This window comes from Aestuariicoccus sp. MJ-SS9 (assembly GCF_032586235.1).
Lineage (GTDB): Bacteria > Pseudomonadota > Alphaproteobacteria > Rhodobacterales > Rhodobacteraceae > Aestuariicoccus.
Map to the genome: position 1 here is coordinate 165170 of NZ_JAWHTD010000004.1, position 57671 is coordinate 222840.

Annotated in this window: 45 protein-coding genes (2 of these 45 running past the window's edge); 23 read left to right on the forward strand and 22 right to left on the reverse strand. The window is 66.1% G+C overall.

Annotated elements, in window-relative coordinates; all coding sequences use genetic code 11:
- The 4 genes from paaB to RXV88_RS05010 form a co-directional block, all read right to left on the reverse strand.
- On the reverse strand, window positions 1–168 hold the 5' portion of the coding sequence (gene paaB / locus RXV88_RS04995; RefSeq protein WP_316291004.1) for a 1,2-phenylacetyl-CoA epoxidase subunit PaaB. Its footprint begins 117 nt before the window's first position; 168 of the gene's 285 nt are visible here — the first part of the coding sequence; it begins with the start codon at window positions 166–168; its stop codon lies off the left edge, out of view.
- A 78-nt stretch (window positions 169–246) separates the two neighbouring features.
- On the reverse strand, window positions 247–1224 hold the full coding sequence (paaA, locus tag RXV88_RS05000; RefSeq protein ID WP_316291005.1) for a 1,2-phenylacetyl-CoA epoxidase subunit PaaA: 978 nt from the start codon (window positions 1222–1224) through the stop codon (window positions 247–249).
- Between the two features lie 146 nt (window positions 1225–1370).
- The gene (locus RXV88_RS05005; protein WP_316291006.1) at window positions 1371–2426 is read right to left on the reverse strand and encodes a sn-glycerol-3-phosphate ABC transporter ATP-binding protein UgpC; all 1056 of its coding nucleotides are present in this window, start codon (window positions 2424–2426) and stop codon (window positions 1371–1373) included.
- Between the two features lie 3 nt (window positions 2427–2429).
- Window positions 2430–3230: an IclR family transcriptional regulator gene (locus RXV88_RS05010; protein ID WP_316291007.1), complete on the reverse strand. Its 801-nt coding sequence runs from the start codon at window positions 3228–3230 to the stop codon at window positions 2430–2432.
- A gap of 140 nt (window positions 3231–3370) precedes the next feature.
- Here RXV88_RS05010 and RXV88_RS05015 point away from each other — a divergent pair, with 140 nt between their 5' ends.
- The 10 genes from RXV88_RS05015 (at window position 3371) to RXV88_RS05060 (ending at window position 13190) form a co-directional block, all read left to right on the forward strand.
- A complete protein-coding gene (locus RXV88_RS05015; RefSeq protein WP_316291008.1) occupies window positions 3371–4636 on the forward strand; it encodes an ABC transporter substrate-binding protein in 1266 nt (421 codons plus the stop codon).
- 139 nt (window positions 4637–4775) lie between these two features.
- On the forward strand, window positions 4776–5708 hold the full coding sequence (locus RXV88_RS05020; RefSeq protein WP_316291009.1) for a sugar ABC transporter permease: 933 nt from the start codon (window positions 4776–4778) through the stop codon (window positions 5706–5708).
- A complete protein-coding gene (locus RXV88_RS05025) occupies window positions 5705–5842 on the forward strand; it encodes a hypothetical protein (protein WP_316291010.1) in 138 nt (45 codons plus the stop codon). Before RXV88_RS05020 ends, RXV88_RS05025 begins: the two co-directional genes overlap by 4 nt.
- Before the next feature lie 3 nt (window positions 5843–5845).
- A complete protein-coding gene (locus RXV88_RS05030; RefSeq protein WP_316291011.1) occupies window positions 5846–6694 on the forward strand; it encodes a carbohydrate ABC transporter permease in 849 nt (282 codons plus the stop codon).
- Between the two features lie 12 nt (window positions 6695–6706).
- Window positions 6707–8047 (forward strand): alpha-glucosidase/alpha-galactosidase, encoded by a 1341-nt coding sequence (locus RXV88_RS05035; RefSeq protein WP_316291012.1) that lies wholly within the window; start codon window positions 6707–6709, stop codon window positions 8045–8047.
- A 6-nt stretch (window positions 8048–8053) separates the two neighbouring features.
- The gene (locus RXV88_RS05040) at window positions 8054–8830 is read left to right on the forward strand and encodes an SDR family NAD(P)-dependent oxidoreductase (RefSeq protein ID WP_410468799.1); all 777 of its coding nucleotides are present in this window, start codon (window positions 8054–8056) and stop codon (window positions 8828–8830) included.
- Between the two features lie 16 nt (window positions 8831–8846).
- Window positions 8847–9755: a 2-dehydro-3-deoxygalactonokinase gene (locus RXV88_RS05045; protein ID WP_316291014.1), complete on the forward strand. Its 909-nt coding sequence runs from the start codon at window positions 8847–8849 to the stop codon at window positions 9753–9755.
- Window positions 9752–10357, forward strand: a complete 606-nt coding sequence (locus tag RXV88_RS05050) for a 2-dehydro-3-deoxy-6-phosphogalactonate aldolase (RefSeq protein ID WP_316291015.1) — start codon at window positions 9752–9754, stop codon at window positions 10355–10357. The genes RXV88_RS05045 and RXV88_RS05050 overlap by 4 nt, the downstream gene beginning before the upstream one ends.
- Complete coding sequence (locus RXV88_RS05055) at window positions 10354–11202, forward strand: SMP-30/gluconolactonase/LRE family protein (RefSeq protein ID WP_316291016.1); 849 nt, start codon at window positions 10354–10356, stop codon at window positions 11200–11202. The genes RXV88_RS05050 and RXV88_RS05055 overlap by 4 nt, the downstream gene beginning before the upstream one ends.
- Entirely contained in the window at window positions 11199–13190 is a 1992-nt protein-coding gene (locus tag RXV88_RS05060) for a beta-galactosidase (protein WP_316291017.1), read from the forward strand. The genes RXV88_RS05055 and RXV88_RS05060 overlap by 4 nt, the downstream gene beginning before the upstream one ends.
- 12 nt (window positions 13191–13202) lie before the next feature.
- On the opposite strand, the gene RXV88_RS05065 is transcribed toward RXV88_RS05060, so the two are convergent.
- Window positions 13203–14717: a trimethylamine methyltransferase family protein gene (locus tag RXV88_RS05065; protein ID WP_316291018.1), complete on the reverse strand. Its 1515-nt coding sequence runs from the start codon at window positions 14715–14717 to the stop codon at window positions 13203–13205.
- Between the two features lie 142 nt (window positions 14718–14859).
- Here RXV88_RS05065 and RXV88_RS05070 point away from each other — a divergent pair, with 142 nt between their 5' ends.
- A complete protein-coding gene (locus RXV88_RS05070) occupies window positions 14860–17268 on the forward strand; it encodes an FAD-dependent oxidoreductase (RefSeq protein WP_316291019.1) in 2409 nt (802 codons plus the stop codon).
- 6 nt (window positions 17269–17274) lie between these two features.
- Here the strand turns inward: RXV88_RS05070 and RXV88_RS05075 are convergent, their stop codons facing one another.
- From RXV88_RS05075 to RXV88_RS05100, 6 genes are read right to left on the reverse strand one after another with little or no spacing between them, the layout of a single operon-like run.
- The gene (locus RXV88_RS05075; protein ID WP_316291020.1) at window positions 17275–18645 is read right to left on the reverse strand and encodes an FAD-dependent oxidoreductase; all 1371 of its coding nucleotides are present in this window, start codon (window positions 18643–18645) and stop codon (window positions 17275–17277) included.
- The gene (locus tag RXV88_RS05080) at window positions 18635–19489 is read right to left on the reverse strand and encodes an oxaloacetate decarboxylase (RefSeq protein ID WP_316291053.1); all 855 of its coding nucleotides are present in this window, start codon (window positions 19487–19489) and stop codon (window positions 18635–18637) included. The genes RXV88_RS05075 and RXV88_RS05080 overlap by 11 nt, the downstream gene beginning before the upstream one ends.
- Window positions 19486–20097 (reverse strand): cysteine hydrolase, encoded by a 612-nt coding sequence (locus tag RXV88_RS05085; protein WP_316291021.1) that lies wholly within the window; start codon window positions 20095–20097, stop codon window positions 19486–19488. Before RXV88_RS05085 ends, RXV88_RS05080 begins: the two co-directional genes overlap by 4 nt.
- Window positions 20087–22150: a hydantoinase/oxoprolinase family protein gene (locus RXV88_RS05090; protein WP_316291022.1), complete on the reverse strand. Its 2064-nt coding sequence runs from the start codon at window positions 22148–22150 to the stop codon at window positions 20087–20089. Before RXV88_RS05090 ends, RXV88_RS05085 begins: the two co-directional genes overlap by 11 nt.
- Window positions 22147–23838, reverse strand: coding sequence for a hydantoinase B/oxoprolinase family protein (locus RXV88_RS05095; protein WP_316291023.1), 1692 nt, complete (start codon window positions 23836–23838; stop codon window positions 22147–22149). Before RXV88_RS05095 ends, RXV88_RS05090 begins: the two co-directional genes overlap by 4 nt.
- Window positions 23835–24392 (reverse strand): tautomerase family protein, encoded by a 558-nt coding sequence (locus RXV88_RS05100; RefSeq protein ID WP_316291024.1) that lies wholly within the window; start codon window positions 24390–24392, stop codon window positions 23835–23837. The genes RXV88_RS05095 and RXV88_RS05100 overlap by 4 nt, the downstream gene beginning before the upstream one ends.
- Window positions 24393–24532: 140 nt before the next feature.
- On the opposite strand from RXV88_RS05100, the gene RXV88_RS05105 reads away from it, so the two are divergent.
- The 6 genes from RXV88_RS05105 to RXV88_RS05130 all read left to right on the forward strand — a co-directional run bounded on the left by RXV88_RS05105 (window position 24533) and on the right by RXV88_RS05130 (window position 30305).
- The gene (locus RXV88_RS05105) at window positions 24533–25324 is read left to right on the forward strand and encodes a GntR family transcriptional regulator (RefSeq protein ID WP_316291025.1); all 792 of its coding nucleotides are present in this window, start codon (window positions 24533–24535) and stop codon (window positions 25322–25324) included.
- Window positions 25321–26715 (forward strand): 3-isopropylmalate dehydratase large subunit, encoded by a 1395-nt coding sequence (leuC, locus tag RXV88_RS05110; protein WP_316291026.1) that lies wholly within the window; start codon window positions 25321–25323, stop codon window positions 26713–26715. The genes RXV88_RS05105 and leuC overlap by 4 nt, the downstream gene beginning before the upstream one ends.
- Complete coding sequence (gene leuD, locus RXV88_RS05115; protein WP_316291027.1) at window positions 26715–27311, forward strand: 3-isopropylmalate dehydratase small subunit; 597 nt, start codon at window positions 26715–26717, stop codon at window positions 27309–27311. Before leuC ends, leuD begins: the two co-directional genes overlap by 1 nt.
- Window positions 27312–27329: 18 nt before the next feature.
- The gene (gene dctP, locus RXV88_RS05120) at window positions 27330–28343 is read left to right on the forward strand and encodes a TRAP transporter substrate-binding protein DctP (protein WP_316291028.1); all 1014 of its coding nucleotides are present in this window, start codon (window positions 27330–27332) and stop codon (window positions 28341–28343) included.
- Between the two features lie 148 nt (window positions 28344–28491).
- On the forward strand, window positions 28492–28998 hold the full coding sequence (locus tag RXV88_RS05125) for a TRAP transporter small permease (protein WP_316291029.1): 507 nt from the start codon (window positions 28492–28494) through the stop codon (window positions 28996–28998).
- The gene (locus tag RXV88_RS05130) at window positions 28998–30305 is read left to right on the forward strand and encodes a TRAP transporter large permease subunit (protein WP_316291030.1); all 1308 of its coding nucleotides are present in this window, start codon (window positions 28998–29000) and stop codon (window positions 30303–30305) included. Before RXV88_RS05125 ends, RXV88_RS05130 begins: the two co-directional genes overlap by 1 nt.
- An 84-nt stretch (window positions 30306–30389) precedes the next feature.
- Here RXV88_RS05130 and gghA read toward each other — a convergent pair whose 3' ends face one another.
- The 11 genes from gghA to RXV88_RS05185 all read right to left on the reverse strand — a co-directional run bounded on the left by gghA (window position 30390) and on the right by RXV88_RS05185 (window position 49124).
- On the reverse strand, window positions 30390–32756 hold the full coding sequence (gene gghA, locus RXV88_RS05135) for a glucosylglycerol hydrolase (RefSeq protein WP_316291031.1): 2367 nt from the start codon (window positions 32754–32756) through the stop codon (window positions 30390–30392).
- A 10-nt stretch (window positions 32757–32766) separates the two neighbouring features.
- Window positions 32767–34398, reverse strand: a complete 1632-nt coding sequence (locus RXV88_RS05140; RefSeq protein WP_316291032.1) for an alpha-D-glucose phosphate-specific phosphoglucomutase — start codon at window positions 34396–34398, stop codon at window positions 32767–32769.
- Window positions 34399–34408: 10 nt separating this feature from the next.
- Window positions 34409–36244: a 4-alpha-glucanotransferase gene (gene malQ, locus RXV88_RS05145; protein WP_316291033.1), complete on the reverse strand. Its 1836-nt coding sequence runs from the start codon at window positions 36242–36244 to the stop codon at window positions 34409–34411.
- A complete protein-coding gene (glgX, locus tag RXV88_RS05150; RefSeq protein WP_316291034.1) occupies window positions 36241–38310 on the reverse strand; it encodes a glycogen debranching protein GlgX in 2070 nt (689 codons plus the stop codon). Before glgX ends, malQ begins: the two co-directional genes overlap by 4 nt.
- Window positions 38307–39716, reverse strand: a complete 1410-nt coding sequence (gene glgA / locus RXV88_RS05155; RefSeq protein ID WP_316291035.1) for a glycogen synthase GlgA — start codon at window positions 39714–39716, stop codon at window positions 38307–38309. The genes glgX and glgA overlap by 4 nt, the downstream gene beginning before the upstream one ends.
- Entirely contained in the window at window positions 39713–40978 is a 1266-nt protein-coding gene (gene glgC / locus RXV88_RS05160; protein ID WP_316291036.1) for a glucose-1-phosphate adenylyltransferase, read from the reverse strand. The genes glgA and glgC overlap by 4 nt, the downstream gene beginning before the upstream one ends.
- A 63-nt stretch (window positions 40979–41041) precedes the next feature.
- Window positions 41042–43225, reverse strand: coding sequence for a 1,4-alpha-glucan branching protein GlgB (gene glgB / locus RXV88_RS05165; RefSeq protein WP_316291037.1), 2184 nt, complete (start codon window positions 43223–43225; stop codon window positions 41042–41044).
- Between the two features lie 46 nt (window positions 43226–43271).
- On the reverse strand, window positions 43272–45674 hold the full coding sequence (locus RXV88_RS05170; RefSeq protein WP_316291038.1) for a glycogen/starch/alpha-glucan phosphorylase: 2403 nt from the start codon (window positions 45672–45674) through the stop codon (window positions 43272–43274).
- 102 nt (window positions 45675–45776) lie between these two features.
- Window positions 45777–46748 (reverse strand): glucokinase, encoded by a 972-nt coding sequence (locus RXV88_RS05175; RefSeq protein WP_316291039.1) that lies wholly within the window; start codon window positions 46746–46748, stop codon window positions 45777–45779.
- 4 nt (window positions 46749–46752) lie between these two features.
- On the reverse strand, window positions 46753–48072 hold the full coding sequence (locus RXV88_RS05180; RefSeq protein WP_316291040.1) for a GH1 family beta-glucosidase: 1320 nt from the start codon (window positions 48070–48072) through the stop codon (window positions 46753–46755).
- Between the two features lie 26 nt (window positions 48073–48098).
- Entirely contained in the window at window positions 48099–49124 is a 1026-nt protein-coding gene (locus tag RXV88_RS05185; protein WP_316291041.1) for a substrate-binding domain-containing protein, read from the reverse strand.
- A 256-nt stretch (window positions 49125–49380) separates the two neighbouring features.
- On the opposite strand from RXV88_RS05185, the gene RXV88_RS05190 reads away from it, so the two are divergent.
- From RXV88_RS05190 to uvrA, 6 genes are all read left to right on the forward strand, one after another.
- A complete protein-coding gene (locus RXV88_RS05190; RefSeq protein WP_316291042.1) occupies window positions 49381–50736 on the forward strand; it encodes an ABC transporter substrate-binding protein in 1356 nt (451 codons plus the stop codon).
- A gap of 139 nt (window positions 50737–50875) precedes the next feature.
- Window positions 50876–51850: a sugar ABC transporter permease gene (locus tag RXV88_RS05195; protein ID WP_316291043.1), complete on the forward strand. Its 975-nt coding sequence runs from the start codon at window positions 50876–50878 to the stop codon at window positions 51848–51850.
- 1 nt (window position 51851) lies between these two features.
- Window positions 51852–53117 (forward strand): carbohydrate ABC transporter permease, encoded by a 1266-nt coding sequence (locus tag RXV88_RS05200; RefSeq protein WP_316291044.1) that lies wholly within the window; start codon window positions 51852–51854, stop codon window positions 53115–53117.
- A gap of 15 nt (window positions 53118–53132) precedes the next feature.
- Complete coding sequence (locus RXV88_RS05205; protein WP_316291045.1) at window positions 53133–54791, forward strand: alpha glucosidase; 1659 nt, start codon at window positions 53133–53135, stop codon at window positions 54789–54791.
- 15 nt (window positions 54792–54806) lie between these two features.
- Window positions 54807–55895 carry a sn-glycerol-3-phosphate ABC transporter ATP-binding protein UgpC gene (locus RXV88_RS05210; RefSeq protein ID WP_316291046.1) on the forward strand — a complete coding sequence of 363 codons (1089 nt, stop codon included), beginning with the start codon at window positions 54807–54809 and terminating at the stop codon, window positions 55893–55895.
- A 174-nt stretch (window positions 55896–56069) separates the two neighbouring features.
- On the forward strand, window positions 56070–57671 hold the 5' portion of the coding sequence (gene uvrA, locus RXV88_RS05215) for an excinuclease ABC subunit UvrA (RefSeq protein WP_316291047.1). 1281 nt of this gene lie beyond the right edge of the window; 1602 of the gene's 2883 nt are visible here — the first part of the coding sequence; it begins with the start codon at window positions 56070–56072; its stop codon lies beyond the right edge, outside the window.

Sequence of the window (57671 nt, forward strand, 5' to 3'; positions counted from 1 at the left end):
GCTTTCCACCGCCCAGATGCTGACGCCCTCGTTGCGGCGGGTGTAGACGTCGCGGGCGTTCTTGATCGCCATCTCGGCATCGGGGGCATGCAGGCTGCCCACGTGACGGTGGCTCATGCCGTGCTGGCCGCGGATGAAGATTTCCCACAGGGGCCATTCCTTGGACATTTCCGTGTTCCTTTTCCGATGCGCTCCTCGGTCCCTTGCGGGTCCTCCTCGCGAGGACGCCCGCAAGGGCGGATCGAGCTACTCCGCCGCGACCGGGGCGGATTTCTTTTCCGCATGGGCCGAAAGCGCCTCGCGGACCCAGGCGCCGTCGTCCCAGGCCTTGTTGCGCGCCTCCATGCGTTCGGTGTTGCAGGGGCCGTTGCCCTGGATCACCTCGAAAAACTCCGACCAGTCGGGTTCGGTGAAATCGTAATGCCCCCGCTCTTCGTTCCATTTGAGATCGGGGTCGGGTACGGTCAGCCCGAGGTATTCCGCCTGCGGCACGGTCTGGTCGACGAATTTCTGCCGCAGCTCGTCGTTGGTGTTCATCTTGATGCGCCATTTCATCGACTGCGCCGAATGCACGCTGTCGCGGTCCGACGGGCCGAACATCATCAGCGAGGGATACCAGAACCGGTCGAGCGCATCCTGCGCCATGCGGCGCTGCGCCGGCGTGCCGTTCGCCATCTTCATCATGATGTCGTAGCCCTGGCGCTGGTGAAAGCTTTCTTCCTTGCAGATGCGGATCATCGCGCGGGAATAGGGTCCATACGAGGTGCGCTGCAGCGGCACCTGGTTCATGATCGCCGCGCCGTCCACCAGCCAGCCCACCGCGCCCATATCGGCCCAGCTCAGCGTCGGGTAGTTGAAGATTGAGCTGTATTTCATCTTGCCAGACAACAGATCGCGGGTCAGCGCGTCGCGGCTCACCCCCAGCGTCTCGGCGGCGCAATAGAGATAGAGCCCATGTCCCGCCTCGTCCTGCACCTTAGCCAGCAGGATCGCCTTGCGTTCCAGCGTGGGCGCGCGGGTGATCCAGTTGCCCTCGGGCAGCTGGCCGACAATTTCGGAATGGGCGTGCTGGCCGATCTGGCGGATCAGCGTCTTGCGGTAGCCTTCGGGCATCCAATCCTTGGGCTCGATCTTTTCGCCCGCGTCGATCCGGGCCTGAAAGGCCTGATCCGCGGGCGTCTCGGGCCCCGAGGGGCCGTCGGATTTCACCATCTGAGCATACATGCGCGCCTCCGTCTGCTGGCGCGAAAATACGCTTTGGCGCGGGGTTGGGCAAGAAATAAGTTACGAAATCTGCGAGATCATAAATTTTCGTAACGTTTCGAGGCGCCCGACCGGGGATCGGGCCGGCGCGGACGCCGCGCGCAGTCTCAGCGCAGGCGCTTATCCGTACTGGCGTCGAAGAGATAGGCGTGTTCGGGCGCGTCCAGCGACACCCCGACCGCATCGCCCTGGCGCGAGCGGTGGTCGCCGCGTTCCTCGACGATGATCCGCTCGCCGGTCCGGGCCACCAGATAGGCGTAGCTGACGCCGCCCAGGCTTTCGGTCAGGTCGACGTCCAGCACGTCGCCCGCGCCGATTTGCAGATGTTCCGGGCGCAGGCCCACGGTGACCTGCTGGCCTTCGCTGCAAGACCCCGTCGCCGGGACCGAGAGGCCCAGGGCGGGCACCTGCACCGCGCCGTCCTCGACCGTGCCCGACAGGAAATTCATCGACGGCGAGCCGATGAAGCCCGCGACAAATCGGTTGTCGGGGTCGCGGTAGAGTTCCATCGGCGCGCCGACCTGTTCGATGTTTCCGCCGCGCAGCACCACGATCTTGTCGGCCAGCGTCATCGCCTCGACCTGGTCGTGGGTGACGTAGATCATCGTCGCGCCGATCTCCTTGTGCAGGCGCGCGATCTCGACCCGCATCTCGACGCGCAGCTCGGCGTCGAGGTTCGACAGGGGTTCATCAAAAAGGAACACCTCGGGCCCGCGCACGATGGCGCGGCCGATCGAGACGCGCTGGCGCTGGCCGCCAGAAAGGGCCGCCGGCTTGCGCTTGAGGTATTCGTCGAGCTTGAGGATCCGGCTCGCCTCGGCCACCTTGGCGGCGATCTCGGTCTTGGGATGGCCGTTCATCTTGAGCCCGAAGCCCATGTTCTCTTCGACCGTCATATGCGGATAAAGCGCATAGGTCTGAAACACCATGGCCACGCCGCGCAACGACGGGTCCAGGCGGGTCACATCGCGCGCGCCGATGGTGATCTGGCCCTCGGTGGTTTCTTCCAGCCCCGCGACCATGCGCAAAAGCGTGGACTTGCCGCAGCCCGAGGGGCCGACGAAGACGCAGAATTCGCCGTCCTCGATTGTCAGGTCGATCCCGTGGATGACCTGCACTTCGCCGTAGCGTTTGATGGCATTGTTGAGCGTGACGCCGGACATGGATCAGCGGCCTCCTTGGTTGAGCGTTGCGGGTTGCGGAAAGGCCCAGTCCTCGGCCTCGGAGGCGATGGCGCGGGCGGTTTGGGTCAGGTGCGGGGCGAGCGTTTCAAGCTGCGCCAGCGTGGTGCGGCTGGTCGAACTGGTGACGGAAAGCGCGCCCAGCACCCGTTCGGACGCGCCCAGTACAGGCACGGCGATGCAGATGATGCCGGGCTCGTGTTCCTCGTCGTCGAAGGCGTAACCGCGGCCGCGGATCGCGTCGAGATCGCGGATCAGCGCGGCGGGGGTGGTGCGGGTCTTGTTTGTGAAACGGTGCCAGCTTTGCTGCGCCAGCGCGCGGTCGCGCTCGGGGTCGGGCAGAAAGGCCAGCATCGCCTTGCCGACGCCGGTGCAATAGGCCGGGCCGACCTTGCCGGCCTGCGAATACATGTCGATGGGCAAACGCGCGTTGCGCTTGTCCACGTAAAGCACCTGGCCGTGGTCGAGTTGCGCCAGATGCACGGTCTCGCCGATCATCCCCGACAGCCGGTCCACATGCGGACGCGCGATGGGTGCGAGCGAGCTTTGCGCCCAGGCGGTATGCGCCAGCCGCACCAGCCGCATTCCGGGCGCATAGGTCTGACGTTCGGGATCGTAGGCCAGCATGCGCTGATTGGTCAGCGTCTGCAGCAGCCGGTAGAGCGTGGCCTTGGGGAAGGGCGAGCCTTCGAGCAGCTCGGCAAAGCGCACGGGCCGGCCGAAGCCCGCGACCCTGTCGAGCACCCCAAGCGCCTTGCCCACCGTTCCGTCGCCCGGTTCGGCCATGCCTGTTCATCCTCCCTGCGGCCCGGCGCCTCCTCTGGCCAAGCCTGTTGACAAGCATAGGCGAGTCGGAGTTATGATTTCAATATACAAAACGAAGTTCCATTAATTGGAACCATCTGGATGCAGATAGGGAGGAAACCATGCAATCCATCATGAAGGCGTCCGTCGCGGCGCTGGCTTTGGCCGTGGCGGCCCCGGCGTTCGCCGCCAGCCATTCGGAGAAGCTTTCGGGCGATCTCGTGATCTTTTCCGACATGTCGAACCCCGCGCCGCGCGCGGTCATGGAGGGCATGGTGGAGCGCTTTGGCGCGATGCATCCCGATCTCAACATCGAGCTGACGGTGATCGACCGCGAGGCCTACAAGACCCAGATCCGCAACTTTCTGTCGGCCAACCCGCCGGATGTGGCCAACTGGTATGCGGCCAACCGGATGCGGCCCTATGTGTCGGCGGGGCTTTTCGAGGATATCTCGGATCTCTGGGCCGAGCCCGAAATCGCCGACAACCTGGCCTCGACCAAGGGCGCGATGACGCTCGACGGCAAGCAGTGGGGCGTGCCCTATACCTACTATCAGTGGGGCGTTTATTACCGCGAGGATCTCTATGATCAGTACGGGCTGGAAGAGCCCGCCGACTGGGAGACGTTCAAGTCCAATTGCCAGACGCTGCTGGACAACGGGGTGAAGTGCTTCACCATCGGGACCAAGTTCCTGTGGACCGCCGGCGGCTGGTTCGACTACCTCAACATGCGCACCAACGGCTACGATTTCCACATGGCGCTGACCAATGGACAGGTGGCCTGGGACAGTGACGAGGTGCGGGCGACCTTCGCCAACTGGCGCGAGCTGATCGACATGGGCGCCTTCATCGACAACCACCAGTCCTACAGCTGGCAGGAGGCGCTGCCCTTCATGGTCAACGGCGATGCCGCGGCTTACCTCATGGGCAACTTCGCCGTGGCCCCGCTGCGCGAGGCGGGCCTCGCGGACGACCAGCTGGATTTCTACCAGTTCCCGGCGATCAACCCCGATGTCGAGCTGGCCGAGGACGCGCCCACGGACACGTTCCACATCCCCGCGGGCGCTCAGAACAAGGAGGCCGCGAAGGCCTTTTTGAGGTTCGTTGTGTCGGCGGATAACCAGAGCCTGATCAACGCGGGCGACGCGCTGGGGCAGCTGCCGGTGAACGCGTCTTCGTCGGTGGATGACGACGAGATGCTGAACCAGGGCTTCGAGATGCTGTCCTCGAACAGCCCTGGCGGCGTGGCGCAGTTCTTCGACCGCGACGCGCCCGCCGAGATGGCGGCGATCGCGATGGAGGGGTTCCAGGAATTCATGGTCTTCCCCGACAACCTCGACGACATCCTGGCCCGTCTCGAACAAGCCCGCGGCCGTATCTACAAGTAAGCGGTGCGCGAACCCGGCCCCCTTGCAGAAGGGGGCCGGAACCGCACACCCTACGCAGGCCCCCGGGGCATCCGGGGGCGGCGCATCGGCAAGGGCCGCGCCCTTTCCCATGCGCCTTTCACGCAGGGAGAGTGATCCGATGACCCATGCCGCCTTGCCCGAGACGCAGGATGCCGCCCGGCGCGGCTGGTACCGGCGCAACGAGATCGCGATCACGCCCTGGCTGTTCCTAGCGCCGGGGGTGCTGTTCTTTGTCTTCTACGTGATCGCGCCGATCTTTCAGAGCTTCCAGATCTCGTTCTTCGCCTGGGACGGGCTGGGCGCGCCGCAATATGTCGGGCTGGAAAATTACCGCGAACTGGCGACCGACCGTGCCTTCGAGGTGTCTCTCTGGAACAACCTCAAATGGCTGGTTCTTTACCTGCTGGCCATCCCCGCGGGGCTTTTCATCGCGCTTTTCCTGAACCAGACGGTGGCGGGCATCCGGCTTTACAAGTCGCTCTTCTTCTTTCCCTTCGTGATCAGCCAGGTCGTGGTCGGGCTGGTCTTTACCTGGTTCTACGATCCGACCTTCGGGCTTTTGAATACCATGCTGGGCTGGATCGGGCTGGGGCCGGTGAACGTGCTGGGCGATCCGACGCTGGCGACCTACGGGATCATCGGCGCGGGCCTCTGGCCGCAGATCGCCTATTGCATGATCCTCTACCTGACCGGGCTCAACGCGGTCGATCCCGAACAGGTGGAGGCCGCGCGGCTCGACGGGGCCAAGGGCTGGAAGATGCTGTGGTACGTCATCATCCCGCAGCTGCGCCCGGCCACCTTCATCGCCTTCGTGGTTACCATCATCGGCGCGCTACGCAGCTTCGACCTCATCTCGATCATGACCAACGGCGGGCCCTTTGGCTCGACCCGGGTGCTGTCGTTCTACATGTTCGAAAAGGCGCTGAGCGAATACGGCTTCCGCATGGGCTATGGCGCGGCCATCGCGGTGGTGCTCTTCCTCATCATGCTGGTCTTCATCGCCTATTTCCTCTGGTCGATGTGGCGCGAGGAAAAAGGAGCGCGGTCATGATCCCCTCCGCCGGACCCTCCGGGGGGAGTATTTGGACCAAGAAGAAGAACAGGTGCAATCAGGTGCCGCGCCCCCTGCTTCTTCTTGGCAAAAATACTCAAAAATCAAAATCCGCCCGCAAGAGCGAGGTCTGAGACATGTTCCCGACACCCATCGAAAAGCGCGGCCCCGCCGCCAAGGCGACCTACCAGGCCTTTTTGCCGGTGGCGCTTTTGCTCTGGCTGGCGCCGCTGGTGGCGGTGGCGATCTTTTCGGTCAAGCCGGATGTTGATTTCACCACAGGCAATTACTGGGGCCTGCCAAGCGCCTTTGCCGGAGCTGACAATTACGGGCGGGTTTTCTTCGACAGCGACATGCCGCGCTATCTGCTCAATTCGGTGCTGATCACCGTGCCGACCGTGGTGGGCGTGGTGATCCTGTCGTCGATGACGGGCTTTGCTCTGGGGATCTACAAGTTCCGCTCGAACCTGTGGATTTTCTTCATGTTCGTGGCGGGCAATTTCGTGCCGTTCCAGATCCTGATGGTGCCGGTGCGGGATCTGACGCTCGACATGGGGCTTTACAACACCAAGACCGGGCTGGTGCTTTTTCATATCGCCTTCCAGACCGGGTTCGCCACGCTTTTCATGCGCAACTTCATCCGGGCGCTGCCTTTCCCGCTGATCGAGGCGGCGCGGGTCGAGGGCGTGGCGGAATGGCGGATCTACTGGTTCGTGGTGCTGCCTTTGCTCAAGCCCGCACTGGCGGCGATGGCGGTGCTGATCTTCACCTTCATCTGGAACGACTATTTCTGGGCGGTGGTGCTGACGCAGGGAGCCGAGAGCCAGCCGGTCACCGCCGGCATCACCAGCTTCAACGCGCAATACCGCGCCGCCTATCATCTGATGAGCGCTGGCAGCATCGTCGCGGCGCTGCCGCCGGTGGCGATGTTCTTTCTGATGCAGAAACACTTCATCGCGGGCCTGACGCTGGGCGCGGTGAAATAAGGAAATGACCGAATGACCCGCATCGCCTTTATCGGCGCCGGTTCCACGATCTTCATGAAGAACATCGTGGGCGACGTGCTGCATTTCGACGCGCTGGACGGGGCGACCTTCGCCCTGATGGATATCGACGAGACCCGGCTGGAGGACAGCGCGCTGGTGGCGCGCAAGCTGATCGCCGCCTCGGGGCGCAGCGCCCGGGTCGAGGCCACGACCGACCGGCGCCGGGCGCTGGCGGGGGCGGATTTCGTCGTGACCGCCTTTCAGATCGGCGGCTACCGGCCCTCGACCGTGATCGACTTCGAGATCCCCAAGGCCTACGGTCTGCGCCAGACCATCGCCGACACGCTGGGTGTGGGCGGGATCATGCGCGGCCTGCGCACGGTGCCGCATCTCTGGGCCGTGGCCGCCGACATGGCCGAGCTTTGCCCCGACGCCATGCTGCTGCAATACGTCAACCCGATGGCGATCAACACCTGGGCGCTGGCGGAACGCTTCCCGCGGCTGCGGCAGGTGGGGCTGTGCCATTCGGTGCAGAACACGGTTCAAGAGCTGGCCCATGATCTGGACCTGCCCAGGGACGAGATCCGCTACCGCGTGGCGGGCGTGAACCATGTGGCGTTTTTCCTCGACCTTACCCACGAGGGCCGGTCGCTGTATCCGGCGCTGCGCGAGGGGTATCGTTCCGGGCGTCTGCCCAAACCGCCGCTTCTGATGCCGCGCTGCGCCAACAAGGTGCGTTACGAGGTGATGGAGCAGCTGGGCTATTTTTGCACCGAAAGCTCCGAACATCTGGCGGAATACGTGCCATGGTTCATCAAGGACGGCCGCGAGGACCTGATAGCGGAGTTCAACATTCCGCTCGACGAATACCCCCAGCGCTGCGTCGAGCAGATGGCGGATTGGGCCGCGCAGGCCGAGGCCTATCGCAGCGCCAAGACCATCGAGCTGGCCAAGAGCCACGAATTCGCCGCCGAGATCATGAACGCTGTGGTCACCGACCGGCCCTTCACGATCTATGGCAACCTGCCCAACCGCGGACAGGCCCCGCAGCTGCCCGCAGGCGCGGCGGTGGAAACCCTGTGTCTGGTGGATCACAACGGCGTCCAGCCCAGCGTCGTCGACGACATCCCGCCGCAGCTGGTGGCGCTGATGCGCAGCCAGATCAACGTGCAAGAGCTGGTGGTGCGGGCGCTGCTGGACGAAAACGTCGAGCATATCCATCACGCCGCGATGATGGATCCGCACACCGCAGCCGAGCTGGACCTGCGCCAGATCCGCAGCCTGGTGACCGATCTGCTGGCCGCGCATGGCGACATACTGCCCGCCTGGGCCCGTACCCGCAAAGCCGCCTGAGGACAAATGACCATGACGACAGCCACTTTTCACGACCTCAAGGACGCCTCGGTCTTCATCACCGGGGGCGGATCGGGCATCGGTGCCGCGTTGACCGACGGGTTCCTCGCGCAGGGCGCGCGGGTGGGCTTTGTGCAGCGCTCGGACGCCACGGAATTCTGCGAGGAGATGGCCGAAAAGCATGGCCGCGCGCCGCTGTTCCTGCCTTGCGACATCACCGATATAGCCGCCCTGCGCCACGCGATGGAGGATGTCGCCAAGGCCCACGGCCCGATCACCATGCTGGTCAACAATGCCGCCAACGACAAGCGGCACGATGCGCTCGACGTCGACGAGGCGTTCTGGGACTGGTCCCAGGCGATCAACCTCAAATCCTATTTCTTTGCTTGTCAGGCGGTTATCCCGGGGATGCAGAAGGCGGGGCACGGCGCGATCGTGAACTTCAGCTCGATCAGCTACATGCTGGGCAATGCGGGCTATGCCTCTTACGCCACGGCGAACGGAGCGATCACGGCCATGACCCGCAGCCTCGCGCGGGAATTCGGCCCGGACGGGGTGCGGGTGAACGCGCTGGCGCCAGGCTGGGTGCTGACGCAAAAGCAAAAGGACATGTGGGCCTCGCCCGAGGCGCTGGCCGCGCATCTGGAACGGCAATGCCTCAAGGAACATCTGGTCGAGCAGGACGTGGTGGATGCGACTTTGTTCCTGGCCTCGAACACCAGCCGGATGATGACCGGCCAGTGCATCGCCGTGGATGGCGGTGTGGTGACCGTGGCGGCGTGATCGGAGGGGCAGGGCGATGACAACGGCGGACTGGATCGCGGTGGATTGGGGCACGACACATCTGCGGGTCTGGGCGATGGGCCCGGGCGGGCAGGTGCTGGCGCGCCACGACAGTGACGAGGGCATGGGCGCGCTTGCGCGCGACGGCTATGAACCGGCGCTTCTGCGGTTGATCGGCGAAGCTCTGCCCGAACGCGGCCGCGTGCCGGTGATCGTCTGCGGCATGGCCGGCAGCCGTCAGGGCTGGGCCGAGGCGCCCTATACGGCCGTCCCTTGCCAGCCGCCCGGCGGGGCGGACGCCCGGCAGGTGCCCACCGCCGACGCCCGGCTCGACGTGCGCATCCTGCCCGGCGTCAAACAGCCGCAGCCCGCCGACGTCATGCGCGGCGAGGAAACCCAGGTCGCGGGATTCTTGGCGCTTAACCCGAAATTCGACGGCGTGATCTGCCTGCCCGGCACCCATTCCAAATGGGTGCATGTCAGCGCGGGCGAGATCGTCAGCTTTCGCACCTTCATGACCGGCGAGCTCTTCTCGCTGCTCTCGCGCCAGTCCGTGCTGCGCCACTCGGTCGGCGAAGAGGGCTGGGACGACGCCGCTTTTGATGCCGCCGTCACGCAGGCGATGGGACGGCCCGCCGGGTTCGCGGGCGATCTTTTCGGGCTTCGGGCCGAGGCCTTGCTGACAGGGCTTGCCCCCGAAACCGCGCGCGCGCGGCTCTCGGGCCTGCTGATCGGGATGGAGCTATCGGCGGCGCGGCCCTATTGGCTGGGCCAGGCGGTGGCGATCCTGGGCGAAAGCGCGCTGGCCCGCGCCTATGCCCGCGCGCTTGAGGCGCAGGGCGTGCCGGCGACGCTGGCCGATGCGGAACGCATGACGCTGGAGGGGCTGCGCGCGGCCCACGCATCCCTGAAGGAGACCACATGAGCCGGGACATCATCGCCATTCTGCGCGGCATCACCCCGCCCGAGGCGCGCGCCATCGCAGGCGCGCTGATCGCGGCGGGCATCGACCGGATCGAGGTGCCGCTGAATTCGCCGCAGCCTTTCGACAGCATCGCCGACATGGTCGAGGCCTTCGGCGACGTCGCCACCATCGGCGCGGGCACCGTTCTGGACCCTGCGGATGTGGGGCGGCTGAGGGACATCGGCGCGCGCATGGTGGTGTCGCCCGACACCAACCAGCGCGTCATCGCCGCCACCAAGGCCGCCGGGATGGTCAGCTATCCCGGCGTCATGACCCCGACCGAGGCCTTTCTGGCGCTGCGCACCGGCGCCGACGGGATCAAGCTGTTCCCGGCCTCGCTGATCGGGCCGGAGGGGCTGAAGGCTATGGCCGCCGTGCTGCCGTCCGGGACGAAAACCTATGCGGTGGGTGGCGTGGGCCCCGAGAATTTCGCAGAATGGTTCGCGGCGGGGGCCACCGGCTTTGGCATCGGCAGCAGCCTTTACAAGCCGGGGCTGTCGGTGGCCGAGGTCGCCACCCGCGCCGCCGCCATGGTCGCGGCCTACGACAAGGGACGGGCATGAGCCATCTGATCTACTCCGACACCCGCTGCGCGCTTGGTGAAGGCGCGCTCTGGCACCCCGAACGCGGCAGCCTCTTCTGGTTCGATATCCTGGGCAAACGGCTTTACGAGCGTGACACCCACCGCCAGCACCAATGGCAGTTCGACCGCATGGTCTCGGCCGCGGGCTGGGTCGACGACCGCCGCCTTTTGATCGCCAGCGAGCGCGATCTTTTTGTCTTCGACCTGACCGACGGTACCGAGACCCATGTCCACGACCTCGAGCCCGGCAACGCCGTCACCCGTTCCAACGACGGACGCGCCGATCCCTGGGGCGGGTTCTGGATCGGGACGATGGGCAAGAACGCCGAGCCGGGGCAGGGCGCGATCTATCGCCTTTATGAGGGCCAACTGCGCATGGTCTACGACGCGCTGACCATCCCCAACGCGATCTGCTTCGCCCCCGGCGGGGCCTATGCCTATTTCACCGACACGCCCACCCGCGTGATCCGCCGGGTGTCGCTGGACGCCGAGGGCTGGCCCTCGACCGCGCCCGAGGACTGGCTTGATCTGCGGTCCGAAGGGCTGAACCCCGACGGCGCGGTGGTGGACGCGCAAGGCAACCTCTGGAACGCGCAATGGGGCGCGGGGCGGGTGGCCTGCTATAACCCCGACGGCCAGTTCCTGACCTCGGTGGGCCTTGCCGCCGGGCAGGTCAGCTGCCCGGCCTTCGGCGGGCCGGGGCTGGGCACGCTCTTTGTCACCTCCGCCGCCGACGGGGCCGGGGCGGACGACCCGCTGGCGGGGGCGACGTTCTCGGTGCCGACCGGCTTTCGCGGCCAAACCGAGGCGCGGGTGGACCTGTGAAGCGAACGCTGGGCTGCTGCTATTACCCCGAACACTGGCCGCGCGAAATCTGGGAGCAGGATGCCGCGCGCATGGCCGATCTGGGCCTGACCTGGGTGCGGATCGGAGAATTCGCCTGGTCACGGCTGGAACCCGAACCCGGCAAGCTGGAGTTCGGCTGGCTCGACGACGCGATCGAGGTGCTGGGCCGCGCCGGGCTGAAGGTCGTGCTGGGCACGCCCACCGCCACGCCGCCGCGCTGGGTGCTGGACAAACACCCCGACATGCTGGCCGTCGACGCGCAGGGCCGGCCGCGCAAGTTCGGCTCGCGCCGGCATTACTGCTTTTCGCATCAAGGCTATCTGGCCGAATGCCGCCGGATCGTGACCCTGCTGGCCGAGCGTTACGGCGACAATCCCAATGTGGCCGCCTGGCAGACGGATAACGAATACGGCTGCCACGACACGGTGATTTCCTATTCCGAGGCCGCGCTGGCCGCCTTTCAGGACTGGCTGCGCGCGCAGTTCCCGGCGGCCAACGGCGGCGACATCGGCGCGCTGAACGCGGCCTGGGGGAATGTGTTCTGGTCGATGGACTACCGCGATTTTTCCGAGATCGACCTGCCCAACCTCACCGTGACCGAGCCCAACCCGGCCCATGCGCTGGCCTTCCGGCGCTTCAGTTCGGACCAGGTGGCGGCCTTCAACCGCGCGCAGGTCGAGATCCTCCGCCGCTATTCCGACGCGCCCATCGCGCATAACTACATGGGCCGGGTGACCGAATTCGATCATTTCGCCACCGGAGCCGATCTGGATATCGCGTCGTGGGACAGCTATCCGCTGGGGTTCCTCGAGGACCGCGTCGGCGCCGATGCCGCCCGCCAGCGGCGCTATGCAAGGCAGGGCGACCCGGATTTTCAGGCCTTCCACCATGATCTTTACCGCGCGGTGGCGGCGGTGGCACCGGGCTCAGGTAGCGAAGCGGTAGCGCAATCATACCCGCGCTCAAGTAGCGAAGCGGTAGCGCAATACCCAAGACTCTGGGTGATGGAGCAGCAGCCCGGTCCGGTGAACTGGGCCCCCTACAACCCGTCGCCCTTGCCGGGCATGGTGCGGCTCTGGACGTGGGAGGCTTTTGCCCACGGGGCCGAGGCGGTGCTTTACTTCCGCTGGCGTCAGGCGCCGTTCGCACAGGAACAGCTGCACGCAGGCCTTCTGCGCCCGGACAGCGTGGCCGCACCGGGGTTCGACGAGGCCGCCGAGGTCGCCCGCGAACTGGCCGAGGCCCCCGACATCGCCCCTTGTCAGGCCCCCGTCGCGCTGATCTTCGACTACGCCGCGTGCTGGTCCTGGGAGGTGCAGCCGCAGGGGCAGGGGCTGGCCTATTTCGACCTGGTGTTCGACCATTACCGGGCGCTGCGCAGGCTGGGGCTGTCGGTCGATATCCTGGCCCCAACGGCGCGTGACTTCAGCGGCTACGGCCTGATCCTGGCGCCGGGTATGATGCATATGCCTGACGGTCTGATCGCGGCGTTGCAGGCCAGCGGGACCGAGGTGCTGATTGGCCCGCGCTCTGCCGCGCGCGATGCGCATTTCACCATCCCCGTGCCCTTGCCCCCGGCCTGGCCCGGGCTGGACGTGACCGTCAGCCGACTGCAGACCCTGCGCCCGGACATGCCTGTTCCGCTGGCGGGCGGCGGCGCGGTCAGGAACTGGCTGGAAGAAATCGAAGGAAGCGCCGAGGTCGTTCTGCGCACCGAGGACGGCGCGCCGGTGGCGATGCGCGAGGGCCCTGTGACCTACATGGGTGGCTGGGGCGACGACGCGGCGCTGGAGGCGCTGCTCGGTACGCTTTGCAACCGCGCCGGGGTGGCCACACGGCCATTGCCCGAGGGCGTGCGCCTGCGCCGGACCGGGGCAGAGCTTTTCTGGTTCAACCACAACGCCCACGCGGTCGAGACCGAGGCCGGGACCCTGCCCGCCGCCGGCGTCCTGCGCGAAAGGCTCTGAGGCCCGGGCCGCTCAGCCTTCCAGCCGGATGTCGTATTCGCCGCGGATCCGCCGCTCCGCTTCGGCGCTCAGATAGACGGGCGGCGGCGCGGCGAGGATCGCCCGGGCGCGGGCGTTGGCGCGGCTCCAGGCATCCTGCCGCCCCGCGTCCTCCCAGGCGCGGGGCGTCGCGCGGTCGGACAGGGCGGGATAGAAGTAATCGCGCTCCATCGCCGCCAGCGTCTGCGCGCCGCCCAGGAAATGACCCTCGCCCAGCACTGCCTCGACGATGGCGTCGTAGCCCAGCGTCTCCTCCGACACCTCGACCCCGCGCAGCATCCGGTAGACATGGGCCAGCATCTCGTCGTCCAGAACGAAGGCCTCGAAGGACGCGCCCAAGAGCGACGCGGTCATGCCCGCGCTTTCATAGATCAGGTTCGCGCCCGACAGCCCCGCGGCCAGCGACGACAGCGCCTTTTCCATGCCGTATTGCGCATCGGGCACCTTGGCGTCGGTCATCGACGACGCCACCCCCGACGGCAGCCCCAGCCAGCCCGTCAGCTGCGCCGAGGCCGCGTTGAGCAGGCTGATCTCGCCGCCGCCGCCCGCAAAGGCGCCGCTGCGCAGGTCGATCACCAGCGGCCAGTTGGAAAAGACCATCGGGTGGCCCGGTTTCAGCACGTTCACCATCACCAGCGAGGCCAGCGTTTCCGCATGGCTCTGCGCCAGGAACCCCGCCAGCGTCGCAGGCGCGGTGGCCCCCGATTGCGCGGCGGTGATGCACGAAAGCGGCACGCCGTGGCGGATGCATTCGAAGGTCACATCCACCGCATCCGCGCCGAACCGCATGGGCGAGATGATCGGGCTGATATGCGCCTTGAGGAAGGGGCGCGCGGCGAAGGGCACGTCCATCGTCATCTCGGCCATCCGGATGATCGGGGCGACATGTTCGGGCAGGGTAAAGGCCGTGGCGACCGGCTTGGTCGTGCCTTTGAGCAACGCAAAGGCGGTGTTGATGTCCAGCGCCTCCGGCCCCTCCATATCGGTGGCGATGCAGCAGCGCGTGAACCAGCTGACGTTGGTCAGACGGTCCTGCAGGCGGGTGAAATCGAAAAGATCGCGCAGTGTGGCGGCGCGGTAGCGGGCGGTGTCGAGGTCGAGCACCTGAACCGCCGCGCCGCCGGTGCCGAAATGCACCCGATCGCCGCCCAGCTCGATCGACCGCGCGGGGTCGCGCCCGGGATGGGTGAACCGCTTGGCGGCCAGCGCAATGGCGCGGTTGACCAGGCTTTCGGGGATGCGCATCCGGCCTCCGGCCATGCTGGCCCCGGCGGCTGTCATCGGCGCGACCAAGCGGTCTGGCACTTCGCCCATGCCCAGCTCTGAGAGCAATCGCAGCGCGGTGGCATGGATCGCCTGGCAATCGGCCTCTGACAGCGGGCGGTACTGCCCGCCGCGCTGGCCCGGCGGGCAGGGATTGAAGGTGGGCGGTGCTGCGCGTTCCGCCGTCCGCTCTTTCCGTCCGCGCCGTTTGACTCTGGTTGTCATGCCGCATCATGGGCGCGCCGCGCGGGGGCAAGGCAAGCGCAAAATGCACCCGCCGAACAATTTCCGAATTTCGCGAAGTTGCGAATTAGCGATTGACGGGGCGGCCCGTGGCAAGCCTGCTGTGCGAAGAAGGAGGATCGCCATGAAAACCCAGACCCGCGCGGTCGTCATCGGCGGCGGCATTGCCGGATGTTCGACGCTCTATCACCTGACCCGCGAAGGCTGGACCGATGTGGTGCTGGTCGAACGCGACGAGATCACCTCGGGCACCACATGGCATTCGGCGGCGCAGGTGACGAATTTCGGTATGACGCAGACGATGGTAGGGCTGAAATCTCATTCCATCCGGCTGTACAAGGAACTGGCCGAAGACCCCGAGCATCCCATCACCTACCATCACGCCGATGGCGGCATCCGCCTGGCCAACGATCCCAGGGTGATGGACGGCTATCGCCATTTCGCCAGCATGGCCAAGGGGATGGGCGTCGATTTTGAGGTCATCGACGCGGCGGAATGCGCCCGGCGGCATCCGCTTATTTCGACCGACAACCTGATCGGCGGGCTCTGGGATCCGCTGGACGGCGACATCGACCCGGCGGGGCTCTGCCACGCGCTGCTGCGCCGCGCGCGCGCCGATGGGGCCGAGGTTTACCGCCAGACCCCGGTGACCGGCCTGACCCAGCATCGCGACGACAGCTGGACGGTGCACACGCCCCGGGGCGACATCCGGACCGAGGTCATCGTGAACGCCTGCGGCTACCGCGTGAACGAGCTGGGCGCGATGATGGGGGTCGAGCATCCCGTGGCCTCGATGGAGCATCAGTATTTCATCACCGAACCTTTCGCCGAGCTTCAAGAGATGGATGAACGTGTCCCGCTACTGCGTTGTCCTATCAGCGATTTCTACTCACGGCAGGAGAAGAAAGGCCTGCTGATCGGCTTTTATGAACAGGAGTGCCGGACCTGGGGAATGGACGGGATCGACCCGGCCTTTTCCTCGGCGCTGTGCCCCGATGATGTGGACCGTGTGCTGCCCGTGCTGGAGAACGTGTTCGAGCGGATGCCGGTGCTGCAAGACGTGGGCATCAAGAGCATCGTCAACGGCCCGATCACCTATACGATGGACGGCGCGCCGCTGGTGGGGCCGATCCCGGGAAAGAGAAATGCGTTCTGCATCATAGGCTTGCGGGCCGGTCTTGGCGAAGGCGGCGGGCATGGCTGGCTTCTGGCGCAGCAGATCGTGCATGGCGAGGCCGAGCTTGACACCTGGGTTATCGACCCGCGCCGCTTTGGCCCGCACGCCAACGTCGAACTGACCGCGCTGAAGGCGATCGAGGATTACCAGAACGAGTTCCGCTTTCACTTCCCGCATGAGCACCGCCCGGCGGGCCGCCCCATGCGGACCACGCCCTTGACCGCCGTTCTGGCCGCCGAGGGCGCCGACTTCGGGATGGTCGACGGGTGGGAACGTATCGCCTACATCCGACCCGGCCCGGATTTCATCGAAACCCATGGCTACCGTTTTAAAGAGACCTTCGACGTGGTGGCCGACGAGGTGCGCGCGGTGCACGAAGGCGTCGGGCTGACCGAGGTCAACGGCTTCACCCGGTTCGAGATTACCGGCGGTGGCGCGGCGGATTGGCTGGATGCCATGACCTGCGGGCGCATTCCACGCCGCGCGGGGCGCGTGGGGCTGGCCTATCTGCTCAATCACCACGGCTGCATCAAGTCCGAGGCGACTCTGGCCTGTCTGCCCGACGGGCGCATCTGGTACGGCGCCGCCGCCGCGGCCGAGCGGCACGATATGGATTGGCTGACCCGGCACATGCCGGATGACGGGTCGGTGCGGCTGCGCAACCTCACGCGCAGCCATACGATCCTGCTGCTGGCCGGGCCGCGCGCCCGCGCGGTGCTGCAAGAGGTGGCGCGCGGCGATTGGTCGGCAGAGGCCTTCCCCTGGCTGTCGGTGCGCGAGGGCCATATCGGCCACGCGCCCGCCACGATCATGGCGGTCAGCTATTCCGGCGAGTCGGCGTTCGAGCTGCACATCCCCAACGAGAGCCTCGCGCAGGCTTGGCAGAGCCTGCGCGCGGCGGGTGCGGCGCGGGGGATGCGGCTTTTCGGGTCGTATGCGGTCGAATCGATGCGGCTGGAGAAGAGCTATCGCCACTGGAAGGCCGATCTGGTGACCGAATTCGACCCGTTCGAATCCGGGCTGGGCCGGTTCGTCGACATGCGCAAGGATTTCCTCGGCAAGGCGGCGCTGGAGGCGCGTGCGCCGCAAAGGGCCTTTGTGACGCTGCTGCTGGAGGCCGATCACGCCCCGGCGCAGGGCGGCGCGTCGATCCGGGTTGGTGGCGATGTGGTGGGCACGGTGACATCCGCCGGCTGGGGCCACCGTACGGGTCGAAATATCGCGATGGGGTTCGTCAGGCCGGAGCTTGCTGGCGTTGGCTCTGCGCTGAGCGTCGATGTGACCGGCGCGCCGGTGGCCGCGACGGTCACCGACCCGTGTCTCTTCGACCCTGAAAACCTGCGCGTCCGGGCCTGAGCCGCATCAATCGGCGGGGGCCAGCCCTGCCGCGCGGCCCAGAACCACCGCCGCCAGCAGCCCGTTGCCCGAGAGATAGCCCGCGTCGCCCGACCCCGACACCCCGCAGGCCGCGCCGCCCGCGGCGAAGAGGTTGGGGAAAGGCGTGCCGTCCTCGTGCCGCACCCGCCCGGTGCCATCGGTCTCCAACCCGCCTTGGGTGTGGAACAGTGCGCCGGTCACCCGGACGCCGCAATACGGCGCCGCAAGGCGCTGGCCGGACCAGCGACGGCCAAAGCGGTCGGCGCCTTCGGTTGGGATGCTCCCGATCTCTTCCCGCAGCACCGCGGCGGGCAGGCCGAGCGCCTCGGCCAGCGCGTCGAGCGTGTCGGCGGTTTTGACCGCGCCCTGCGCCTCGGCCTCTTGAAAATCGCGAAACTGGCGCGCCACCCCGGCGATGCGGCTGTCGAAGATCGAAAAAGCCTCGCCGCCCGGCTGGGCCAGCACGGCGCGGGCGGCCTCGGAATAGCCCTGCGCCTCGTTCCAGAAGCGCCGCCCGTCGCGGTTGACCTGCACGCCGCCCTCGGTGATCACCGCCCAGGTGATCAGGATGCCATGGGGATGCGCGACATTGCCATGCCCCTGGTAGGCCCCCAGATGCCGGGTGCGGGCCCCCAGCGCCTCACCCCAGGTCACCGCCTCGCCCCGGTTGCCGTCATGGCCGAACCAGAGCGCCCCGTCGATGTCGGGCATGTGATCGGCCACCATGCGGCGGTTGCCGCCAAAGCCGTTGCACGCAAGGATCAGCTTGGCGCAGCCGATGGTCTCGGTCCCGCCGTCCGGTCGGGTGACGGTGACGCCGGTGATCCGCCGCCCGTCGTGGTGCAGCCGGGTGGCGCGGCGTTCACAGACGATCAGGATGCCCAAGTCCTCGGCCCGGCTGCGCAGAGCGTCGATCAGGTCGGCCCCGGCGCGGCTGGGCAGGCCGTGCATGCGCCGCGCGGAATGGCCCGGATAGTCGAAATCGGTCACGACGGAAAAGGGCAGGCCGTGCCGGTCGGTCAGCCAGTCGATGACGCCCGCGCTGCCGCTCGCCAGCGCCTCGACCAAAGCGGGGTCGTTTTCGCCATGCGCCTTGCGCTGGATGTCGGCGGCGAAGGTGGCGGCGTCGTCGGTGATGCCGGCCGCCGCCTGCTGGCGCGTACCCGCCGCCGGGATCAGCCCCGCCGACAAGGCGGTCGAACCGCTTGGCACCGCGTCCGCCTCGATTACCAGCACATCCTGGCCTGCCTCTTGCGCCGCCAGTGCGGCGACCATGCCCGCCGCGCCGCCGCCGACGATCAGCGTACCGACGTCCAGGTCGAAGGTGTCGGGCGTCGGGCCGAGGTCAGGCGTCATAATCCTTGCCCTTGGCCAGCATCGCGTCGGTGCCGATCACCTCGTTGAGCCCGTTGAAATCGAACATCCGGTCGGCGAAGGGCCGGTTCGATCCGTGGGCCGCGAGGCTGCCGTAGTAATCCCGCGCGGTATGCGCCAGCGCGCGCACGATGCCGCCGGGGAAGATGGCGATGGCAAAGCCCATCTGCTGCAGATCGGCGGAGTTGTTGATCGGCGTCGCGCCGCCCTCGACCATGTTGGCCAAAAGCGGGATGCGGCCCCCGAAGGTGCGGGCGATGCGGGTCAGCTCGTCGCCGCTGCGCGGGGCCTCGACAAAGAGCACGTCGGCCCCGGCCTCGACATAGGTCTCGGCGCGGTCGATGGCGGCGTCGAAGCCTTCGACCGCGATGGCGTCGGTGCGCGCGACGATCAGCGTATCGCGGGTGCGCGCATCGGCCATGGCGCGGATCTTGCCGGCCATCTCGGCGGCGGGGATCAGCGATTTGTCCGCCAGGTGGCCGCAGCGCTTGGGATAGGTCTGATCCTCGACCTGAAGCGCCGCGGCGCCTGCGCGTTCGTACATCCGCATGGTGCGGCGCGCGTTCAGCGCGTTGCCGAAACCGGTGTCGGCGTCGATGATCACCGGCAGGCCGACGCGGTCGGCGATCAGCGCCATGGTGTCGGCCATCTCGGACGCGGTGGTCAGCCCGATATCGGGCCGGCCCAGTCGCGTGTAGGCCACCGCCGCGCCGCTGAGATAGAGCGCCTCGAACCCGGCCTCGGCGGCCAGCGAGGCGGTCAGCCCGTCATAGACGCCGGGGGCGACAAGGATCGTGCCGGATTGAAGACGGTCGCGCAGCATCAGCTTTCCTCCAGCCAGGCGGTCGCCTCGGCGCAGGTCATCTGGCTGCCGAGCGAGGCCAGCGACAGAAGCGTCGCGTCGTGCACCTCGGGGCGGAAGGCGGCGCAGCCGTCGGTCAAAAGAACGGTGTCGATGTCGCGCAGATGCGCGTCGCGCAGGGTGCTGGCGACGCCGCCGTTGGTGACGATCCCCGCGATGAGGATCGTGTCGATGCCCAGCTTGCGCAGGATGAATTCGAGCCGGGTCTGGTAGAAGGCGGAATAGGCCACCTTTTCGACGGTGTAATCGGCGGGGGCGAGGGTATCGACCAGCTGGTGGCCGAAGGCGCCGGGGCAGAAATCGCCCTTGGTCAGGAAGGGGCGGAGCTGTTGCAGATGCTCGGCGATGAGCGGCGTGCCGTCCGGGCGCGGCACCAGCGTGAACTGCGCCGAGACATAGACGCCGCCCTTGGCGCGCAGCGCATCGCGCAGCGGCGCCACGCGGTCGGGCAGGGCGGCGATAGCCTCGGACCCCTGCCCGGCGCGGCCATAGGCGCCTTCGGGGTGCAGGAAATCGTTCTGCAGATCGATCGTGACCAGCGCGCAGCGGGCCGGGTCGCGGTCATGCGCCATGCTCTGTCCTTTCCAGAATGGTGTTGCCGAAGCGGTCGACCGTCGCGCGCAGCCCGGGGTCGACCAGCACCGTGGTGTCGGGCTGTTCGAGGATTGCGGGCCCGTCGATCACCGCGCCCACCGGCAGCTCGAGCCGGCGGTAGATTGCTGTGGCGTGCCAGGCGTCGCCGAAATGGACGTCTCGTTCGCCCTTGCGGGCGGCCTCGACACTCCCGCCGGAGGGGGCGAGCGTGGCCAGATCGAATTTCGGGCGTTTGCCGATCACTGCGCTGCGCAAGTTGATCACCCGCCGCACGCCGCCGCGCAGGAGCCGCCCGTAGGTGGCATGATAGGCACTGTCGAAGGCGGCGGCGATGGCGTCGCGCGTGGGGGCCTGGACCTTGCCGTCTGTGACCGTGATCGTCAGGGGCACGTCCACCGTATGGGTCTGGCCGAGGTAGGCCATGTCGAGCGCAAAGACGGTTTCGCGCGCCTCGAACCGGCCTTTGGAGGCGTCGAGCAGGCGTTGACCCTCGTCGACGTGGGCCTGCATGTGCGCGGCCAGGGCGTCCACATCGATGTCGTCCGCCAAGGCGTTGATCGTTTGCACGAAATCCTGCCGCATATCGGCGATGACGCAGCCCATGGCGCTGGTCACGCCGGGATAGCGCGGGACGATGGCGCGGGCCAGCCCGACCTCGTCCAGCATCGCGCCGCTGTGCAGCGCGCCGCCGCCGCCGAAGGGCATGAAGGCAAAGCGTTTCGGGTCGAAGCCGCGTTCGATGCTGACCAGCCGGATGGCCCCGGCCATGCGCGCGTTGGCCACGCGCAGGATCGCCTCGGCGGCCTCGACCGCGCTCATGCCAAGGGGTTTTCCCACATGCATTTCAATGGCTTCTGCGGCGGCTTTCACGTCCAGCCGTTCGAGCTTGCCGCCGATGGGGTTGTCCGGGTCGATGCGGCCCAGCACCACGTTGGCGTCGGTCACCGTGGGGCGCGTGTTGCCCTGGCCGTAAGCCACCGGCCCCGGCGTCGAGCCCGCGCTTTCGGGGCCGATGTTGAGCAGCCCGCCCTTGTCCACCCAAGCGATCGAGCCGCCGCCCGCGCCGATGGTGGTGATCTCGATCATCGGGGTGCGCACGACCATCCCGAAGTCGATCGAGGTCTGCGGCGCCAACATCGACTTACCCCCGGCGATCAGCGCCACGTCGAACGACGTGCCGCCCATGTCACCGGTGATCACGTCCGGGAACCCGGCGGTTTCGGCGATGTAACCGGCGGCGATCACGCCCGCGGCGGGGCCGCTGAGCGCGGTGCGCACCGGCAGGCGGCAGGCGGTGTCGACGCCCATCACCCCACCGTTGGATTGCACGATCAGGAACTCGCCGCCAAAGCCATCGCCGCGCAGGGCGGTTTCCAGGCGGCCCAGATAGCCGGACACTTCGGGCTGCAGATAGGCGTTGAGGGCGGTGGTGGAAAAGCGCTCGAACTCTCTGATTTCAGGCAGGATTTCGTGGCTGGCCGAGATATGCGGATTGGGCCAGACCTCGCGCAGCGCAGCCAGCGCGCGGCGTTCGTTTTCGGGATTGGCATAGGCATGAGCGAAGAGGATGCTGACCGCCTCGCAGCCCGCCTCCAGCAGCGCGCGGGCGGCGGCGCGCACGGCGTCGAGATCGACGGGCGTGCGGATCGTGCCATCGGCGAGCGTGCGCTCGGGCACCTCAAGCCGCAGATCGCGGGGCACGACGGGGGTGAAGGCGCCCCGCAGGCCCCAGGTGCGGGGCCGGTCGCGGCGGCGCATCTCGAGCACGTCGCGCAGGCCCTGGGTGGTGATCACCCCTGTGCGTGCGCCCTTGCGTTCGAGCAAAGCGTTGGTGCCGGCGGTGGTGCCGTGCACCACCACTCCGGTCTGCGCCAGATCGCAAGTCGCCTGGGCGATGCCGTCAAGAAAGCCGCCCGACTGGTCGGGGCGGGTGGTGGGCACCTTGGCCACGGTGGCGGTGCCCTGCGCCTCGTCCAGCACGAAGACGTCCGTAAAGGTGCCGCCGACATCGACGCCGATCATCCGGCTCATTGCGCATCCTCCCGCCATTCGGGGCCATAGAGGCGGTCGGCCTCGGATTCAGTGACATATCCCAGCGCCACATCCCTTGCCGTGTCGGCGGGCGCGCGGTCTTCGGGCGGGCCGTAGCCGCCGCCGCCCGGGGTTTCGAGCAGCACGGATTGGCCTTGGCGCAGGGTGATGCCGCGCATTTTCGACGCCAGCGGGGGCTGCGCCCAGCCGTCTTCGGTCTGGTAGGAGAAGCGGTTCATCGCGGCCTCTTGCCCGCCCGCGACGCCCTTGGGGGCAAAGCGCCCGCGTTCGCCGAAAAGAAACGCCTCGGCGCCGTTTTCCTCGAGCACTTCGATCTCATAGACCGCGCCCAGCCCGCCGCGATGCTGCCCGGCCCCGGCGCTGTCGGGGCGCAGCGCCCATTGGCGGAACATCACCGGATAGGCGGCCTCGAGGATCTCCATCGGGGGGATCGTGGCGGTCGAGATCGGCGCGTTGCCGTGGTTCAGCCCGTCGCTTTCGGACGATCCGCCATGGCCGCCGCCGAAGAAGCTGAACATGACCCAGGGCTTGCCGTCCTTCTTGCGCCCGGCGATCGACAGGGCGTTGATCGTGCCATAGGCGTTGGCGACGACGCGGTCGGGCGCGGCCTGGGCCGCAGCGGCGAAGATGACGTCGATCATGCGCAGGATGGTTTCGGTATAGCCACCCACAGGGGCCGGAAACTCCGCCGAAAGCAAAGAGTTGTCGGGCACCTTTACATCAATCGGCCGCATCACCCCGGCGTTGGCGGGCAGCGCTGGAAAGACGTGTTTGATCGCGACATAGGCGGTGGCGACGGCGGTCGGAAGGGCGATGTTCACAGGCCCCGCGCAACGCGGCGCGGTGCCGGCGAAATCGAGCGTCATGCGGTCGCCCGCCACCTCGAGCGCGACGCGGATCGGCAGGGCCTCGTCGGTGATGCCGTCGTTGTCGAGGTAATCCAGCGCCTCCCAACGCCCGTCGGGCAGCGCGGTCAGTTCGGCGCGCATCAGCGCCTCGGCGCGGTCGCTGAGGGCGGTCAGCGCGTCGGTCACCGTATCGGGGCCGTATTCGCCCAGCAATTCGTCCATGCGACGCACGCCAAGATCCAGCGCGCCGAGCTGGCCGTTGAGATCGCCCTCGGCCGAAAGCGGCAGGCGGGTGTTGCGCAGCAGGATGTTGAGGATATCGCCTTGCAGCTCGCCGCCCTTCACCAGCTTGACGGGGGGCAGGACGAAGGCCTCTTGAAAGGCATCCGTGGCGCCGGGGTTGTAATTGCCCGGCACGCCGCCGCCCAGATCGTGCCAATGCCCGACCGAGGCGAGGTAGCAGAAAAGCTCTCCATCGCGGAAATAGGGGCGCACCAGACGCATGTCGTTCAGATGCGTGCCACCCATGTGGGCATCGTTGAAAATCCAGATATCCCCGTCCTTTGGCCCGCCTTCTTCATGTGCCTTTTCGATCACGGCACGCACGGCGAAGGACATAACGCCGACAAAGATCGGCAGGCCGGATTTGCCCTGCACCAGCGTGTCGCCGGTTTCGGGGTGATAGATGCCGTGGCTGGCGTCATGCGCCTCGGCGATGATGGGGTTGAAGGCGGCGCGGAAGAGCGTCGCGTCCATCTCGTCGGCGATCTGCTCCATCCGGCCGGCGAGAACCGCCAGCGTGACCGGGTCGATGCTCATGGCCGTACCTCGGCGATGTCGTTCCAGACGTCCTGGCGCAAGATCTTGCCTCCTTCCAGTTCGAATCGGTCGATGAAGCGGATGCCCTCGAACGGTGTGCCGTCGGGCCATTCGCCCGCGAGCGTGCCGTGCACAAAGACCAGCGTCGGGCCCGGCGAGGGGCAGGGTTCGACCGCGTCGATGGTCTTGCGTACGAATCGGTAGCGCGGTTTGGCCCATTCGATCAGTTCGGTCAGCCGGTGCATGGGCGGGGCGCCCGGGAAGTGCATGACGAACCCCGCGCCCAGATGCGATTCGGCGGTCGCCAGATCGCGCGCCTCCATCGCCGTCAGGTAGTCGCGGACGATGCCGGCGGGGTCGGGCAGAGCCGCGGCGCCGCTGCAGCGGGTGCGGCCGCGCATGTAATTTTCGGCTGGATAATCGTGCAGAAAGATCGTCACCGCGTCGGGCGCTGCGGGCACGACCGAGCGGACCGCGTCGGTCACGGCCTCGCAGAGCCGCGTCTTGGCCTCTGATTCGTAACCTTCGAGCAGATGGATTTCGACAACCGGCATGGCCCCTCCGTTCATATGTATTTTTTGTATGACAGATTTTTGGCTATGCAAAGCACATATTATGCGGCGTTGCAGCGGACTAATATCTTGCGTTTGAAAAAACCGCCGCTAGTCTGTGGCGCTGGTAAAGGGGAAACGTGGTGCGCGATCACGCCAAGACAAGTCTGCCAGAAGGGGGGAAGGCCCGCAGGGTCTATCTGCTGCTGCGCGACATTATCGTCGGTGGCGCGGTGACGCCCGGTTCTCTGCTTCCCGGCGAACAGAAGCTGGCGGCGCAGCATGGCGTCAGCCGGGTAACCATCCGACGCGCGCTCGAGGCGCTGGAGGCGGACGGGCTGGTCGAACGCAAGGTTGGCAGCGGTACGCTGGTGCGCGAGCCGCGCCCCGAGGGGCAGGTGATTGCCGATGTCACCACGCTGATCCCGCAACTTGTGACGCTGGGGCAGCATTCGGCGCGGCTTTTGTCGTTTTCCTACGGCGTGCCGCCAATGCCGGTGGCGCGGGCGATGGGGCTGGCGGCGGGCACGAAGGTGCAGACCGCGGTGCGCGTACGGCTGGCCGAGGAGCGGGTCTTTTCCCACCTCACCACGCATGTGCCGGAATACATCGCCAGCAATTATTCCGAAAACGATCTGGCCACGACGCCGCTCTTCCGCCTGCTGGAACGGTCGGGCGTTCAGGTCGAGGCGGCGCATCAGACCGTCACGGCAACGCTCGCCGCCCCCGATGTGGCCGAGGCGCTGGAGGTGTCGGTGGGATCGGCGCTCTTGTCGCTGACGCGGGTGGTGCGCGACGCAGAGGGGCGGGGGGTGGAATACCTGTCGGCGCTCTATCGCCCCGACCGGTTCCACCTCGAGATGGAACTGACGCGCGTCGGCGAAGGCGGGGCGCGGCACTGGGAGCCCATCGTGCGCGGCGAGGGGGCGGCATGAGCACGCTGCTCGACAAGCTCTGGGATCGGCACGAGGTGCTGCGGCGAGAGGATGGCACGTCGCTTTTGTGGGTCGACCGGCATCTGGTACACGAAGGTTCGCACCATGCCTTCGCCAAGCTGGCCGAGCGCGGCCTGCCGGTGGCGCGGCCCGATCTGACCTTTGGGGTGGCGGACCATTACGCGCCGACGCGGCGGGGTGTGGCGCAGGACCCCAGGATCGCCGACATGATCGACCGGCTGTCGGCCAATTGCGCGCGCCATGGCGTGCCGCTCTTCGGTCTGGAGGATCGGCGGCAGGGCATTGTCCATGTGATCGGGCCGGAACAGGGGCTGACCCTGCCCGGTCTGCTGATCAATTGCGGCGACAGCCACACCTCGACCCATGGCGCGTTCGGCGCGCTGGCCTTTGGCATCGGTGCGACCGAGGTGGCGCATGTGCTGGCCACGCAGACCGTGTGGCAGACCCGGCCCAGGGCGATGCGGATCACCGTCGACGGCACGCTCGGCCCGGCGGTGACGGCCAAGGATATCGCTTTGAACTGGATCGCACAGCTTGGGGCCGACGGGGCGCGCGGGCATGCGGTGGAATATGCCGGATCGGCGGTGCGCAGCCTGAGCATGGAAGGGCGCATGACGCTTTGCAACCTGTCGATCGAGGGCGGGGCGCGATTCGGAATGGTGGCCCCGGACGCGGTGACCTTCGATTATGTGAAGGGCAGGCCCTATGCGCCCGACGGCGCGGAATGGGATCGCGCGCTGGCGGATTGGGCGGCGCTGGCCAGCGATCCGGATGCGGTGTTCGACCGCGAAGTTCATTTCGACGCCGGCCAGATCGCACCGACGGTCACCTGGGGCACGAGCCCTGAACAGGCCCTGCCCATAGGCGCAACGATCCCCGATCCCGCGCGCCTGCCCGAGGGCAAGGCAGAGGCCGCACGCGCCGCGCTTGACTACATGGGGCTGACGCCGGGCCGCCCGCTGGAGGGCACGCCGGTCGATCAGGTCTTTCTGGGCTCTTGCACCAATGCGCGGATCGAGGATCTGCGCGCCGCCGCCGCCGTGCTGGCGGGCCGCCAGGCGCGGGTTCCGGGGATGGTCTCGCCCGGCTCGATGCTGGTCAAACGCCAGGCCGAGGACGAAGGCCTCGACCGGATCTTCACCGCCGCGGGGCTGGAATGGGTCGCCTCGGGCTGTTCGATGTGCGTCGGCATGAACGGCGATCTGGTGGCGCCGGGCAAGCGCTGCGCCTCGTCCACCAACCGAAATTTCCGCGGCCGTCAGGGGCAGGGCGCGCGCACACATCTGATGTCGCCCGCCATGGTCGCCGCCGCCGCGGTGACCGGCACGCTGACAGATGTGCGCCCGCTTTTGCAGGGGCGGGCCGCGTGATGGCGGGCTGGACGCGGCATAAGGGGCAAGCCGTGGCGTTGCCCATCGACAATATCGACACCGATCAGTTGATCCCGGCGCGCTTCATGTCGACACCGCGCAGCGAAGGTTACGGCCGCTTTCTGTTGCACGATCAGGACGCCGCGCGCGCGGCGCTCGACGCAGCCCCCGGGGCAAGCATCCTGATCGCCGGGCGCAACTTCGGCTCGGGCTCGTCGCGCGAGGCGGCGGTCTATGCGCTGGCCGATGCGGGCTTTCGCGCCGTCATCGCGCCCAGCTTCGGCGATATCTTCGCGGGCAATGCCGTCAATAACGGCCTTTGCCCGGCGCGGGTCGAGGACATCGCGCCGCTGCTGCGCGCGCTCGAGACCGGCGATAAGGCGGAGATCGACCTCGAGGCGCAGATTGTGACCCTGGGGGACACTGCCGTGCCCTTCGACATTGCGCCGGTCTGGAAGACCAAGCTGATCAATGGCTGGGACGATATCGACATGACCCGCGCCTATGACACTCAGATTGCGGCCTTTGCGGCCGCCCGTCCGCACTGGACACAACCCAAGACCGAACCGCGCGCTGGGAGCGGCGCGGACACTTAACCAAGGGGAGACGACCAAATGAAGATGACCACATTGGGTGGGATTGTTGCGGGATCGGTGGCCTGGGCCAGCATCGCCGCGGCCGAGGACACCGTGACCGCCGTGCACGCATTCCCGGAGACGCTGATCTATACGCAGTCCTTTCTGGATTTCGTAAACAAGGTTAACGAACGCGGCGAAGGCGTGGTGCAGATCGAAGTGCGCGGCGGCCCCGAGGCCATCGGCATGTTCCAGCAGCCCGACGCGGTGCGTGACGGGATCGTCGACATGGTTTATACGCCCGGTTCGTTCTATGCCGGTGCGCTGCCTGAAAAGGACGCTCTGGTGGCCTCGAACCTGACCGCCATCGAAACCCGCGCGAACGGCGGGATCGAACTGATCGACCAGATCCACCAGGAAAAGATGGGGGTGAAATACCTCGGCTGGTTCGATTCGGGCGTTTGCTACAACCTCTGGACTCGCAACGAGCCGACCTTTGACGCTGATGGTAATCTCGAGGTCGAGGGGCTCAAGCTGCGCGGCAACGCGGTCTATAACGCGTTCTTTACCGAATATCTGGGCGCGCAGGTGATCGACCTGCCCACGACCGACGTCTATTCGGCGCTGGAGCGCGGGGTGGTGGACGCCACCGGCTGGACCCAGATCGGGCTGATCGACCTCAAGTGGAACGAGTTCCTGAACTACCGCATCGCGCCGTGCTTCTTCTCGACCGACCTTGGGGTGATCGTGAACCTCGACAAGTGGGAGAGCCTTAGCGACGAGTCGCGCGCGATCCTGCAGGAGGTCGCCATCGAGCACGAGCGCGAAAGCGTCGAGAAGCTGCGCGCCAAGCGTGACGCGGATTTCGCCGCGCTGGCCGAGCAGGGCATGATCGAGGTGTCGCTGGAGGGCGAGGCCAAGGCTAACTATCTGGCCGCCGCCCGCGAAAAGACCTGGGAGCGGATGAAAGGCCTTATGGCCGAGCACCCGATGGGCACCGCCAATTACGACACGCTGATCGGTCTTTTCTACGACCCGGAGGCGGACAGCTGAGCCTGCATGTTTGCACTGAGGTTTCGGATCGGCTTTGCCGATCCGATCCGTGCGAGGGGTGCTACCCCTCGCGCTCCCCGGAGTATTTTTGCCAAGAAGAAGCGGAAAAGGGCGGATCAGGTATAGTGTCGCACAAACGGGGGCGGGCATGGCGCTGATTTTGCGCGGTTACAATATGGTGCTTTATGCCATGGCCTTTGTCGCTGCCGCGATGCTGGTCTGGCTGATGGTGTCGGTCGTGGTGTCGGTGGCCATGCGCAACATCGGCGTGCAGCCGTTTGCCTGGCTCTTCACCTCGTCGGAATATGCGCTGCTTTACATGACCATGCTGGGCGCGCCCTGGCTGGTGCGCGAAAAGGGGCATGTGCATATCGAGCTGGTGACCGCGGCGCTGCCCGAGGGGCTGCGCGTGGCGGTCAGCAGGGCGGTGGCGCTGGCCTGCGTGGCGGTCTGCGCAGTGCTGGCCTGGCAGGGGGCGGATCTGTTCCTGACCAATATCGAGCGCAACGATTACGACGTGCGCGCCTATTTCTTCCCGCGCTGGATTCTGACGATCAGCTTTCCGGTCGCCTTCACCCTCATGGCGGTCGAGTTCGCCCGGTTCGTCTTTGGCCCCGAAATCCTGCATTCCGGCGAAGCGGGGATACACGAATAATGGAATGGTACGAGGCGCTGGCCCTGCTGCTTGGGTCGATTGTCGCGCTGATGGCGGTGGGCATGCCGGTCGCTTTGGCGTTCCTGGCGGCCAACATCATCGGCGCTTGGGTCTTTATGGGCGGAGAGAGGGGCGTGTCGGCGCTGCTCAACAACGGGTTGGGGTCGCTGACGAAATTCGCGCTGGTGCCGATCCCGCTGTTCCTGCTGATGGGCGAGATCTTCTTTCACACCGGGCTGGGTGCGCGGATGTTCAACGCCATCGACCGGCTGCTGGGCAAGCTGCCGGGGCGGCTGTCTTATGTCACGGTTCTGGGCGGCACCGGGTTTTCGACGCTGTCGGGGTCGTCGATGGGGTCGACCGCGCTGCTGGGCAGCCTGATGGTGCCCGAGATGACGGCGCGCGGGTACAAGAAACACATGTCCATCGGGCCCATTCTGGGCACGGGGGGGCTGGCGATCATCATTCCGCCCTCGGCGCTGGCGGTGCTGCTGGCGACGCTGGCGCAGATTGACGTGGGCGCGCTGCTGATCGCGGGGATCGTGCCTGGGCTGATCCTGGCGGGGTTCTACATCGCGATGATCTGGGCGCAGTGCCGGTTCGATCCGGGCGCGGCCCCGGCATACGAGGTCACGCCGATGAGCGGGCGCGACAAGCTCTGGCTGATCCTGCGCGACGTGGTGCCGATGATCGGGGTCATGGTGCTGACGGTGGCGGGGATGATCGGCGGGGTTTTTACCCCGTCCGAGGCGGCGGCCTTTGGCGCGCTGGGGGTGCTGATCCTGGCGGCGGCCTTTCGCTGCCTGACCTGGGAGGCGGCTAAGAAATCGGTGACCGGAGCGCTGAAGGTGACGCTGATGGCTTATTTGATTGTCTTCGGCTCGGCCACGTTTTCGCAGCTTCTGGCGTTCTCGGGGGCCTCGCGCGGGCTGATCGGCTGGGCGACGGGGTTCGATCTCGAGCCGATCGCGATGCTGCTGGTGATGTTCGGCGTGCTGCTGGTGCTGGGGATGTTCATGGAGCAGATCTCGATGATGCTGCTGACGGTGCCGATCTTTTTCCCGCTGGCGACGCAGCTGGGGTTCGATCCGATCTGGTTCGGGCTGATCATGCTGCTGGCGCTTGAGATCAGCTTTACAACGCCGCCCTTCGGGCTGCTGCTGTTCGTCATGAAAGGCGTGTCGCCGCCCGACACCTCGATGCGGGATATCTATACCGCGGCCTTTCCCTTCATCGGGTGTTCGCTGTTGCTGGTGGCGCTGCTGATCGCGTTTCCGCAGCTGGCGCTGTGGCTGCCGGGGCGGTGAGCGGTGCCCGCTCATCCGCCCTGACGGGCGTCTTCGCCGCAAGGCTGCGAGGAAAGCCTGCAAGGGCTTGAGGAGCTGCGCCCCTCAGCCCTTGCGCGTGAAGACCAGCGACATGGAATCGTGCAGCACGATCGGCCCGCTCAGGTAATCGGACCCGATCCCCGGCGAACGCAGCGCACATTCCCAGCCGAATCCCTCCAGCCCCGGCACGTCCAGCCGCAGCGGGTCGATGTCGGATGTGGGTTTGCCTTCCATATGGATCACCGAATAGACCTGTTCGCCGTCCGGCCCATGACGCAGAGACGTGAACAGGGTGCGCCCCTCCAGCGGCTCGACATAGCCGAAGTGATCGCGCGGCCCGTAATTGTCGCGAAGCCAGGGCCGGGCATTACGAAACTCGCGCAGCGCGTGGGTGAAGGCACATTGCACCGGATCGAGCCCCGACAGCGCCAGGCTGACGTTGCAATATTCGTGCATGTCGTCCATCCACGCCCGCGCCACCTCTTTCAGCGTCTCGGGCGTGTAACGCGGGCCGGCCAGTTTGGGGTCGGTGGCGTTCAGCAGCCGTGCGATGTCGTCGAGGTCGTATTCCGTCACCTTCACCAGCGCCGGCAGGAATTCGCAGAACCGCGCCAGATCGGCGCGCGTCTCGAACCCCAGCTCTTTCAGCCGGGTGAAATTGCCGGGGATCGAATAGCTGTAGCTGTCGACCTGCCATTTCAGGCTGATCGCCTCTTCGGCCACGACCTTGACGCCGTATTTGTCGTCCTGGTTGCGGATGAAGCCCCAGCTGCCGCGCGCCATGGCGTTCAGAAAATCCATCGGCACGCCCGGCAGCGCCACATAGGTCAGCGCATGGGCGGCGGGGTTGTCATAGGCCTTGTCGAGGATCTCCATCCCCGTATTGCCCAGCCGCGTGTTGATGTTCATCTCCGGGCTGACTTGCGTGCCCCGGCGCAGCGTGTCGTGGTTCGAGGTGCCCGAGATCCAGTTCGACCCCACGCTCAGGCACTCGCGGATGCGCCAGTACTTGCCCAGCCAGAACGTATAGAGAAACGGCGTGTTGTGCGCGAAGGTCAACGGGCCCCACTGGAACACGTCGTCGTCGCGCTGCTGCTCGATCACCGAGCGGTAGGTCGAGCTCAGCTCCCAATCCTCGTCGGGCCAGGGGCGGCCGTCTTCGAAGACGAACCAGGGGCGGTATTGCGTACCCGCGACCTCCTGCACGATATCGGCCATGCTTTGCAGATAGGCGTCGTCGTGTTTCAGAACCTGCTCGGAGGGATCCCAGAACTTGAAATCCTGCGCCCCGTCGACGCGCACCCCATCGGCGCCGAAATCCACCTTGCGGCGCTGCATTTCCAGCAGGATCGCCCGCACGGCGGGGTTCTGATAATCGAGGTTCTGGCCGTACATGTTCGGCCCGGCGAAGAAATGGCTGTTGAGCGCATCGAGCCCCTGGTTGTCGGAATGGCCGTAAACCACGTCGAAGACCAGCCGCTTGGGCCCGCCGGGGAAGTTGTGCAGCACCGCCGCCAGGTCCACCAGCTCGTCCGGCCGCCCGGTTTCGAGCAAGACCGGATTCACCGCCGCCATGCCCGAAATGACCACGTCATATCCCCAGTTCGTGGTGTCCGGACGCAAGAGCGACACAGTCACCTGATCGTCGGTGCCCTGATCCTCATCCCAGAAATCGGGGCCTTTTTCGTAGACGGTCGTGGGCTCGACCGGCAGCAATTGCACCGAATCGTAGCCCATGAAGATCTGGTCGGCCGGGTCGAGCGGCAGATCGCGCGCAACCCGTTCGGCCAGCCGCTCGAACTGGCGCGTCAGCGCCGCGATGGTGCCGCCCGCGGTGGCGGTGGGGATATGGATCTGCAGGATGTTGACGGCGGGGCCGAATTTGTGCGGCTCGGACCCGGCGAAGGACTGCCAATAGGCCTTGTCGCCGCGCGCGTCCTGCATCGCGTGCAGGTCGTAAAGCTCGGCCGGGGCGAAGGCGCCGAAGGGCAGCGACGAGGCCAGCGGATCGAAAATCCGGTGCCAGCTGCCCTCGCTGTCGCGCCAGGTCAGCGCGTAGAAATCGCCGATGCTGTCGCGGGTGCCGGCGCGCATGCCGTCCACCGCGGTAAAACAATGCGCCTCGGTGCGGACCACGGGGATATAGGCGCGCTCGAACGCGATGCTTTGCGCCGCGCGCGTCAGGTCGAGCGGCTCTTCGGCGCGCAGCACCTCGAGGAAGATATCGCCGCTGGGGACGCGGTGGTCCTGCAGTTCGGGCACCCAGAAGCCGAATTCGGCGCGGCCGTCGATCACCTGACCGCCCAGACCCCGGGCGATCTGCTGCTCGGCGTCAAAGCGGGTGGCGGATTGGATCATCGTCTCTTCCGCCGCCTCGGCGCGGGCGCGGGCGATGGTTTCAAGAAACGTCAGGTCGTCTTTGAGGGGCATACATTTCTCCTCAGGTGATTACGTCCGGCGCAGTGCGGCCGGTGCGGTCGGCGATGCCGGCAATATGGTTCGCGGCGGCGATGACCGGGGCCAGCGCCTCTTGCGGGTCGGCGTCCATCTTGTCGGGGTCGGCTTCGAGCCTTTCGAGGTAAACGCGCAAGGTGGCGCCCTCGGTTCCCGTGCCCGACAGACGCAGCACGATGCGCGCGCCGCCCGTCAGGTCGATGCGCAGGCCCTGGCCTTCGCTGCGGCTGCCGTCGACCGGGTCGTCATAGGCGAACTCGTCGGCGGCCTCAACCGTAAGACCGGCCGCTTCGGTGCCCGGCAGATCGGCCAGCCGCGCTCGCAGGTCGTCCATCAGCGCGTTGGCGGCGGCGCTGTCGACGCCTTCGTAATCGTGGCGCGAATAGTAATTGCGCCCGAAGTCCCGCCAATGCGCCGCCATCAGCTCGGACACCGGCTGGCCCTTGGCCGCCAGGATGTTGAGCCAGAAGAGCACCGCCCAGAGCCCGTCCTTTTCGCGCACGTGGTCGCTGCCCGTGCCGGCGCTTTCCTCGCCGCAAAGCGTGGCGCGGCCCGCGTCCAAAAGGTTGCCAAAGAACTTCCAACCCGTCGGCGTCTCGTAGCAGTCGATGCCCAGATGCGCCGCCACTCGGTCCACCGCGCGGCTGGTGGGCATCGAGCGCGCCACGCCTTTCAGCCCCTCTGCATAGGCCGGAACGACCGTCGCGTTGGCCGCCAGAACGGCCAGCGAATCCGACGGGGTCACGTAGCAGCCGCGCCCGACGATCATGTTGCGGTCGCCGTCGCCGTCCGAGGCCGCGCCGAAATCGGGTGCATCCGCGCCCATCATCTCGTCCATCAGGGTCTTGGCCCAGATCGGGTTGGGGTCGGGGTGGCCTTTGCCGAAATCGGGCAGGGGGATGCCGTTGACCACGGTGCCGGGGGCCGCGCCCAGCCGGTCCTCGAGGATCGCCGTGGCATAAGGCCCCGTGACCGCGTGCATCGCGTCGAACCGCATCCGGAACCCGCCCTCGAAAAGCGCCCGGATCGCGCCGAAATCAAAGAGCCGCTCCATCAGCTTGGCGTATTCGGCTACCGGGTCGACGACCTCGATCTCGGTATCGCCCAGCATGCTCGCCCCCAGGATCGACAAGTTGACGTCCTGGGCCTCGAAGATGCGGTATTCTGTCAGGGTCTTGGTGGCCTCGAAGATCTTGTTGGTGACCGATTCCGGCGCGGGACCGCCGTTGGGGGTGTTGAACTTGACGCCGAAATCGCCGTCGGGCCCGCCGGGATTGTGGCTGGCCGACAGGATGATGCCGCCGTCGGTCCCGCGGTCGCGGATCAGGTTCGACGCGGCGGGCGTCGATAGCAGCGCGTTCTGCCCGACGATCACCTTGGCCGCGCCGCTGGCGGCGGCCATGCGCAGCACGACCTGCGCCGCCTCGGCGTTGAAATGCCGCCCGTCGCCGCCCAGAACCAGCGTCTTGCCGGCGACGCCGCCGATGCCGTTCCAGATGCTCTGGATGAAATTCTCAAGGTAGTGATGCCCCTGAAAGACGCGGGTCTTCTTGCGCAGGCCCGAGGTGCCGGGCTTTTGTCCCTCGATGGGTTGGGTGGCGATGGTCTGGACGCTCATCTGCGGTCTCCTATCGTCCTTGTTGTTTCATATCGGCGGCCACGCTGCGGAACGCCGCAAGGGTGGCGATCTCTTTGGGCCGCATGGGCAGGCGTTGCCGCCAGTTGGGATATTCGGTGGTGGTGCCCGGCAGGTTGGGCTGGTCTTCCAGCCCCAGGATATCCTCGACCTGCACCGCCGCCAAACGCGACCCGGCGCTGGCCAGCGCGCGGGTCATCGCGACCAGGCTGTCCGGCGCGGCTGGACCGCGCAGCGGCTTGGTCATCCGGTCGAAGGCCTTGACCTCGTCGGTGCGGGCGGCCAGCGCGGCGTCGCGCTGGGGCGCTTCGATACTGCCGATGTCGAAGCGGGCGCCTATCTCGGTGCCCTTGCGCCAGCCGCGCCAGGTGGGCAGATCGTGTGTCGAGAAACTGGCGATCGAGGCCTCGGGAAAGCGCCCGGGCGCACGAAAGGCGCGTTTCGTCCGCTCAAAGATCATCACCCGGCAGCCAAGGATGCCAGACGCTTCAAGAGCGGCGCGCAGGCCTTTGGGAATATTGCCTAAATCCTCGCCAATGATGGTGGCCCCGGCCCGCGCGGCCTCGATCCGCGCCACCGCCAGAAGCGCCTCGCGCGGCATCTGGACATAGGCGCCCGGCGCGCCGTTCTCCGGCACCCAGAAGGCGCGTTCAAAGCCCAGGATATGGTCGATCCTGAGCGCCCCGGAAAAGCGCAGCTGCGCGCGCAGGGTCTCGGCGAAGGCGGCAAAGCCGGTGTCGATCAGCGCATGGGGGTTGAACGGGGCCAGCTGCCAGTTCTGCCCGTCCTTGGAAAAGGCATCCGGCGGCGCGCCAAGGCTGGCGCCGCTGGCAAAGCTGGTGCGGTCCTCCCAGGTTTCGGCGCCATGGGGATGCGTGCCGACCGCCAGATCGAGGTAGAGCCCCAGCGCCATTCCTGCGTCTTTGGCCTTTGCGTTCGCCTCTTGCAACGCGCTTTCGGCGCGGAACTGCAGCCATTGGTGCAGGCGGATACGGTCGGCCAATTCAGCGGCGGCGCGCTGGGTGGTGGTGCTTGCGGGGTCGTGCAGATCGGCGGGCCAGTCGGCCCAGTATGGCCCGTGACGCTCGGATAGCGCCTGATGCAGGGCAAAGCGCGTCAGGCTGTCGTCCTGGTCGGTCAACCACGCGGTGAAGGCGGGATCGTCGCTGGCGGCAAATTCGGCCTCCAGCGCGGCCAGGCGGGCCGGGGTCTCTTGCGCGAAGTCGATCAGCGGGCCCGGCGACACGGCGGTGTCGGTCGGCAGATAGAGCGGCGACAGGCGGCGGCGGTGCGAGGGCGTGTAGGGGCTGAACGCGCCCGGATCGGTCAGGAACCCGGCATGCACCGGGTTGAGCCCCAAATAGGCGCAGCCCAGCGGCGCGACTGCCCGGGCCAGCGCCGCGGCGTCGTCGAAACTGCCGATGCCGCCGTCATCGGGCGGGCGCAGGCAGGCCAAAGGCGCGATCAGGCCCCATGAGCGCGGCGGCAGGTCCAGCGTCGGCGGCGCGCAGAGCAGCCAGCAGGTTTCGCCCTCCGCCTCCAGGCGGTGACGGCCGATCGGCAGGGCGTGCAGCGCGCCGCGCCCTTCGGTCTGTTGACCGTCCTCCAGCGTCAGGCGCCACTCGGCGATGGGCAGATCGGGGCTGGCGTCGGGCGTGCAGACCAGCCAGCGCGGCAGGCGACGCGCGGCCGGGGTAAAGCGTTCGTCCAGCCCCATGGCTGCGAGCAAGGCCTCCTGCGTCTCCGGCGGGGTGACGCGGGTCTGCTCCATCTGATCGACATATTCGGGAAGGATTCCAGCAGCTTCGGCGGCGTTCTGAAGGTTCATGCAGCGCCCTCCGGTTCCAGCACGAAGGCCAGGACCGAGTGGGCCGACATGGGCTCGCGCCGCTTGGCGCGGCGCGGCGCCGCCTCCGGATCGGCGCTGTCCAGATGACGGACCCAGCGAAAGCCCGCCTGCGGGACGGGCAAGGTCAGCGTCACCTCGTCGCCCGCGTTGAAGGCTAGGTAAAGCGCGTCCTCGCGTTCGGCATAATCGGGTGTGCCCGAGGCCATGCGCATTTCGGCGCAAAGCAGATGCAGATCGCCGTTGGTCCAGTCGGCGCGGGCCATCTCGCGCCCGTCGGCGCGCCACCAAAAGAGATCGGCCAGCCCGTCGGCCTCGCGCGGCTGGCTGTGCAGGAACCGCTTTTGCCGCAGGATCGGATGCGCGTGGCGGAAGGCGATCACCTTCTTCGCAAATTCGAGAAATTCGGAATCAGCCTTGTCCCAGCCGATCCAGCCGATGCGATTGTCCTGGGCATAGGCGTTGTTGTTGCCCTTCTGCCCATTGCCGATCTCGTCGCCGCCCAGGATCATCGGCGTGCCCTGCGCCAGCAGAAGCGTTGCCATCAGGTTGCGCCGCCGCTGGATGCGGGCGGCGGTGATCTCGGGGTCGTCGGTCGGGCCCTCGACCCCGAAATTGTCGCTGTAATTCTCGCCGTGGCCATCGCGGTTTTCCTCGCCATTGGCCTGATTGTGGCGCTTTTTGTAGGCCACCATGTCGGCCATCGTATAGCCGTCGTGAGCGGTGATCAGGTTGACGGACGACGTGGCGGGGCGGCCGGAATGGTCGAACTGATGGGCCGATCCGGTGATCCGGTCGGCCAAGATCGGTACATGCCCGGGATCGCCGCGCCAGAACCGGCGCACGCCATCGCGAAATTGGTCGTTCCATTCGGAAAAGGGCGGCGGGAAGGCCCCAAGCTTATAGCCGCCGGGGCCGATATCCCACGGCTCGGCGATCAGCTTTTTACCCGCCAGAACAGGGTCTTGCCGGACGGCATTGAAGAAGGCGTTGTTGCGGTCGAACCCGGCCTCGGTGCGCCCCAGCGTGGCGCAAAGATCAAAGCGGAACCCGTCGACCCCCATGGTGTCGGCCCAGTAGCGCAGCGAATCCATCACCATGCGCAGCACCATCGGGTGGTCCATGTTCAGCGTGTTGCCGGTGCCGGTGTCGTTGATGTAGAGGCTGCGGTCGCCGGCCAGCCGGTAATAGCTGGCATTGTCGAGCCCGCGGAAGGACAGCGTCGGGCCGGTGTGATCGCCCTCGCAGGAATGGTTGTAGACCACATCCAGGATCACCTCGATCCCGGCGGAATGCAGCCGGGCGACCATGTGCTGAAACTCCCAGATCGAATGCTGTGTGAGGTAGCGCGAATCGGGGGCGAAAAAGCCCAAAGTCTGGTAACCCCAATAGTTTACCAGCCCTTTTTCAACCAGAAAACGGTCGTTCAAAAAGGCTTGGACAGGCAAAAGCTCGATCGCTGTGACGCCAAGCCCGGTCAGATGCTCCAGCACCGCATCCGACGCGATGCCCAGAAAGCCGCCGGGATGGTCGACGCCGGGCAGTGTCTGGGTCAGCCCTTTGACATGCGCCTCGTAGAGGATGCTGCTTTCCATTGCGTGACCAGGCGGCGGGATATCGCCCCAGTCGAAGGCCGGATCCTCGACCACCGAACGCGGCATGTAGGGCGCGCTGTCGCGCTTGTCCGGCGTCTTGGCATCGCCGCCGTAGAGCGCGTCGTGCCAGATCGGATGGCCCGTCAGACGCTTAGCGTAAGGGTCGATCAGCAGCTTGGCGGGGTTGAACCGGTGCCCCTCGTGCGGGGCGTATGTGCCCTCGACGCGGTAGCCGTAATGCTGCCCAGGGGTCAGCCCGGGAACGAAGCCGTGCCAGACATCGCCGTCCCATTCGGGCAGGGGGATTTGCGTCTCGGCGCCGTCCCCGTCGAAGAGGCAGAGGGTCACCCCGGTGGCATGTTTCGAGAAGACGGCAAAATTCACCCCGTCGCCCTGAAACGACGCGCCAAGCGGGGCCGGGCGGCCCGCGAGGATGGCATAGGATTGGCTCATGAGGATTTTGTCAGCTTTTCGTAAAGCGCCGCATAGGCGGGGGCCGAGGCCTCCCATCCCACGGGCGTGTCCATGGCGTTCTTGGCCATACGCTCCCACAGGGGGCGATCCTCGTAAAGCTCGCAGAGCCGCATCAGCGCGCCCGCGAGCGCCTGCAGGGTCACGGGGTGAAATTGTAGGCCGGTGGCGCATTTTGCGGCGAGCGCCGCGGGCGAGGCGTTGATCACCGTGTCGGCCAGCCCGCCGGTCAGACCCACCAGCGGCAGCGTGCCGAAGCGCAGGCCGTAAAGCTGGGTCAGCCCGCAGGGTTCGAACCGCGAGGGCACCAGAATGGCGTCGCCGCCAGCGATCAGGCGGCGGGCGAGGCCCTCGTCATAACCGATGCGCACGGCGACGCCGGGGTGTGCGGCGGCCTCCTTGAACGCGGCCTCAAGCTTGGCGTCGCCCGATCCCAGCAGCGCCAGTTGCCCGCCGCGATCCACCAGCGCGGGCAGGGCGTCGAGCAGCAGGTCGAGCCCCTTTTGTTCTGTCAGCCGCGAGATCACAACGCAGACCGGGCCGGGCCAGTCGGGCAGCCCCATCTCGGCGCGCAGCGCCTTGCGGTGGCGCGCCTTGCCGCGGATGGTCTTGTAGGGCGGGGTCCAGATATCGGTGTCGATGCCGTTCAGAATGCCGGTCACATCGGCGGCGCGGGCGCGGATCACGCCATCCAGCCCCATGCCGAAATCCGGCGTCATCAGTTCCTGCGCGTAGGTCGGGCTGACGGTGCTGATGGCGTCCGCATGCACAAGGGCCGCCTTGAGCGCGCTGATCTGGCCCCAGTATTCGACGCCGTCCTGGGTGAAATCGCCCGGGCGCAGGTGCAACTCGTTCAGCATCTTTTCCGGGGCGAGGCCCTGGAAGGCGATGTTGTGGATGGTGATCAGCGTGCCGACGCGCCCGTCCGCGCCAAGGTGGCGCAGGTAAGTGGGCGCAAGGCCCGCCTGCCAGTCGTGCAGATGCAGCACCTGCGGCACCCATCCGCCTACGCCATCCGCGCCGATCAGCGCCGCGACACGGCTGAGCGCGGCAAAGCGCTGGGGGTTGTCGGGCCAGTCCTTGCCGTCGGGGCCCAGATAGATCGCGCCCTCGCGGTCATAAAGATGCGGCGCGTCAAGCGCATAGAGCACATGATCGCCAAGCGCCCCCTCGATCAGCCGCGCGGGGCCGCCGAAGAGATCGGGCCAGTCGGCCACTTTGCGCCCGTCCGTCACCGCCTTCATCACAGCCGGATAGCCCGGCAGCAGGGTGCGCATCTCGACCCCCAGCGGCGCCAGCGCGCCGGGCAGGGCGCCTACCACGTCGGCCAGACCGCCGGTCTTGACCAGCGGCACGCATTCCGAGGCGACGGACAGGAGTCTTGTCATAGGCTGGCTTCTCGTCGTTCGAGCATGGCTTTGGTGATCAGCGTCACGCCGCCTTCGGAGACGCGGAACCACTTGGCGTCCTCTTCGGGGTCCTCGCCGACAACCAGGCCTTCGGGGATCTCGACGCCGCGGTCGATCACCACGTTGGTCAGCCGCGCATGGCGCGCGACGTTCACGTAAGGCAGCACCACCGCGCCATCGAGGCTGGAGTAGGAATTGGTGTGCACCTGCGTGAAGAGCAGCGAGCGGCGGATCTCGGTGCCCGAAACGATGCAGCCGCCCGAAACCAGCGAACTGACCGCCGTGCCGCGGCGGTCGGCCTCGTCATGGATGAACTTGGCGGGGGGGACGCTTTCGGAATAGGTCCATATCGGCCAGTCCTTGTCCCAGAGATCGAGATCGGGGGTGAAATCCGTCAGGTCTATATTGGCCTTCCAGAACGCATCGACCGTGCCCACGTCGCGCCAGTAGGACGGCGCCTCGGTCGAGGTTCGCACGCAGCTGTCGGTGAACCGGTGCGCCTGCGCCTTGCCGTTCTTGACGATGTCGGGGATCAGATCGTTGCCGAAATCGTGGCTGGAGTTCGGATCCTCCATGTCGCGGATCAGCAGATCGCGCAGGAAATCCCAGCGGAAGACATAGATCCCCATAGAGGCCAGCGCGACGTTGGGATCGTCCGGCGTGCCCGGCGGATCGGCGGGCTTTTCCAGGAAACTGGTGATCCGGTCGGTGCCGTCCACCGCCATCACGCCAAAGGCAGACGCCTCCATTCGGGGCACTGTCAGGCAGCCGATGGTCACATCCGCGCCAGACTCGACGTGGTGCTGGATCATCAGCTCGTAATCCATCTTGTAGATGTGATCGCCCGCCAGGATCAGCACGTAATCGACGCCGTAGCTGTCGACGATGTCGATGTTCTGCGCCACCGCATCCGCCGTGCCGCGATACCACATGCTTTCGTCATAGCGCTGCGACGCGGGCAGGATATCGAGGAATTCATTGCGCTCGGCGCGGAAAAAGTTCCAGCCGCGCTGGCAATGGCGGATCAGCGAATGCGCCTTGTACTGGGTGGCCACGGCCATCTTGCGGATGCCGGAATTCATCGCGTTGGACAGGGCAAAGTCGATGATCCGGGTCTTGCCGCCGAAATAGACCGCCGGTTTGACGCGCCTGTCGGTCAGCTCTTTCAGCCGCGATCCGCGCCCTCCGGCCAGAACGAAAGCCATCGAACGGCTGGCGAGCCGTGTGGTGGATGGTGTCATTGGTTCCTCCCTAGTGTCCCGTTGCGGCGCGTCTTTTCGCGCGCCGTCGTCTTCGTTATGCCGTCAATCCTTTACCAGATATACCACTGAAAGCGGCGGCAGCGTCAGCGATGCATGCGCAGGTTGTCCATGGCTTACGCCCTCATGGGCGGTGACGCCGCCCAGGTTGCCCCGGTCGCCGCCGCCGTAGATCGATGCGTCCGAATTCAGCGCCTCGCGCCAGTGCCCGGCCTGCGGCAGGCCGATGCGATAGCCGGTCTGTTCGACCGGCGTGAAGTTGCAGATCACCGCAACCTCGGCACCATCGCCGCCGCGCCGCACCCAGGCAAAGACCGACCGGTCGGCGTCGTTGGCTTCGATCCACTGAAAGCCCGCGGGGTCGCAATCGGCGGCGTGCAGCGCGGGTTCCGCGCGGTAGAGCGTGTTCAGATCGCGGACCAGCCGCTGGATGCCCTTATGCGCCGGGTTTTCCAGGCAAGCCCAGTCGATCTGGGCGTTGTGGTTCCATTCGTGGCCTTGCGCGAACTCCTGCCCCATGAAGAGCAGCTTCTTGCCGGGATGGCCCCACATGAAGCCGTAATAGGCGCGCAGGTTGGCGAACTTCTCCCATTCGTTGCCGGGCATCTTGCCCAGCATCGACCCTTTGCCGTGCACCACCTCGTCATGGCTGATCGGCAGGATGAAGTTTTCGCTGAACGCGTAATGCAGCCCAAAGGTCATCTGGTGGTGATGATGCTTGCGGTAGATCGGGTCCTTCTGGATGTATTCGAGCGTGTCGTTCATCCAGCCCATGTTCCACTTGTAGCCAAAGCCAAGCCCGCCGTCGTAGATCGGGCGGGACACCTTGGGAAACGAGGTCGATTCCTCGGCCACGGTCATGATGCCGGGATGGGTGCCATAGGTCTGCGTGTTCATCGCGCGCAGCATGTCGATGGCCTCATAGTTCTCGCGACCGCCGTCCTTGTTGGGCACCCATTCGCCGTCCTTGCGGCTGTAGTCGCGGTAGAGCATCGAGGCCACCGCATCCACCCGCAGCCCGTCCACATGGTATTCGTCGAGCCAGTAGAGCGCATTCGAGGTCAGGAAATTGGCGACCTCGCGGCGGCCGTAATTATAGATCAGCGTGTTCCAGTCCTGGTGGAAGCCTTCGCGCGGGTCGGCATGTTCGTAGAGCGCCGTGCCGTCGAACTGGCCGAGCCCGTGCGGGTCGGTCGGGAAATGCCCCGGCACCCAGTCGAGGATCACGCCGACGCCCGCCTTGTGCGCCGCGTTCACCAGATCGCGGAACTCGTGCGGCGGGCCGAAGCGAATCGTGGGCGCGAAAAGACCTACGGGCTGATAGCCCCAGGAGCCGTCGAAAGGATATTCGCTGACCGGCAAAAGCTCGATATGGGTAAAACCCATGTCGGTGACATAGGCGACCAGCTCTTCGGCGGCCTCGACATAGGAAATGGGCCGGCCGCCGTCCTTGCGCCGCCAGCTGCCCAGATGCACCTCGTAGACCGAGATCGGCGCCTCGCGCGCCTGCGCCTCGGCGCGGGTCTCGATCCAGTCCATGTCCGACCAGCCATAGCCGCCGATGTCGCGCACGACGCTGGCGTTCTCGGGCGGATGCTGCGAGCCGAAGCCGCAGGGGTCGGCCTTGAGCGGCAGGGTGTTGCCCTGCGGCCCGACGATTTCGTATTTGTAGACGGCGCCGTCGCCGAGCCCGGGCATGAAGATTTCCCAGATGCCGGTCGCGCCACGGCGGCGCATGACGTGGCGGCGGCCGTCCCAATGGTTGAACTCGCCCACCAGCGACACCCGCCGCGCGTTCGGGGCCCAGACCGCGAAATGCGTGCCGTGTGCGCCTTCGTGTTCCATCACATGCGCGCCCAGCACCTTCCAGATCTGGCGGTGCGTGCCTTCGCCCAGTAGGTATTCGTCCAGCTCGCCCATAACCGGGCCAAAGCGGTAGGGGTCCTCGACCTCCCAGCTGTGGCCCGAGGCGTCGGTGCCGCGCAGGTGATAAGGCTTCGTCCCCGGCACCTTGCCGGAAAAGACGCCCGGTGCGCCTTCGACCGCGTCCAGAGCATGGGCCTTGCCGTCGACCACCGCCGCAAGGCTGCTGGCCCCGGGATCGAAGGCGGTCACATAGCGGGACCGGCCGACCGTTCGGGGCCCCAGAACCGCGAAGGGATCGTCATTCTGCCCCTGGGTGAGTTTGATAAGCGCTATCGTGTCTTGCTCGTTCGAAACTGTTTGCATGGGGTCACTTTATCCGATTGCGTCCCGGGTTCAACGCGACGACCGCTCAGGGGTTCCGCAGCAGGCTTTCGGCCCCCCATATATCGGCCATGTAGCCCTGGATCGTGCGATCGGACGAGAACCAGCCCGACCGCGCGGTGTTGAGCGCGGCCATCCGCGCCCAGCCCTTGGGGTCGCGATAGGCCGCGTCCACCTCGCGCTGCGCGCGCCAGTAATCGGTGAAGTCCGAACAGACGGTGAAGTAATCCGCGCCTTCCAGATTGTCGGCGATCCCGGCGTAGCGGTCAGGTTCTTCGGGGCTGAAGGTGCCGTCGCGCAGGGTGGCCAGCGCCGCGGCCAGACGCGGGTCGGCGGCGATGGCGTGGGCGGCGTGACCGTCGATCTTGCGCCGCTCCATCACCTCTTCGGCGGTCATGCCGAAAAGGAAAAAGTTCTCTGCCCCCACATGCTCGCGAATCTCGACGTTCGCGCCGTCCAGAGTGCCGACCGTCGGCGCGCCGTTCAGGGCGAATTTCATGTTGCCCGTGCCCGAGGCCTCTTTGCCCGCGGTGCTGATCTGTTCCGACAGATCGGCGGCGGGGATCAGACGCTCGGCCAGCGTGACGTTGTAATTGGGCAGGAAGGCCACCTTGAGGAACGGCGCCGTCACCGGATCGGCGTTGATCACCTCGGCGGCGTCGTTGATCAGGCGGATGATGTCCTTGGCAAAGAAATAGCCCGGCGCGGCCTTGCCCGCGAAAAGCTTGAGCCGCGGCGTCCAATGCGCGTCCGGATCGGCCTTGATCGCCTGCCAGAGCGCGATGGTCTCAAGGATGTTCATGTGCTGGCGCTTGTATTCGTGGATCCGCTTGATCTGGATGTCGAACATCATCGCCGGGTCGGCCTTGACGCCCTGCGTCTCGGCCATCCATTGCGCCAGGTCGGCCTTGTTGTCGCGCTTGATCTGCGCATAGCGGTCGAGCCAGGCGGCGTCGTCCACATGCGGCTCCAACCGCTTGAGCTGTTCCAGATCGTCGAACCAGCCCTCGCCGATGGTGTCGTTGATCAGCGACGCCAGGAGCGGGTTGCAGGCCAAAAGCCAGCGGCGCGGGGTCACGCCGTTGGTCTGGTTCACGATCCGGTCGGGGTGCAGCCCGTGCAGTTCCTCGAAGACGGTCGTCTTCATCAGCCCGGTGTGCAGCGCCGACACGCCGTTGACCTTGTGCGCCATGACAAAGCTCAGATTGCCCATCTTGACCTCGTGATCGGCGCGCATGCTTTGGGTGCGGCTGGGGTGCCGCGCGGCATGGGCGGCGTCGATCCGGTCGACGATCTGCAGATGCCGCGGCAGCAGCTTGCCAAAGAGCCCCTCGGGCCAGGATTCCAGCGCCTCGGGCAACAGCGTGTGGTTGGTGTAGCTCAGCGTGCCCTGCGCCAGCGTCATCGCCTCGTCGAAGGACAGGCCCCGCTCGTCGTGCAGGATGCGCACCAGCTCGGGCCCGGCGACGGCGGGGTGTGTGTCGTTGAGCTGGATCGCCACCTTGGAGGGCAGGGCGCGGATGTCGTCGTGTTCGCTGTCAAAGCGGCGCAGAATGTCGCGCAATGCGGCGGCGGTCAGGAAAAATTCCTGCTTGAGCCGCAGCTCCTTGCCCTGCTCGGTGGTGTCGTCGGGATAGAGCACCCGCGAGATCGTGCGCGCCAGCGCCTCGGGCTGGGCGGCGGCGGCGAAATCGCCCCGGTTGAAGCTGTCCAGATCGAACGGATCGACCGCGCGCGCCGACCACAGGCGCAGGGTGTTGGCCCAGCGGCCCTTCCAGCCGATGACCGGCGTGTCGAAGGCCTCGGCCTCGACCATCTCGTCCGGGGTCCAGAGCGCACGCTCGCCTGTGATCTTCACATCGCCGCCAAAGCCGATGCGGAACCGCGCCTCGGGGCGTTCGAATTCCCAGGCGTGGCGTTGCAGCAGCCAGGTTTCCGGCGCCTCGCATTGCCGCCCGTCGCGGAACGACTGACGAAAGAGCCCGTGTTCGTAGCGGATCCCATAGCCCATCGCGGGGCAGCCCAGCGTCGAGAGCGATTCGAGGAAACAGGCCGCCAGCCGCCCCAGACCGCCGTTGCCAAGCGCCGCGTCGGGCTCGTCGGCCAGCACATTCTGGTAATCCTGACCCAGCTCGGCCAGCGCGCCCTTGGCCTGATCGACGAGTTCCAGATTGACGATGCCGTCCTCCAGCAGACGGCCGATCAGGAATTCCATCGACAGGTAGTAAACCCGTTTCGCGCCAGCCTCATAGCTGCGCCGGGTGGCCGAAAACCAACTGTCCACGATCCGGTCGCGCACGGCATAGGACAGCGCCATGCGCCAGTCTTCCAGCATGGCATGCGCGGGGTCCTTGCCGAAGGAATAGGTCAGGTGCCGCAGGATCGCGTCACGGAAGGATTCGGTCGTGAGGGAAGGGGTGTTCATATTCATGTCAGGTCGCCTCCTTGAGGAGCTGTTACCGCTATCAATCGCGGAAATCGGGAAATGGCAAGCCTTTGCGCGGCGATCAGGCGGAAATGCCGCGCTGCGGCATCAGGATGCCTCGAGGATCAGCAACTCGCTCAGATGCGAGGCCGACCCGGTCAGGGCGGCGTAGTCGTCGGTGATCATGTGCACCGGGAACTGGTGCATGAAGTCGGCAAAGCGGCCCTTGTCGGCAAAGGCCTCGGCAAAGCCCGCGCGCATCAGATGCGGTGCGAAATGCCGCGCGACGCCGCCGCAAAGGTAGACCCCGCCGAACGGCAGCATGACCAGCGCAAGGTTGCCCGCGACCCGGCCCAGAACGCGGGTGAAGACCTCGATCGCGCGCAGCGCGCGCGCCTCGCCCGCATCGGCGGCCTGCATGATCGCGCCGGCCTCGAGCCGTTCGGCGCCGCCGTCTTCCTCGCAAAGCCAGGCGTAGACCCGTTCAAAGCCGCGGCCGGACAGCACGTCCTCGACCCCCGGCACGCCGTGCTTGCGGGCGATGAAATCCATCAGGCGCAGCTCTTCGCCGGTCTGCACCGGCAGGCTGATGTGGCCTGCCTCGCTGGGCGGCACCAGCGTCTGGCCGTTCAGCTTGAAGACCGGGGCGGCGTTCATGCCGGTGCCCACGCCGATCACCAGGCGCGCCGCCTGCGGGCTGGCGGGCTGGCCGGGCAAAAGCGTGGTCAGGTTGTCCGCGGTCAGCAGGTCGAGCGCGTGGCCCTGCGCCTGCAGATCGTTCAGCACCGCGACGGTGCCCGCGCCAGTCGCTGCGCCGACCGCGTCGCGGTCGACGGTCCAGTCGAGATTGGTCAGCCGCCCCACGCCGTCGCGCACCGGCCCGGCCATGGCGACGCAGGCGGCGTCCACCGTGGCGCCGGTGGTGTCGAGATAGGCGCGCAGCACCTCGGCCAGATCGGCGTGATCGGCATTGCGGTAGCGCCGGATCGTGTCGGTGCGCACGTGGCTGCCCTCGGTCAGGGCAACGCGTGTGTTGGTGCCGCCGATATCGGCGACCAGGGCGGTGATGGGTGCGGACATGGCTCTACTCGGTCAGGGCGCGGCTCAGCGCATGGTAAGAGGCTTTGGGCGTGCGCACCAGAGTGTCGAAATCCACATGCACGAGGCCGAAGCGCTTTTCGTATCCCAACGCCCATTCGTAATTGTCCAAGAGCGACCAGATGAAATAGCCCTGCACCGGCGCGCCGTCGGCGATGGCGCGTTTCACCGCCGCCAGATGCTGGTCGACAAAGTCGATGCGGTTGGGGTCGTCCACCGCGCCGTTCCGGATCACATCCGGCGCGGCCATGCCGTTTTCGGTCACGAACAAAGGGATGTCGCCGGTATACTCGCGCGCGGTGCGGGTGAGGAAGTTGTAAAGGCCCTCGGGATAGATCTCCCAATCCATGAAGGTCTTGGGCAGCGGACCCTCGACCTCTTCGTGATGCGGCCAGGGCCCGTCGTTGGGGGCGATCACCTTGCGGGTGTAGTAATTGATCCCGCACCAGTCGAGATCCTGCCGGATCACGCCGAAATCGTCCTGCCAGTTCTCGGGCATGTGCTGGCCCAGCCCCGCCAGCACGTTGTCGGGATAGGCGCCCTTGAGCGCGCCGCTGATGTACCAGTGATTGTAATAACCGTCATAGAGGGCTGCGGCGTCTGCGGCCTCGGGGCTGTAGTCGGCGGGGGTGGCCCATTCCATGTTGAAGACGCCGCCCAGATTGCCCATGCCCATGGCGCGCATCGCCTGGATCGCCCGGCCATGCGCCAGCAGCACGTGATGCATGGCCCGCGCGGTGGCGCGGATGTCGCGCAGGCCGGGGGCGTGCAGGCCGAGGAAATGGCTGATCCAGGCGACGCACCACGGCTCGTTCACGGGCGCGACCGAATACATCCGGTCGCCGATGCGGCCCATGATCGTCTCGGTGAAATCGGCGAACCAGCCGGCGACGTCCCGGTTGCGCCAGCCGCCCAGATCCGCCAGCGCCGAGGGCAGCTCCCAGTGGTAAAGCGTGGCGCAGGGCTTCAGCCCGCGCGCCAGCATCGCGTCGGTCAGCCGGTCGTAGAAATCCAGCCCCTCGGGGTTGACCGTCTTGCCGTCGGGCATCACCCGCGCCCAGCTGGTGGAAAAGCGGTAGGCGTCGAGCCCCGCGGCCTGCACCAGATCGAGGTCTTCCTCATAGCGGTGATAGTGATCGCAGGCCCGCGCGCCGTTCTCGGCGCGCACCACGTTGCCGGGGGTGTCGGCGAAATCGTCCCAATGGCTGCGCCCTGCGCCGCCAAAGGCCTGACCTTCGATCTGATAGCTCGATGTCGCGGCCCCAAAGAGAAACCCCTCGGGGAAATCGCTGCGTTTGTGCTGCATTTCTTAAGTCCTTTTCATGCGGCGCATTAATGCGGGGCAGGGCCGGTGGACTGGCCGATGATCAGATCGGCCTCCAACATTCGGGTGGCGGGCGACGGCATGTCGCCGCCGATCTGCCCCAGCAGCATCTCGGCCGAGATGCGCCCCGCGACCCGCACCGACGAGCGCGTGGCGGTGAAGAGGGGTATGTGCTCGCCGTTCTTGAGATAGCTCAGGTCGTCGTCATGGGTGATGACCGACACGTCCCGCCCCAGCGTCAGCCCGGCGTCGTGCACCGCGCGGCGCACCCCGATCGCGGTGATCAGCGACGAGGTCAGAAAGGCCGTCGGCGCCGCGTCCCGGCGCAGCATCTCGCGTGCGGCGCGGTGGCCGTAGACCTCGGTCATCTCGCCGCTGCGCATCAGGTCGGGGTCGGGGGCCAGCCCGCGCGCGGCCAGCGCGCCCTCATAGCCAGCGCGGCGGCGAAAGGCGAAATCCATGGATTCGAGTCCGTTGATCAGCGCGATCCGCCGGTGGCCCAGATCCAGCAGAAATTCCGTCGCCCGTCGGAAGGCGCGGTTGTTGTTGATGTCGACCCAAGAATAAGGCGTGTTCACGTTGGACGCCCGGCCGTGCACGACGAAGGGCAGGCCCAGCTCGACCAGCAGCGAGATGCGCGGGTCGTCCATGCGCGGCCCGTGCACGATTACGCCGTCGGCATTGCCCATGGCTTTCATGCGCCGGTAATGCTGTTCCTCGCACCCGTCCTCGACCACGCTGATCATCAGGTCGTAGCCTGCCTTGACGTAGGCCTCGCTCGCGCCGGTGATGAAATCGCCGAAGACCGGGTTGACCATCTCGTGCTGGCCGGAAAGCGGGATCACGTGCCCCACCGCCATCGCGCGTCCGGTGGCCAGCCCCTTGGCGCGGGTGTTGGGGCTGTAATGGAGCGCGCGCGCGGCGTCGACCACGCGCCGGCGGGTGGCCTCGCTGACCTCGGGATAGCCGTTGAGCGCCCGGCTGACCGTCGTCTGCGACAGGTTCAGATGTTCTGACAGTTCCTTCAGATTCATGCGTCCGGGGTCCAAAGCGCCTTCAATGTTGTTTACGTTAATCAAAAATGCTGGCAGGTTGGAAGAGGGACTGCATAGATTGCACATAAAATGCCCGAACCCGGCTATTTCCTGTGCAATTCCGCAAAAAACCCGATTGACACAGTTGAGTGCTTCACCAACTGTGCACGCACCCAAAGCGCTTTGGTTTTTGCGATTCCATTGCGCTGACGATCAAACAGGCGGCCGAAACGAGACCGCCAAGGGAGGTAATATGATGAAACCTGCGCTTTACGCAGGCGTGGCTGCTGCCGCGCTCGTGGCCGGTGCGGCACATGCCGCCGGTCATCTGCCCTTTGCGCCCGGTGAGGGCGATTTCGCCTGGGACAGCTACAACGATTTTGCCGGGCAATATGACCTGAGCGGCGCGACCGTGACGATCACCGGCCCCTGGACCGGCAACGAAAAAGAGAAGGTCGACAAGGTCTTCGCATATTTCACCGAGGCCACCGGCGCCGAGGTCAATTACTCCGGGTCGGACAGCTTCGAGCAGGATATCGTGATTTCGACCCGCGCCGGGTCCGCGCCGAACCTGGCGGTCTTCCCGCAGCCAGGTCTGGCCGCCGACATGGCCAGCCAGGGCCTGCTGACGCCGATGCCCGACGGCACCGCCGATTGGGTGCGCGACAATTTCGCCGCCGGTCAGTCCTGGGTCGATCTGGGCACCTATGCGGGCGCCGACGGGGCGGACGACCTTTACGGTCTTTTCTACCGCGTCGATGTGAAATCGCTGGTGTGGTACAACCCCATCGCCTTCGACGAAGCGGGCTATGACATCCCCGAAACGATGGAAGAGCTGAAAGAGCTGACCCAGCAGATCGTCGACGACGGCGGCACGCCGTGGTGCATCGGCCTGGGGTCGGGGGCTGCCACCGGCTGGCCCGCCACCGACTGGGTCGAGGATCTGATGCTGCGCACTCAATCGCCCGCCGATTACGACGCCTGGGTCGCCAACGAGATGAAGTTCGACGATCCCAAGGTGATCGCGGCCATCGAGGAATTCGGCTGGTTCGCGCGCAACGACGATTTCGTCAGCGGCGGATCCGAGGCGGTGGCCACCACCGACTTCCGCGACAGCCCGGCGGGGCTCTTCACCATTCCGTCGGAATGCTACATGCACCGTCAGGCATCGTTCATTCCCGCCTTCTTCCCGGAAGGCACCGAAGTGGGCGAGGACGTGGATTTCTTCTACTTCCCGGCCTATGAGGACAAGGATCTGGGCAAGCCGGTGCTGGGGGCGGGCACGCTCTTTGGCATCACCGATCCGTCGGACGCGACCAATGCCTTCATCGAGTTCCTCAAGCTGCCCATCGCGCATGAGCTCTGGATGGCGCAGGGCGGGTTCCTGACGGCCCATGCGGGCGTCAACCCGGCGGTCTATGCCGAGGACAGCCTGCGGGCGCAGGGCAACATCCTGCGCGAGGCGACCACCTTCCGCTTTGACGCATCCGACCTGATGCCTGGCGAGATCGGCGCGGGCGCGTTCTGGACCGGCATGGTCGATTACGTGACCGGTGCCGATGCGGCAGAAGTGGCGGCGGGCATCCAGTCCCGCTGGGACTCGATCCAGTAACCCGCGTTAAGACCACCGCTCCGCCGTCCGTCTTCGGGCGGCGGGGCGGATCAAGCCCGCACAGGATCCCGGCCAAACGGGGCAGGCGGCATCCACGACAGGCCCGCAGGATATTCGGCGCGCCAAAGGGAGGATTATCATGCCACCGATACTTCAGGGTATTCTGACCATCATCATCGGCGTCGGCGGATGTGTGGGCTATTTCTTTGCGTCCAACTGGGTGTTGGACAAGATCATCTTTCCGCCGCGGAACGACGACAACGGGCGCAACATCAACCGCGCGACGCTGGTGCGGCCGTGGCTGTTCCTCTTTCCGGCGATGTTCGCGCTGGGGCTTTACCTGGTCTACCCGGTGGTGGGCAGCTTTTACCGCTCGCTCTTCAACCGCGCGGGCGACGAGTTCATCGGGCTGGGCAATTACACCACCATGTTCGCCGAAGAGGGCTTTCGCACCGCGGTCTTCAACAACGTGCTCTGGGCGCTTTTCGTGCCCGCCGCCGCGACCTTTCTGGGCCTTTTGGTGGCGCAGCTCACCGACCGGCTGAAATGGGGCAACATCGCCAAGTCGCTGATCTTTATGCCGATGGCGATCTCGTTCGTGGGCGCGTCGCTGATCTGGAAGTTCGTTTATGCCAACGACCCCGACATCGGCATCATCAACGCGGTGCGCGATTTCTTCGGCGCCAGCCCGGTCGATCCGCTGCAGATCCCGTTCTGGAACAACTTCTTTCTGATGGTGATCCTGGTCTGGATCCAGACCGGCTTTGCCATGGTGATCCTTAGCGCCGCGCTGCGCGGCATCCCCGAGGAAACCGTCGAGGCGGCGATCATCGACGGGGCGAACCCGTTCCAGATCTTCTTCCGCATCAAGATCCCGCAGATCATGGGCACCATCGTCGTGGTCTGGACCACGATCACGATCCTGGTGCTCAAGGTCTTCGACATCGTCTACGCCATGACGGGGGGCAATTTCGATACCGAGATCCTGCCAAGTTACATGATGGATTACATGTTCCGTGACGACGGGCGGGCGACCGCCGTGGCCTTCGTCATCATGGTGATCGTGCTGCCGGTGATGATCTGGAACATCCGCCAGGCCCGGAAGGAGATGTAAGATGGACAATATCGCAGGTCAGAAATCCTCGCTTTCCATCGTCACCAACGCCACCGTCGTGTTTCTGGTGCTGCTGTGGCTGATACCGACCATCGGGCTTTTGGTGTCGTCCTTCCGCGAGCGTGAACAGATCTCGGAAACCGGCTGGTGGGCGTCGATGTTCCCGGTCGAACAGGCCTACCGCGTGCAGCCCGACCCCGAGGGCGCGCGCGCCGAGGGCGGGATATTCGTGCTCGAGGGCAACCTTTTCACCACCGGCGCCGAGGACGTGCCGAGCTCGGGCGACGTGGCGGCCTTTGGCATCGCCGGGCGCGACCCTGGCGCGGCGCAGCCCGGCCAAACCTATGGCCGGCTCAAGCTCGAGGTGACCGAGCCCGACGGCTCCACTGACACCGAGAATTACGAGATGGCCTGGGAGACGGGAAGCGACCCGGTGCCGCCCGAAACCTTCGAGGACAAGCCGGTCACCGGCTTTACCATCGACCGCGCGGCCACGGTCGCGGCCAACGGCGATTTCACCTGGACCGCGGCCCGCGAGATCAGCCGCGCGCCCTCGATCTACATCATCGCGGCCTCGCCGCCGGAATTCGGTTTGCAGAACTACGAAGCGATCCTGTTTTCCAACAACATGGACAAGGCCTTTATCAACACGCTGACGGTCACGATCCCGGCCACGATCATCCCGATCCTGATCGCCGCCTTCGCCGCCTATGCGCTGGCGTGGATGGACTTCAAGGGCCGTGGCGTGTTGATCGCGATGGTGGTGGGCCTCTTGGTCGTGCCGCTGCAGCTGGCGCTGGTGCCGCTTCTGACGCTGCACAACAAGGTCGGCATCGGGCAATCTTTCCTGGGCATCTGGCTGGCACATACCGGGTTCGGCCTGCCGCTGGCGATTTACCTCTTGCGCAACTACATGGTCGGCCTGCCGCGCGACATCATCGAAAGCGCCAAGGTCGACGGCGCCACCGATTTCCAGGTCTTCACCAAGATCGTGCTGCCACTGTCGTTCCCGGCGCTGGCCAGCTTTGCCATCTTCCAGTTCCTCTGGACCTGGAACGACCTGCTGGTGGCCAAGGTGTTCCTGCCGTCCAACGCCGAATCCTGGGTGATGACGGTCAAGATCGCCGACGACCTTCTGGGCTCGCGCGGGGGCGACTGGGGCATCCTCGCGGCGGCGGCCTTCGTGTCGATCGCGGTGCCGCTGTTCGTGTTCTTCGCGATGCAGAAATATCTCGTGCGCGGCCTGCTGGCCGGCTCGGTCAAGTAACGACGAAAGACCCCGATGACCAAACAAACGGATATCGCCATGGCCAAGGCCGTGAACACAGATCGCGACTGGTGGCGCGGCGCGGTGATCTATCAGATTTATCCGCGCAGCTTTCAGGACAGCAACGGCGACGGGATCGGCGACCTGCTGGGCATCGCGCAGCGCCTGCCGCATGTGGCCAGCCTGGGCGTCGATGCGGTCTGGATCTCGCCGTTCTTCCGTTCGCCGATGAAGGATTTCGGCTATGACGTCAGCGATTATTGCGACGTCGATCCGATGTTCGGGAGCCTTGCGGATTTCGACATCCTGATCGCCACGGCGCATCGGCTGGGGCTGAAGGTGATGATTGACCTGGTGCTGTCGCATACCTCTGAACAGCACCCCTGGTTCATCGAAAGCCGTTCCAGCAAGGAAAATGCGCACGCCAATTGGTATGTCTGGGTCGACGCCAAGCCGGACGGCACGCCGCCCAACAACTGGCTGTCGATCTTCGGCGGGTCGGCCTGGCAATGGGACAGCACCCGCTGCCAGTACTACATGCACAACTTTTTGACCGAGCAGCCGGATCTGAACTTTCACGAACCGCAGGTGCAAGAGGCGCTTCTGGATGTGGCGCGGTTCTGGCTCGATCGGGGGGTCGACGGCTTCCGGCTCGATACCATCAACTTCTACGTCCACGACGCGCAGCTGCGCGACAACCCGCCGCTGCCGGTGGAAGAGCGCAACCCGATCACCGCTCCGGCGGTCAATCCCTATACCTGGCAGGATCACCTCTACGACAAGACCCAGCCCGAGAACCTGGCCTTTCTGCGCCGTCTTCGGTCGCTGATGAACGAGTACAACGCCGCTGCGGTGGGCGAGGTCGGCGACGACCAGCGCGGGATGGAGATCCTGGGCGAATACACCGGCGGCGACGAGCTGATGCACATGAGCTACGCCTTCGAGCTGCTCAGCGATCACGCCCCCGACGCGGCCTATGTCAAATCGGTGATGGACCACCTGCACAAGGTGGCCGCCGATGGCTGGGCCTGCTGGGCGTTTTCCAACCACGACGTGCCGCGCCATGTCAGCCGCTGGTCTCTGACCGACGCGGCGGCGCGCTGCTATACCACGCTGATGATGTGCCTGCGCGGGTCGGCCTGCCTTTATCAGGGCGAAGAGCTGGCGCTGCCCGAGGCCGAGGTGGCCTTTGAGGATCTGCAGGATCCCTACGGCAAACGGTTCTGGCCCGCCTTCAAGGGCCGCGACGGCTGCCGCACGCCGATGGTCTGGGAGCCCAGCAATCAGAACGGCGGCTTCAGCGCCGGGATGCCGTGGCTGCCGGTCAGCCATGACCACCTCAACCGCGCGGTCAGCACGCAGGAACAGGATCCGTCGGCGATCCTGCATCACTATCGCCGCGCCGTGTCGTTCCGCCACGCGCACCCCGCGCTGCGCAACGGCGAGATGACCGAGATCGGCACCGACGGCACGATCCTGCATTTCAAGCGCAGCTACGGGGGCGATACGCTCTTTTGCGCGTTCAACCTCAGCCACGATCCCGCCGCGATGGATATGCCCGAGGGCGTCTGGCGCCAGATCGGCGTGGAACTGGGAAGCACAACCGCAGCGCCGGACGGCAAGCTGCACCTCGGCCCATGGCAACCCGCCCTGGCGCTGCAGGCCAACGCATAAATCGGGAGGGACAGCATGGCCAATCTGAAACTGACGGACGTCGCCAAGACCTACGGCGGAACGGTTGATGTTCTGAAAAACATCAACCTGGACATCGAGCAGGGCGAGCTGATCGTCTTCGTCGGGCCCTCGGGCTGTGGCAAGTCAACGCTCTTGCGGATGATCGCCGGGTTGGAAAAGATCACCGGCGGCACGCTGGAAATCGACGGCCAGATCGTCAACGACGTGCCCCCCGCGCAGCGCGGCATCGCGATGGTGTTCCAGTCCTACGCGCTTTATCCGCACATGACCGTGCGCGACAACATGAGCTTTGCTCTGAAGATCGCCAAGAAATCGCCCGAGGAGATCGACGCGGCGGTGACCCGCGCCGCCAAGATGCTGCAGCTCGATCCCTATCTCGACCGCCTGCCAAAGGCGCTGTCTGGCGGCCAGCGCCAGCGCGTGGCCATCGGCCGGTCGATCGTGCGCGATCCCAAGGTGTATCTTTTCGACGAGCCGCTGTCGAACCTCGACGCGGCGCTGCGCGTCGCCACACGGATCGAGATCGCCCAGCTGAAAGAGCAGATGCCGAACTCGACCATGATCTACGTCACCCACGACCAGGTCGAGGCGATGACGCTGGCGAGCCGTATCGTGGTGCTGGCCAACAAGGGGATCGCCCAGGTCGGCTCGCCGCTGGAGCTTTACGAGCGGCCCAATTCGGAATTCGTCGCGCAATTCATCGGCTCACCGTCGATGAACCTGCTGGCGGGCGAGGTCGTGGGCACCGGCGAGCTGACAACGGTCAAGCTGACGGGCGGCGGCACCGCCGTGTCGCATTACCCGACGACCGAGGCCGACATGGGCCTGCAGGTCAACGTCGGTGTGCGGCCCGAAGATTTCGTGGAAACCGGCGGCGATTTCATCTTTGAGGGCAAGGTGAACATCACCGAAGCCCTGGGCGAGGTGACGCTGCTCTATTTCGAGCCGCAGCATGGCGACGACCCGGTGATCGGCAAGCTGCCGGGCATCCACGCCGATCTGCGCGGCAAGTCGGTCAAGCTGGGCGCGACGCCGGACAAGGTGCATCTTTTCGCGGGCGGCACGTCGCTGCTTTACCGCTGAGACGCATTTCGAGGGCAGGGCTGGGGGGCCAGCCCCCCAGACCCCCCGGAGTATTTCTGCCAAGAAGAAGCAAGAAGAAGGCGAAGTGGCGCATGTTCCGCCTTCGTTCTCTTTTTTTCATTGGCGATGGCACGGGCATCAACTATGTCTTAACCCGACCGTATCGGGGGTAGCATGGCTGAGCTGAAGCAGATCGAGGTGCGCGGCGCGCGCGAGCACAATCTCAAGAACATCGACGTGGACATTCCGCGCGACCAACTGGTTGTGATCACCGGACTTTCGGGTTCGGGCAAGTCGAGCCTGGCCTTCGACACGATCTATGCCGAGGGCCAGCGGCGCTATGTCGAATCGCTCTCGGCTTATGCGCGGCAATTCCTCGACATGATGGAAAAGCCGGATGTGGACCACATCACGGGCCTGTCGCCCGCGATCAGCATCGAACAGAAGACCACGTCGAAGAACCCGCGGTCGACCGTCGGCACGGTGACGGAAATCTACGACTATATGCGGCTCTTGTTCGCCCGCGTCGGCACGCCCTTCAGCCCCGCCACCGGCCTGCCGATCGAGGCGCAGCAGGTGCAGGACATGGTCGACCGGGTGATGACCATGGAGCCGGGCACGCGCGCCTATCTGCTGGCGCCCATCGTGCGCGACCGCAAGGGCGAGTACCGCAAGGAATTCCTCGAGCTGCGCAAGCAGGGCTTCCAGCGGGTCAAGGTGGACGGACAGTTCCACGACCTCGACACGCCGCCGACGCTCGACAAGAAGTTCCGCCATGACATCGACGTGGTGGTCGACCGGCTGGTGGTGAAAGAGGGGCTGGAGACGCGGCTCGCCGACAGCTTCCGCACCGCGTTGGACCTCGCCGACGGCATCGCCATCCTCGAGACAGCGCCGAGCCCTGGCGAGGAGGACTCGCAAGAGACCGAGGAGCCGGTCCGTATCACATTCTCCGAGAATTTCGCCTGTCCGGTCAGCGGCTTCACCATCCCCGAGATCGAGCCGCGCCTTTTCAGCTTCAACGCGCCCTTCGGCGCCTGCCCATCCTGCGACGGGCTGGGGGTCGAGCTGTTCTTCGACGAACGGCTGGTGGTGCCGGACGCCACGCTGAAAATCTACGACGGCGCGCTGGCGCCCTGGCGCAAGGGTAAGTCGCCCTATTTCCTTCAGACCATCGAGGCCATCGCCAAGCATTACGAATTCGACAAGAACACCCGCTGGAAGGACCTGCCGGCGCATGTGCAGCAGGTCTTCCTCTACGGTTCGGGCGACGAGGAGATCAAGTTCCGCTACGACGAGGGCGGGCGCGTCTATCAGGTCAGCCGCGTCTTCGAGGGCGTGATCCCCAATATGGAGCGGCGCTATCGCGAGACCGATTCCAGCTGGATTCGCGAGGAATTCGAACGCTACCAGAACAACCGCGCCTGCGGCGCCTGCGGCGGCTACCGCCTGCGGCCCGAGGCGCTGGCTGTGCGCATCGCCGGGCTGCACATCGGTCAGGTGGTCGAGATGTCGATCCGCCAGGCCTATGACTGGTGCCAGTCGGTGCCCGAGCATCTGACCAACCAGAAGAACGAGATCGCACGCGCCATCCTCAAGGAAATCCGCGAGCGGCTGGGCTTTCTGAATAACGTTGGATTGGAATACCTTACGTTGTCGCGTTCTGCCGGTACGTTAAGCGGCGGCGAGAGCCAGCGGATCCGGCTGGCCAGCCAGATCGGCTCGGGCCTGACGGGGGTGCTTTATGTGCTGGACGAGCCCAGCATCGGTCTGCAC

Excerpts from the sequence above, each read along its gene's own strand:
- paaA (WP_316291005.1), bottom strand. The coding sequence starts at position 1,224 with ATGTATGCTCAGATGGTGAAATCCGACGGCCCCTCGGGGCCCGAGACG.
- RXV88_RS05005 (WP_316291006.1), bottom strand. The coding sequence starts at position 2,426 with ATGTCCGGCGTCACGCTCAACAATGCCATCAAACGCTACGGCGAAGTG.
- RXV88_RS05010 (WP_316291007.1), bottom strand. The coding sequence starts at position 3,230 with ATGGCCGAACCGGGCGACGGAACGGTGGGCAAGGCGCTTGGGGTGCTC.
- RXV88_RS05015 (WP_316291008.1), top strand. The coding sequence starts at position 3,371 with ATGCAATCCATCATGAAGGCGTCCGTCGCGGCGCTGGCTTTGGCCGTG.
- RXV88_RS05020 (WP_316291009.1), top strand. The coding sequence starts at position 4,776 with ATGACCCATGCCGCCTTGCCCGAGACGCAGGATGCCGCCCGGCGCGGC.
- RXV88_RS05025 (WP_316291010.1), top strand. The coding sequence starts at position 5,705 with ATGATCCCCTCCGCCGGACCCTCCGGGGGGAGTATTTGGACCAAGAAG.
- RXV88_RS05030 (WP_316291011.1), top strand. The coding sequence starts at position 5,846 with ATGTTCCCGACACCCATCGAAAAGCGCGGCCCCGCCGCCAAGGCGACC.
- RXV88_RS05035 (WP_316291012.1), top strand. The coding sequence starts at position 6,707 with ATGACCCGCATCGCCTTTATCGGCGCCGGTTCCACGATCTTCATGAAG.
- RXV88_RS05040 (WP_410468799.1), top strand. The coding sequence starts at position 8,054 with ATGACCATGACGACAGCCACTTTTCACGACCTCAAGGACGCCTCGGTC.
- RXV88_RS05045 (WP_316291014.1), top strand. The coding sequence starts at position 8,847 with ATGACAACGGCGGACTGGATCGCGGTGGATTGGGGCACGACACATCTG.
- RXV88_RS05050 (WP_316291015.1), top strand. The coding sequence starts at position 9,752 with ATGAGCCGGGACATCATCGCCATTCTGCGCGGCATCACCCCGCCCGAG.
- RXV88_RS05055 (WP_316291016.1), top strand. The coding sequence starts at position 10,354 with ATGAGCCATCTGATCTACTCCGACACCCGCTGCGCGCTTGGTGAAGGC.
- RXV88_RS05065 (WP_316291018.1), bottom strand. The coding sequence starts at position 14,717 with ATGACAACCAGAGTCAAACGGCGCGGACGGAAAGAGCGGACGGCGGAA.
- RXV88_RS05070 (WP_316291019.1), top strand. The coding sequence starts at position 14,860 with ATGAAAACCCAGACCCGCGCGGTCGTCATCGGCGGCGGCATTGCCGGA.
- RXV88_RS05075 (WP_316291020.1), bottom strand. The coding sequence starts at position 18,645 with ATGACGCCTGACCTCGGCCCGACGCCCGACACCTTCGACCTGGACGTC.
- RXV88_RS05085 (WP_316291021.1), bottom strand. The coding sequence starts at position 20,097 with ATGGCGCATGACCGCGACCCGGCCCGCTGCGCGCTGGTCACGATCGAT.
- RXV88_RS05090 (WP_316291022.1), bottom strand. The coding sequence starts at position 22,150 with ATGAGCCGGATGATCGGCGTCGATGTCGGCGGCACCTTTACGGACGTC.
- RXV88_RS05095 (WP_316291023.1), bottom strand. The coding sequence starts at position 23,838 with ATGAGCATCGACCCGGTCACGCTGGCGGTTCTCGCCGGCCGGATGGAG.
- RXV88_RS05100 (WP_316291024.1), bottom strand. The coding sequence starts at position 24,392 with ATGCCGGTTGTCGAAATCCATCTGCTCGAAGGTTACGAATCAGAGGCC.
- leuC (WP_316291026.1), top strand. The coding sequence starts at position 25,321 with ATGAGCACGCTGCTCGACAAGCTCTGGGATCGGCACGAGGTGCTGCGG.
- leuD (WP_316291027.1), top strand. The coding sequence starts at position 26,715 with ATGGCGGGCTGGACGCGGCATAAGGGGCAAGCCGTGGCGTTGCCCATC.
- dctP (WP_316291028.1), top strand. The coding sequence starts at position 27,330 with ATGAAGATGACCACATTGGGTGGGATTGTTGCGGGATCGGTGGCCTGG.
- RXV88_RS05125 (WP_316291029.1), top strand. The coding sequence starts at position 28,492 with ATGGCGCTGATTTTGCGCGGTTACAATATGGTGCTTTATGCCATGGCC.
- RXV88_RS05130 (WP_316291030.1), top strand. The coding sequence starts at position 28,998 with ATGGAATGGTACGAGGCGCTGGCCCTGCTGCTTGGGTCGATTGTCGCG.
- gghA (WP_316291031.1), bottom strand. The coding sequence starts at position 32,756 with ATGCCCCTCAAAGACGACCTGACGTTTCTTGAAACCATCGCCCGCGCC.
- RXV88_RS05140 (WP_316291032.1), bottom strand. The coding sequence starts at position 34,398 with ATGAGCGTCCAGACCATCGCCACCCAACCCATCGAGGGACAAAAGCCC.
- malQ (WP_316291033.1), bottom strand. The coding sequence starts at position 36,244 with ATGAACCTTCAGAACGCCGCCGAAGCTGCTGGAATCCTTCCCGAATAT.
- glgX (WP_316291034.1), bottom strand. The coding sequence starts at position 38,310 with ATGAGCCAATCCTATGCCATCCTCGCGGGCCGCCCGGCCCCGCTTGGC.
- glgA (WP_316291035.1), bottom strand. The coding sequence starts at position 39,716 with ATGACAAGACTCCTGTCCGTCGCCTCGGAATGCGTGCCGCTGGTCAAG.
- glgC (WP_316291036.1), bottom strand. The coding sequence starts at position 40,978 with ATGACACCATCCACCACACGGCTCGCCAGCCGTTCGATGGCTTTCGTT.
- glgB (WP_316291037.1), bottom strand. The coding sequence starts at position 43,225 with ATGCAAACAGTTTCGAACGAGCAAGACACGATAGCGCTTATCAAACTC.
- RXV88_RS05170 (WP_316291038.1), bottom strand. The coding sequence starts at position 45,674 with ATGAATATGAACACCCCTTCCCTCACGACCGAATCCTTCCGTGACGCG.
- RXV88_RS05175 (WP_316291039.1), bottom strand. The coding sequence starts at position 46,748 with ATGTCCGCACCCATCACCGCCCTGGTCGCCGATATCGGCGGCACCAAC.
- RXV88_RS05180 (WP_316291040.1), bottom strand. The coding sequence starts at position 48,072 with ATGCAGCACAAACGCAGCGATTTCCCCGAGGGGTTTCTCTTTGGGGCC.
- RXV88_RS05185 (WP_316291041.1), bottom strand. The coding sequence starts at position 49,124 with ATGAATCTGAAGGAACTGTCAGAACATCTGAACCTGTCGCAGACGACG.
- RXV88_RS05190 (WP_316291042.1), top strand. The coding sequence starts at position 49,381 with ATGAAACCTGCGCTTTACGCAGGCGTGGCTGCTGCCGCGCTCGTGGCC.
- RXV88_RS05195 (WP_316291043.1), top strand. The coding sequence starts at position 50,876 with ATGCCACCGATACTTCAGGGTATTCTGACCATCATCATCGGCGTCGGC.
- RXV88_RS05200 (WP_316291044.1), top strand. The coding sequence starts at position 51,852 with ATGGACAATATCGCAGGTCAGAAATCCTCGCTTTCCATCGTCACCAAC.
- RXV88_RS05205 (WP_316291045.1), top strand. The coding sequence starts at position 53,133 with ATGACCAAACAAACGGATATCGCCATGGCCAAGGCCGTGAACACAGAT.
- RXV88_RS05210 (WP_316291046.1), top strand. The coding sequence starts at position 54,807 with ATGGCCAATCTGAAACTGACGGACGTCGCCAAGACCTACGGCGGAACG.